This is a genomic window from Sphingopyxis sp. LARHCG72 (genome assembly GCF_052871675.1).
The window spans coordinates 57,672-113,698 of the sequence record NZ_JBIXJU010000011.1 but is presented as its reverse complement, the minus strand read 5'-3'; the positions used below and the strand labels follow the sequence as shown (position 1 = coordinate 113,698).

53 protein-coding genes and 2 tRNA genes (2 of these 55 cut by a window edge) are annotated in these 56,027 nt (G+C 65.8%); 18 read left to right on the top strand and 37 right to left on the bottom strand.

What is annotated here, in order from left to right; all coding sequences use genetic code 11:
• On the bottom strand, window positions 1-700 hold the 5' portion of the coding sequence (locus tag ACIPPQ_RS19960) for an IS110 family transposase (RefSeq protein ID WP_446545799.1). 332 nt of this gene lie to the left of the window's left edge; the window shows 700 of its 1,032 coding nt (coding positions 1-700); it begins with the start codon at window positions 698-700; the stop codon falls past the left edge of the window.
• A 392-nt stretch (window positions 701-1,092) separates the two neighbouring features.
• Between ACIPPQ_RS19960 and ACIPPQ_RS19955 the strand changes: the two genes are divergently transcribed.
• Window positions 1,093-1,290, top strand: a complete 198-nt coding sequence (locus tag ACIPPQ_RS19955; protein ID WP_446545798.1) for a DUF6961 family protein — start codon at window positions 1,093-1,095, stop codon at window positions 1,288-1,290.
• Window positions 1,291-1,303: 13 nt separating this feature from the next.
• Here the strand turns inward: ACIPPQ_RS19955 and ACIPPQ_RS19950 are convergent, their stop codons facing one another.
• The 8 genes from ACIPPQ_RS19950 to ACIPPQ_RS19915 form a co-directional block, all read right to left on the bottom strand.
• Entirely contained in the window at window positions 1,304-1,609 is a 306-nt protein-coding gene (locus tag ACIPPQ_RS19950; protein ID WP_446545797.1) for a hypothetical protein, read from the bottom strand.
• The gene (locus ACIPPQ_RS19945) at window positions 1,593-1,814 is read right to left on the bottom strand and encodes an excalibur calcium-binding domain-containing protein (RefSeq protein ID WP_446545796.1); all 222 of its coding nucleotides are present in this window, start codon (window positions 1,812-1,814) and stop codon (window positions 1,593-1,595) included. Before ACIPPQ_RS19945 ends, ACIPPQ_RS19950 begins: the two co-directional genes overlap by 17 nt.
• 278 nt (window positions 1,815-2,092) lie before the next feature.
• Window positions 2,093-2,168, bottom strand: a tRNA-Lys gene (locus ACIPPQ_RS19940).
• A 122-nt stretch (window positions 2,169-2,290) separates the two neighbouring features.
• Complete coding sequence (rodA, locus tag ACIPPQ_RS19935) at window positions 2,291-3,397, bottom strand: rod shape-determining protein RodA (protein WP_446545795.1); 1,107 nt, start codon at window positions 3,395-3,397, stop codon at window positions 2,291-2,293.
• Window positions 3,394-5,301, bottom strand: a complete 1,908-nt coding sequence (gene mrdA / locus ACIPPQ_RS19930; protein WP_446545794.1) for a penicillin-binding protein 2 — start codon at window positions 5,299-5,301, stop codon at window positions 3,394-3,396. Before mrdA ends, rodA begins: the two co-directional genes overlap by 4 nt.
• Before the next feature lie 7 nt (window positions 5,302-5,308).
• Window positions 5,309-5,830 (bottom strand): rod shape-determining protein MreD, encoded by a 522-nt coding sequence (locus ACIPPQ_RS19925; protein ID WP_446545793.1) that lies wholly within the window; start codon window positions 5,828-5,830, stop codon window positions 5,309-5,311.
• Window positions 5,827-6,732: a rod shape-determining protein MreC gene (gene mreC / locus ACIPPQ_RS19920; protein WP_446545792.1), complete on the bottom strand. Its 906-nt coding sequence runs from the start codon at window positions 6,730-6,732 to the stop codon at window positions 5,827-5,829. The genes ACIPPQ_RS19925 and mreC overlap by 4 nt, the downstream gene beginning before the upstream one ends.
• A gap of 17 nt (window positions 6,733-6,749) precedes the next feature.
• Window positions 6,750-7,796, bottom strand: a complete 1,047-nt coding sequence (locus ACIPPQ_RS19915) for a rod shape-determining protein (protein ID WP_446545791.1) — start codon at window positions 7,794-7,796, stop codon at window positions 6,750-6,752.
• Between the two features lie 194 nt (window positions 7,797-7,990).
• Here ACIPPQ_RS19915 and mutL point away from each other — a divergent pair, with 194 nt between their 5' ends.
• Both mutL and ACIPPQ_RS19905 read left to right on the top strand, forming a co-directional pair.
• Complete coding sequence (gene mutL / locus ACIPPQ_RS19910) at window positions 7,991-9,802, top strand: DNA mismatch repair endonuclease MutL (RefSeq protein WP_446545790.1); 1,812 nt, start codon at window positions 7,991-7,993, stop codon at window positions 9,800-9,802.
• 1 nt (window position 9,803) lies between these two features.
• Window positions 9,804-10,343 (top strand): homogentisate 1,2-dioxygenase, encoded by a 540-nt coding sequence (locus ACIPPQ_RS19905; RefSeq protein WP_446545789.1) that lies wholly within the window; start codon window positions 9,804-9,806, stop codon window positions 10,341-10,343.
• On the opposite strand, the gene ACIPPQ_RS19900 is transcribed toward ACIPPQ_RS19905, so the two are convergent.
• From ACIPPQ_RS19900 to ACIPPQ_RS19890, 3 genes are all read right to left on the bottom strand, one after another.
• The gene (locus ACIPPQ_RS19900; protein ID WP_446545788.1) at window positions 10,335-11,531 is read right to left on the bottom strand and encodes an alkaline phosphatase family protein; all 1,197 of its coding nucleotides are present in this window, start codon (window positions 11,529-11,531) and stop codon (window positions 10,335-10,337) included. The genes ACIPPQ_RS19905 and ACIPPQ_RS19900 overlap by 9 nt on opposite strands.
• Before the next feature lie 42 nt (window positions 11,532-11,573).
• A complete protein-coding gene (locus ACIPPQ_RS19895) occupies window positions 11,574-13,142 on the bottom strand; it encodes an alkaline phosphatase D family protein (protein WP_446545787.1) in 1,569 nt (522 codons plus the stop codon).
• Between the two features lie 78 nt (window positions 13,143-13,220).
• Window positions 13,221-13,958, bottom strand: coding sequence for a MauE/DoxX family redox-associated membrane protein (locus tag ACIPPQ_RS19890; RefSeq protein WP_446545786.1), 738 nt, complete (start codon window positions 13,956-13,958; stop codon window positions 13,221-13,223).
• 41 nt (window positions 13,959-13,999) lie between these two features.
• On the opposite strand from ACIPPQ_RS19890, the gene ACIPPQ_RS19885 reads away from it, so the two are divergent.
• Window positions 14,000-14,401: a MerR family transcriptional regulator gene (locus tag ACIPPQ_RS19885; protein WP_446545785.1), complete on the top strand. Its 402-nt coding sequence runs from the start codon at window positions 14,000-14,002 to the stop codon at window positions 14,399-14,401.
• A gap of 552 nt (window positions 14,402-14,953) precedes the next feature.
• Here ACIPPQ_RS19885 and ychF read toward each other — a convergent pair.
• Window positions 14,954-16,051 carry a redox-regulated ATPase YchF gene (gene ychF, locus ACIPPQ_RS19880; RefSeq protein WP_446545784.1) on the bottom strand — a complete coding sequence of 366 codons (1,098 nt, stop codon included), beginning with the start codon at window positions 16,049-16,051 and terminating at the stop codon, window positions 14,954-14,956.
• Between the two features lie 195 nt (window positions 16,052-16,246).
• On the opposite strand from ychF, the gene ACIPPQ_RS19875 reads away from it, so the two are divergent.
• Complete coding sequence (locus ACIPPQ_RS19875; protein ID WP_446545783.1) at window positions 16,247-16,852, top strand: CAP domain-containing protein; 606 nt, start codon at window positions 16,247-16,249, stop codon at window positions 16,850-16,852.
• A 65-nt stretch (window positions 16,853-16,917) separates the two neighbouring features.
• Window positions 16,918-18,084 carry a serine hydrolase domain-containing protein gene (locus tag ACIPPQ_RS19870; RefSeq protein ID WP_446545782.1) on the top strand — a complete coding sequence of 389 codons (1,167 nt, stop codon included), beginning with the start codon at window positions 16,918-16,920 and terminating at the stop codon, window positions 18,082-18,084.
• A 42-nt stretch (window positions 18,085-18,126) separates the two neighbouring features.
• Here ACIPPQ_RS19870 and ACIPPQ_RS19865 read toward each other — a convergent pair whose 3' ends face one another.
• From ACIPPQ_RS19865 to ACIPPQ_RS19825, 9 genes are all read right to left on the bottom strand, one after another.
• Complete coding sequence (locus ACIPPQ_RS19865; protein ID WP_446545781.1) at window positions 18,127-20,004, bottom strand: PhoX family protein; 1,878 nt, start codon at window positions 20,002-20,004, stop codon at window positions 18,127-18,129.
• Window positions 20,005-20,148: 144 nt separating this feature from the next.
• A complete protein-coding gene (locus ACIPPQ_RS19860) occupies window positions 20,149-21,144 on the bottom strand; it encodes an SDR family oxidoreductase (protein ID WP_446545780.1) in 996 nt (331 codons plus the stop codon).
• A gap of 62 nt (window positions 21,145-21,206) precedes the next feature.
• Complete coding sequence (gene pth, locus ACIPPQ_RS19855) at window positions 21,207-21,776, bottom strand: aminoacyl-tRNA hydrolase (RefSeq protein ID WP_446545779.1); 570 nt, start codon at window positions 21,774-21,776, stop codon at window positions 21,207-21,209.
• Window positions 21,777-21,842: 66 nt separating this feature from the next.
• A complete protein-coding gene (locus ACIPPQ_RS19850) occupies window positions 21,843-22,478 on the bottom strand; it encodes a 50S ribosomal protein L25/general stress protein Ctc (RefSeq protein WP_327455811.1) in 636 nt (211 codons plus the stop codon).
• Between the two features lie 110 nt (window positions 22,479-22,588).
• Window positions 22,589-23,431, bottom strand: a complete 843-nt coding sequence (locus ACIPPQ_RS19845; protein ID WP_446545778.1) for a TraB/GumN family protein — start codon at window positions 23,429-23,431, stop codon at window positions 22,589-22,591.
• Window positions 23,432-23,484: 53 nt separating this feature from the next.
• Window positions 23,485-24,435, bottom strand: a complete 951-nt coding sequence (locus ACIPPQ_RS19840) for a TraB/GumN family protein (protein ID WP_446545777.1) — start codon at window positions 24,433-24,435, stop codon at window positions 23,485-23,487.
• 54 nt (window positions 24,436-24,489) lie between these two features.
• Window positions 24,490-24,927, bottom strand: a complete 438-nt coding sequence (locus tag ACIPPQ_RS19835) for a hypothetical protein (RefSeq protein ID WP_446545776.1) — start codon at window positions 24,925-24,927, stop codon at window positions 24,490-24,492.
• Entirely contained in the window at window positions 24,920-25,132 is a 213-nt protein-coding gene (locus tag ACIPPQ_RS19830; protein WP_327456097.1) for a helix-turn-helix transcriptional regulator, read from the bottom strand. The genes ACIPPQ_RS19835 and ACIPPQ_RS19830 overlap by 8 nt, the downstream gene beginning before the upstream one ends.
• A gap of 242 nt (window positions 25,133-25,374) precedes the next feature.
• Window positions 25,375-25,701 carry a UrcA family protein gene (locus tag ACIPPQ_RS19825; protein ID WP_446545775.1) on the bottom strand — a complete coding sequence of 109 codons (327 nt, stop codon included), beginning with the start codon at window positions 25,699-25,701 and terminating at the stop codon, window positions 25,375-25,377.
• A 275-nt stretch (window positions 25,702-25,976) separates the two neighbouring features.
• Here ACIPPQ_RS19825 and ACIPPQ_RS19820 point away from each other — a divergent pair, with 275 nt between their 5' ends.
• The 7 genes from ACIPPQ_RS19820 to ACIPPQ_RS19790 all read left to right on the top strand — a co-directional run bounded on the left by ACIPPQ_RS19820 (window position 25,977) and on the right by ACIPPQ_RS19790 (window position 33,512).
• Window positions 25,977-26,858, top strand: a complete 882-nt coding sequence (locus tag ACIPPQ_RS19820) for a glycine--tRNA ligase subunit alpha (RefSeq protein ID WP_446545804.1) — start codon at window positions 25,977-25,979, stop codon at window positions 26,856-26,858.
• Window positions 26,855-29,047 (top strand): glycine--tRNA ligase subunit beta, encoded by a 2,193-nt coding sequence (gene glyS / locus ACIPPQ_RS19815; RefSeq protein ID WP_446545774.1) that lies wholly within the window; start codon window positions 26,855-26,857, stop codon window positions 29,045-29,047. Before ACIPPQ_RS19820 ends, glyS begins: the two co-directional genes overlap by 4 nt.
• An 11-nt stretch (window positions 29,048-29,058) precedes the next feature.
• Window positions 29,059-29,520, top strand: a complete 462-nt coding sequence (locus ACIPPQ_RS19810) for a hypothetical protein (RefSeq protein WP_446545773.1) — start codon at window positions 29,059-29,061, stop codon at window positions 29,518-29,520.
• A gap of 86 nt (window positions 29,521-29,606) precedes the next feature.
• A complete protein-coding gene (gene ppdK / locus ACIPPQ_RS19805; protein ID WP_446545772.1) occupies window positions 29,607-32,270 on the top strand; it encodes a pyruvate, phosphate dikinase in 2,664 nt (887 codons plus the stop codon).
• 16 nt (window positions 32,271-32,286) lie between these two features.
• Entirely contained in the window at window positions 32,287-32,862 is a 576-nt protein-coding gene (locus ACIPPQ_RS19800; RefSeq protein WP_446545771.1) for a DUF1214 domain-containing protein, read from the top strand.
• A 1-nt stretch (window position 32,863) separates the two neighbouring features.
• Window positions 32,864-33,391, top strand: coding sequence for a DUF1254 domain-containing protein (locus ACIPPQ_RS19795; RefSeq protein ID WP_446545770.1), 528 nt, complete (start codon window positions 32,864-32,866; stop codon window positions 33,389-33,391).
• 44 nt (window positions 33,392-33,435) lie between these two features.
• Window positions 33,436-33,512, top strand: a tRNA-Arg gene (locus ACIPPQ_RS19790).
• Between the two features lie 91 nt (window positions 33,513-33,603).
• On the opposite strand, the gene ACIPPQ_RS19785 is transcribed toward ACIPPQ_RS19790, so the two are convergent.
• The 4 genes from ACIPPQ_RS19785 to ACIPPQ_RS19770 form a co-directional block, all read right to left on the bottom strand.
• Window positions 33,604-34,995, bottom strand: a complete 1,392-nt coding sequence (locus ACIPPQ_RS19785) for an efflux transporter outer membrane subunit (protein WP_446545769.1) — start codon at window positions 34,993-34,995, stop codon at window positions 33,604-33,606.
• The gene (locus tag ACIPPQ_RS19780) at window positions 34,992-36,119 is read right to left on the bottom strand and encodes an HlyD family secretion protein (protein ID WP_446545768.1); all 1,128 of its coding nucleotides are present in this window, start codon (window positions 36,117-36,119) and stop codon (window positions 34,992-34,994) included. The genes ACIPPQ_RS19785 and ACIPPQ_RS19780 overlap by 4 nt, the downstream gene beginning before the upstream one ends.
• A 1-nt stretch (window position 36,120) precedes the next feature.
• Window positions 36,121-37,791 (bottom strand): MFS transporter, encoded by a 1,671-nt coding sequence (locus tag ACIPPQ_RS19775; RefSeq protein ID WP_446545767.1) that lies wholly within the window; start codon window positions 37,789-37,791, stop codon window positions 36,121-36,123.
• Between the two features lie 185 nt (window positions 37,792-37,976).
• On the bottom strand, window positions 37,977-38,792 hold the full coding sequence (locus tag ACIPPQ_RS19770; protein ID WP_446545766.1) for a hypothetical protein: 816 nt from the start codon (window positions 38,790-38,792) through the stop codon (window positions 37,977-37,979).
• A gap of 231 nt (window positions 38,793-39,023) precedes the next feature.
• Here ACIPPQ_RS19770 and ACIPPQ_RS19765 point away from each other — a divergent pair, with 231 nt between their 5' ends.
• Window positions 39,024-40,670, top strand: a complete 1,647-nt coding sequence (locus ACIPPQ_RS19765; RefSeq protein WP_446545765.1) for a c-type cytochrome — start codon at window positions 39,024-39,026, stop codon at window positions 40,668-40,670.
• Here ACIPPQ_RS19765 and ACIPPQ_RS19760 read toward each other — a convergent pair.
• Genes ACIPPQ_RS19760 through ACIPPQ_RS19740 form a run of 5 tightly spaced genes read right to left on the bottom strand, consistent with a single transcriptional unit; the run spans window position 40,667 to window position 45,678 of the window.
• Window positions 40,667-41,644 (bottom strand): hypothetical protein, encoded by a 978-nt coding sequence (locus ACIPPQ_RS19760; RefSeq protein ID WP_446545764.1) that lies wholly within the window; start codon window positions 41,642-41,644, stop codon window positions 40,667-40,669. The genes ACIPPQ_RS19765 and ACIPPQ_RS19760 overlap by 4 nt on opposite strands.
• On the bottom strand, window positions 41,641-42,735 hold the full coding sequence (locus ACIPPQ_RS19755; RefSeq protein WP_446545763.1) for an N-acetyltransferase family protein: 1,095 nt from the start codon (window positions 42,733-42,735) through the stop codon (window positions 41,641-41,643). Before ACIPPQ_RS19755 ends, ACIPPQ_RS19760 begins: the two co-directional genes overlap by 4 nt.
• A complete protein-coding gene (locus ACIPPQ_RS19750) occupies window positions 42,732-43,871 on the bottom strand; it encodes a hypothetical protein (protein WP_446545762.1) in 1,140 nt (379 codons plus the stop codon). Before ACIPPQ_RS19750 ends, ACIPPQ_RS19755 begins: the two co-directional genes overlap by 4 nt.
• Window positions 43,868-44,740: a HesA/MoeB/ThiF family protein gene (locus ACIPPQ_RS19745; protein WP_446545761.1), complete on the bottom strand. Its 873-nt coding sequence runs from the start codon at window positions 44,738-44,740 to the stop codon at window positions 43,868-43,870. Before ACIPPQ_RS19745 ends, ACIPPQ_RS19750 begins: the two co-directional genes overlap by 4 nt.
• Window positions 44,737-45,678, bottom strand: coding sequence for a hypothetical protein (locus ACIPPQ_RS19740; RefSeq protein WP_446545760.1), 942 nt, complete (start codon window positions 45,676-45,678; stop codon window positions 44,737-44,739). The genes ACIPPQ_RS19745 and ACIPPQ_RS19740 overlap by 4 nt, the downstream gene beginning before the upstream one ends.
• Window positions 45,679-45,965: 287 nt before the next feature.
• Between ACIPPQ_RS19740 and ACIPPQ_RS19735 the strand changes: the two genes are divergently transcribed.
• Window positions 45,966-46,712: a hypothetical protein gene (locus ACIPPQ_RS19735; RefSeq protein WP_446545759.1), complete on the top strand. Its 747-nt coding sequence runs from the start codon at window positions 45,966-45,968 to the stop codon at window positions 46,710-46,712.
• A 283-nt stretch (window positions 46,713-46,995) separates the two neighbouring features.
• A complete protein-coding gene (locus ACIPPQ_RS19730; RefSeq protein ID WP_446545758.1) occupies window positions 46,996-47,559 on the top strand; it encodes a hypothetical protein in 564 nt (187 codons plus the stop codon).
• Window positions 47,560-47,575: 16 nt separating this feature from the next.
• On the opposite strand, the gene ACIPPQ_RS19725 is transcribed toward ACIPPQ_RS19730, so the two are convergent.
• The 6 genes from ACIPPQ_RS19725 to ACIPPQ_RS19700 all read right to left on the bottom strand — a co-directional run bounded on the left by ACIPPQ_RS19725 (window position 47,576) and on the right by ACIPPQ_RS19700 (window position 54,113).
• Complete coding sequence (locus ACIPPQ_RS19725) at window positions 47,576-48,310, bottom strand: LytR/AlgR family response regulator transcription factor (protein ID WP_446545757.1); 735 nt, start codon at window positions 48,308-48,310, stop codon at window positions 47,576-47,578.
• 8 nt (window positions 48,311-48,318) lie between these two features.
• Entirely contained in the window at window positions 48,319-49,425 is a 1,107-nt protein-coding gene (locus ACIPPQ_RS19720; protein ID WP_446545756.1) for a sensor histidine kinase, read from the bottom strand.
• A 104-nt stretch (window positions 49,426-49,529) separates the two neighbouring features.
• The gene (locus ACIPPQ_RS19715) at window positions 49,530-51,716 is read right to left on the bottom strand and encodes an esterase/lipase family protein (RefSeq protein ID WP_446545755.1); all 2,187 of its coding nucleotides are present in this window, start codon (window positions 51,714-51,716) and stop codon (window positions 49,530-49,532) included.
• 137 nt (window positions 51,717-51,853) lie between these two features.
• Window positions 51,854-52,063, bottom strand: a complete 210-nt coding sequence (locus ACIPPQ_RS19710; RefSeq protein WP_446545754.1) for a hypothetical protein — start codon at window positions 52,061-52,063, stop codon at window positions 51,854-51,856.
• A 215-nt stretch (window positions 52,064-52,278) separates the two neighbouring features.
• Window positions 52,279-53,025 (bottom strand): LytR/AlgR family response regulator transcription factor, encoded by a 747-nt coding sequence (locus ACIPPQ_RS19705; RefSeq protein WP_446545753.1) that lies wholly within the window; start codon window positions 53,023-53,025, stop codon window positions 52,279-52,281.
• The gene (locus ACIPPQ_RS19700; RefSeq protein WP_446545752.1) at window positions 53,022-54,113 is read right to left on the bottom strand and encodes a sensor histidine kinase; all 1,092 of its coding nucleotides are present in this window, start codon (window positions 54,111-54,113) and stop codon (window positions 53,022-53,024) included. Before ACIPPQ_RS19700 ends, ACIPPQ_RS19705 begins: the two co-directional genes overlap by 4 nt.
• 206 nt (window positions 54,114-54,319) lie before the next feature.
• Between ACIPPQ_RS19700 and ACIPPQ_RS19695 the strand changes: the two genes are divergently transcribed.
• Window positions 54,320-55,291 (top strand): retropepsin-like aspartic protease, encoded by a 972-nt coding sequence (locus ACIPPQ_RS19695; protein WP_446545751.1) that lies wholly within the window; start codon window positions 54,320-54,322, stop codon window positions 55,289-55,291.
• Between the two features lie 14 nt (window positions 55,292-55,305).
• Window positions 55,306-56,027, top strand: partial view of a hypothetical protein gene (locus tag ACIPPQ_RS19690; RefSeq protein ID WP_446545750.1) — the 5' portion only. Its footprint extends 430 nt past the window's final position; the window shows 722 of its 1,152 coding nt (coding positions 1-722); it begins with the start codon at window positions 55,306-55,308; its stop codon lies off the right edge, out of view.

Here is a 56,027-nt window from a genome sequence, read left to right as displayed (position 1 = left end):
GTGCCAGAGCCGCCAATGCGGTGGCCGTAATCGGTCCAACCCCAGGGATCGTCATCAGCCGCCTCGCGACGGCATCCTCACGAGCCCGGCGCGCAATCTCCTTGTCGAGATCGCCGATCTTCTCGTTCAGTTCCTCCAGCAGATCGAGCATTGTGCGGAACATCGACCTGGCTGCCTCGGGTAGCGACGATCCCACCTCGTCCGCAAGCAGATCGCCGAGCATCGCGACGTGCGAGGGACCCTTGGGCGCTACCCAGCCATATTCGGTAAGATGACCTCGGATGGCATTGATCAGCTGGGTGCGCTGCCGCACCAGCAAGTCACGGGTCCGGAACACCAGGCCTGACGCCTGCTGCTCTTCACTCTTGATCGCCACGAACCGCATGCTCGGGCGCTGGGCGGCCTCGCAAATCGCCTCCGCATCCGCCGCATCATTCTTGTTCCGCTTCACGAACGGCTTCACATACGCGGGCGGGATCAGCTTCACCTCGTACCCCAACCGTGTGAGCTCTCGGCCCCAATGGTGCGCGCCCCCACAGGCTTCCAGCGCGACCGTACAACGCTGGTGCCCAGCAAAGAACTCCAGCAGCTTCCCTCGGACGATCTTGCGGCTGAACAGTGCCCGCCCGCTCGCATCAGCGCCGTGCGCATGAAAAACATTCTTGGCGATATCCAGACCGATTATGCTAACTTCCGACACGGACGCCTCCTCTAGTGGTGTGACAACACCTCCACTATGGCACAGCGATGCCGCCGGGCGGCGTCCACCCCATCACCCCATTTCCCGTCATTCATCGTTGGACAAAACAGACCCCGCCGAAGCGGGGCCAGTTTAAAGGAGGGGGTTTCCAAGATGCCGCCGCCACGTGGCATGTCAGGATGCCGTGCGGCGGGAAAAATAGGTAACGTCTGCCCGGCCTAGGCGTTCCAAGCGAAAACGCTAACCTTGACTCGCGCCTTTCCCATCATATTATTTCTGCATGAGCGCCACCTCGCAAGCGAGATGGCCGACAGGATTCCTATAGCGTAGCCATACCGAGAGGACGGAAGGGCTTCCTCTTTGGCGGAGCCCTTCTAGGTCGGAGCGAAATAGTGATCACCGCTGAGCGAGAGCTTTGGGCGTGCGCGTTGCTGGTCGAGCGAGAGCAGGGTGACAACGCTGCGATCTACATTGCGGAGCGCATAGGCGCCCTTGCATCGGAAGGTGACGCCGCTGGCGTGGCGAGATGGAAGGCGATTGCTGAGAAACTGTCGCTGCTTTGGACTGGCGAGCGACCAATGCCGATGTGAAGGCCGCGCTTGGCTACCGCCAATGAATATCGGGCTCCGAACAAATGTCACGTTTATGCTTGGCTTTGATCTCGTCGCAGATGAAGTCCGCCCCCGCTTCGAAATCTCGTTCAAGATAAGCCGGCGAGCCTGGGCGGAATGTCTCGGGGTACATTGCTTCCATCGTGCCGTTGTTGACCACTGCGCCTTCATCTTCAGCACGCTGAGCCTCGTCGACGATCGCGGAATCGCAGGCGGACGTCAGCAGGAGCAGCGGAATGCAGAGCCGCAGGATTGGCGGTGTCCTGCGAGAGGCGCGCTGGTTAGCGATATGGTTCACAGGCAATCCCGTCGTTGTCGCCGTCCATGCTTTCGCGATAGCCGGGCTCCCCGCGATAGATGGGGGCGGTGCCAGCGGCGCGAGCGTCGTCGCAACCTCGCCAGTGATCGCCAGCCTGCGGTGCCCGCTCGCGCATCATGCCGACGTCAATTGCGACTTCCTTCGCGTTGCTCATGAAAGCCTGTTGCTGCTCAGGATCCGTCATTGCCCAGCCGCCACCCACTACTGCCCCGATCAGACAAACTGCAGCGAAATAACCGCCGACAGGCGAGGATCGCCCTTGCGGGCGCCGTGCCGCCGCAGCGTAGCGTCGTGGTTCATGGTAGCGTCTGCGCCCTCTCATGGCGTCGATATACCGCCGACAGGGAAACGACGGGGAGGGGAAGGCCGAAACTAGCTCGGTCGATTACGTGGCGATTACGTGAACCCGAAAGCAGCCCCCGAGGGGTGGCGCTTGATCGGTCAAAATTGGCGGAAAAGTTATGGTGGACGCACTAGGGCTCGAACCTAGGACCCGCTGATTAAGAGTCAGCTGCTCTACCAACTGAGCTATGCGTCCACTGCCGTTTTCCGGCGTGCCTTGCGGCGAAGAGGACCCCTCTTTGCTGCGAAGCGAGCGGCCCGCTATCATGCCCCTGTGGGGTTGGCAATGCCCCCGATGCCTTTTTGCCGATTTTTTTCTCAATGAAAGCGGCGGCTGCCCGTTTTGCTGTCGTTTTCGATCGCCAGCATGATGCCGACGCAGGTCATGATCGTGAGCATCGACGAGCCGCCGTAAGAGAAGAGCGGGAGCGGGATGCCGACGACGGGGGCGAGGCCCATCACCATCATCAGGTTGATCGCGATGTAGAAGAAGATCGTCATCGTGAGGCCCGCCGCGGTGAGCTGGCCAAAGCGCGTCCGCGCGCGCAGCGCGACGCGCGTCGACCAGCGCAGCAGCAGGAAGAAGCCGAACAGCAGCGCGAGCCCGCCGATCAGCCCCCATTCCTCCGCCATCGTCGCGAAGATGAAATCGGTGTGGCCTTCGGGCAGGTAATCGAGATGGCTTTGCGATCCGTTGAGGAAACCCTTGCCGCCGATGCCGCCCGAACCGATCGCGATCTTCGACTGGCTGATATGATAGCCGGCGCCGAGCGGGTCGCTTTCGGGATCGAGGAAGATCAGCACGCGTTTCTGCTGATAATCGTGGAGGAACGAGAAGAGCACCGGCAGCGCTGCGATCCCGGCGACCGCCGTGCTGCCGAACCACCAAAAGGGAAGGCCAGCGACGAACATCACCACCACGCCGCCGATACAGATCGCGAGCGCGGTACCGAGGTCGGGTTGCAGCATGACGAGCGCCGCGGGGAGGCCGATCATGATAAGCGCCGGCCAGAGCGCGGTGAAGGTGCGCGTGTTGCCGGGGGGCAATTGGGCATAGAAATGGGCGAGCGCGATCACGATCGCCACCTTCATCAGCTCGGACGGCTGCAGGTTCATGAAGCCGAGGTTGAGCCATCGCTGGCTGCCCCCGCCGACGAAGCCGAGCAGTTCGACCGCGATCAGCAGAACCAGGACGCCGATATAGCCGATATAGGCGAAATCCTCGAATATCCGGAGCGGGAAGCGCCCGATGACGAGCGCGGCGCCGAGGAAGACGAGGAAACGCACGCCCTGCTGCCACGCCCAAGGCGACCAGTTGCCGCCTGCGGCCGAATAGAGGACGAGCAGGCCGAAACCGGTGATCCCGGCGAGGATGGCGATCAGCTTCCACGGAATGCGCTGGATGGCGGGCGGGACAGGGATCATTGCGGCACCCCCGGTTCGGGATCGCTCGACGCGCCCGCCTTCCACGCCGCATAATCGCGGTCCATACGTTCCTTGATCGTGCCGCCCCAGCCGGCTTCGAAAGTCTCGAGCGCTTCCATCGCCTTTTCGCGGTCGAAGAGAAAGGTCATGAAATCCTTGGCCACCGGCGCTGCTGCGCGCGATCCGCCCATGCCATGTTCGATCACGACAGCGGTCGCATAGCGCGGGTTGACCACCGGCGCGAAGCCGATGAACAGGCCGTGGTCGCGGAATTTCCACGTGCCGCTTTTCCCGTTCCCGGTGCCGAGGCCGCGCACCTGCGCGGTGCCGGTCTTGCCCGCCATCGTGATACCGTCGAGCGGCAGACGGCTGCGCACCGCGGTGCCGGCGCCGTTGACGACAAGGTCCATGCCGTGACGCGCGACGGCGAGCGCTTCGGGCGAGAAGGGCAGGGGCTCATTCTTGAATTCGCGGTTGACCAGCCGCGGATAGAGGTGGCGGCCCGATGCGATGCGCGATGCCATCACAGCAAGCTGGAGCGGGTTCACGCTGACATAGCCTTGCCCGATGACCGCGTTGAGCGAGTCCGACGCCGACCATTGCTGGTCGTATTTCTTCATCTTCCACGCACTGTCCGGGATGGTGCCGTAACGCTGGTTGCTGCCCGCGAGCTGGAATTCCTCACCGAGCCCCAGAAGCCGCGCGGTGGGGGCCATCGCGTCATAGCCGAGGCGATGCGCGAGCCAGTAGAAATAGCTGTTGCAGCTTTTCATAATCGCCGACGGCATGTCGAGGCTGCCGTGCGTGCCGAGGCAACGGAAGAAGCGGCTGCCGAGGCGGTAGCCGCCGACGCAGGTGTGCCGTTCGCTCGGGTCGACGCCATGTTCGACCGCGGCGATCGCCGCCATCGGCTTCAGCGTCGAACCCGGCGGATAGAGGCCGCGCGTCGCCTTGTTGATCAGCGGCTGATGGTCGTCGGCGCGCAGCCAGGCATATTCATTGCTGCTGATGCCGTCCGAAAAGCTGTTCGGATCGAAGCTCGGCATCGACACGAAGGAGAGGATGTCGCCGTTCTGGCAGTCGATCACGATCGCCGCGCCCGATTCGCGTCCCATGCGCCGCGCGACATATTCCTGCAGGTCGGCATCGATCGTCAGGTGCACGGTCTTGCCCTGCGTATCGGGTTTGACACCGAGTTCGCGCACGACCTTGCCACGCGCGGTGACCTCGACGCGTTTCGCACCGGGTTCGCCGCGCAGCATCGGCTGGAAATATTTCTCGAGCCCGTCCTTGCCGGTGCGGAAGCCGGGGGTGATGTAGAGCGGGTCCTTGACCTTCTGATATTCCTCGGCGGTCGGCGCGCCGACATAACCGATCAGGTGACCGACCGCGGCGCCGGTCGGATAGTTGCGCGCGAAGCCGCGCTGCGGCGCGACGCCGGGCAGTTCGGGCAGGCGGACGAGGATCGAGCTATATTCGGCCTCGGTCATGTCCTCCTTGACCGCGACGGGCTGGAATCCCGATGCGGCCTTCAGGTCGCGATTGATCCGCTCCATCGCGTCGCCGTCGAGGCGCAGCAGCGTCTGGAGCTGGCCGAGCACCAGCTCCTTATTGTGCAGCCGGTCGGGAATGATGTCGATGCGCAAGGACACGCGGTTGTTCGCGAGCGCCTTGCCATGGCGGTCGACGATCCAGCCGCGCCGCGGCGGAACCAGCGTCAGGTTGACACGATTGCTTTCCGATTCAAGGACATATTTGTCGTTGTCGATAACCGATATATAGGCCATTCGCGCCGCGAGCGCGACGCCGACGGCCGCCTGCGCACCGCCGACGACGAGCGCGCGGCGGGTGAAGGTTATGCCCCTCCAGGCTTCGGTAATCGGCGGGCTCTTCTTTTTCGGCATCGGGATTTTATCGACGTTTCAGTCGGAAATTGTCAAACTTGCCGGTCAGGCGCATGAACAGCGGGACGAGCAGTGCCGAGACGATGATCTGCGGCACGATCAGCCCGAGCACGCGCCCCGTATCGGCGTGCGGATGGACGATGAGCGCCGCGAGCGACTGGATGATCGCGATCAACAGCGCCGCAATGGCCCAGTCGTGGAGGAAGCCGCGCCAATAGATGCGCTGCGACGAATAATGGATCGCGATGCTGGCGATCGTCCACAGCCCCGCCGCCGTGCCGATCGGCTGGCCGCTGAACAGATCGTCCCACAGCCCCAGCGGCAGGCCGATCCACACCGGCCACATTTCGGTGCGCAACAGCTGCCAGCACAGGAAGAACAGCAGGCCGAGCGGCGGCAGCACCGGCGAATTGGCGATCAGCGGCAGCATCAGCGGCAGCGCGGAGGCGAACATCACGCTCGCGACCGGCACGATGCGCATCCGCCACAGCGACGCCGGTTCGCCGAGGCGCGGGCCTTTCTGGTTCATGGCGCGCCGGTGGGGGCGGGGGCTGGCGCGGGACCCGGCAGCCCCTGCGCTTCGATATTGTCGGGGGTGTAGGGACGCAGCACCGACACCGCATCGACCTTGCCGGGGTCGGCGAGCGGACGCGCGAGCGCGCCGTCGTCCTGGCGCCGCACGACGATCGCAACGGGGATGTTCGGCGGATAGAGCCCGCCGGTACCCGAGGTGACGAGGATATCGCCCGGCTTGAACGGATTGTTCGCGATGTTGAGCGTGCGGATGTCGAGGTCGCCGTTGCCGCGGCCATAGGCGAGCGCGGGCAGGCCGTCGCGCGCGCGGCGGACGGGGACGATATTGTCGACGTCGGTGAGCAGCAGCACCTGCGAAACAGAGGGCCCGCTCGACAGCACGCGCCCGATCAGCCCGTCGGCGCCGCGCACCGGCTGGCCCGCGGCGACGCCGAGGTTGCGGCCGATGCTGAGCAGCGCGATGCGCTTGCTGCTCGTCGAGGTCGAGGTCAGCAGATAACCGTTGGCGAGCGCGGTCTTGTCGGTTTCCTGGAGCTTGAGCAGCGCTTTCAACTGGCGATTTTCTTCCTGCAGCGAACTGGTCGCGACCAGTTCGCGCCGGGTGTCGGCCAGTTCCTTGCGCAGCCGCCGGTTCTGCGTCCCCGCCCGCACATAGGCGCCGACAGTATCGTCGATCCCCGAAATCGACCCGATCGCCGACCGCGACGCGCGCGCGATCGGCGCAGTGATTTCCTGGCTCGCCACGCGGAGCTGGGCAAAGCCGACGGGGTCAACGACCGAAAGAACGGCCAGCAACAGGCCCGCCACTGCCCCTGTCACCGCAATGACATAGGCAACGAACAGGCTGTACTGGGCCTTTCGGGATTGCCCCGGACGCCGATGTGCCGGGCGGACCATGGTTCAGCGCCTTGGTATCAGGCTTGCTGCAACACGCCGCGGAAGGCGGGGTCTTCCATCGCGCGGCCGGTGCCGATCGCGACGCAGGTCAGCGGATCTTCGGCCACCGTGACCGGCAGGCCGGTAGCGTCACGCAGCAGTTCGTCGAGCTCGGCGATCAGCGCGCCGCCGCCGGTGAGCACGATGCCCTGATCGACAATGTCGGCAGCAAGTTCAGGCGCGGTGTTTTCGAGCGCGATGCGCACGCCCTCGACGATCGTGCCGATCGGTTCGGACAGCGCTTCGGCGATCTGTGCCTGGTTGATCGAGATTTCCTTGGGGACGCCGTTGACGAGGTCGCGACCCTTGATGTGGATCGTCAGCCCGACGCCATCGGCGGGGATGCGCGCGATGCCGAAATCCTTCTTGATCCGTTCGGCGGTCGATTCGCCGATCAGCAGATTATGGTGTCGGCGGACGTAGGATACGATCGCTTCGTCCATCTTGTCTCCGCCCGCGCGGACCGAGGTGGTGTAAGCGAGACCGCGGAGTGAGAGCACGGCGACTTCGGTCGTGCCGCCGCCGATGTCGACGACCATCGAGCCGATCGGTTCGGTGACGGGCATGTCGGCGCCGATCGCGGCGGCCATCGGTTCTTCGATCAGCCACACTTCGCTCGCGCCAGCATTCGAGGCGGCGTCGCGGATCGCGCGGCGTTCGACGCTGGTCGAGCCCGAGGGGACGCAGATCACGATTTCGGGGCTGCGGAACGCGTTGGGCTTGCCGCCGTGCACCTTGGTGATGAAGTGCTTGATCATCTGTTCGGCGACGTCGATGTCGGCGATGACGCCGTCGCGCAGCGGGCGGATCGCCTCGATGCTGTCGGGGGTCTTGCCCATCATCAGCTTCGCGTCGTCGCCGACGGCCTTCACCCGCTTGATGCCGTTCAACGTCTCGACCGCAACGACCGAGGGTTCGTTCAGGACGATGCCCTTGCCGCGCACGTACACAACCGTGTTCGCGGTGCCGAGGTCGATAGCCATGTCTTGGGAATTGAATTTGAACCAGCGGGAAAAGAAGGACATCGATATTGCTTCCTGTCAGCGAAGCCGCGCCCTTGATGGACACGCCCCCTATCGTGATTTCATCCGCGCGCCCGGCCGGCGACAGCTACAATCAGGGGGAGATTCCGGCTCGTCCACGAAGGGTGGCTGGACAAAATGATCAGGGCTGTGCGGATGGGTCGCGATTTGCGTTCGACTGCGCTAGGAGAGCGGCCATGTCAATACGTCGCCTGCCGGAAAAGCTAGTAAATCGGATCGCAGCCGGTGAAGTGGTTGAAAGACCCGCTGCGGCGCTCAAGGAACTGGTTGAGAACGCCATCGACGCGGGTGCGACTCGCATTTCGGTGCGAATCGCCGAGGGCGGGATTTCGCGGCTCGAGGTCGAGGATGACGGGTGCGGGATGACCGCCGCCGACATGGCGCTCGCGCTCGAACGCCATGCGACCTCGAAGCTGCCGACCGACGCGATCGAAGATGTCACGACGATGGGTTTCCGCGGCGAGGCCTTGCCATCGATCGCGAGCGTCGCGCGGCTGACGCTCGAAAGCCGGGTCGCGGGCGGCGACGGATGGAAACGCGTCGTCGACAATGGCGCGGTGGTGGCCGAGGGGCCGGCGGCGCTCGCGAAAGGCACCCGCGTCGCCGTCGAGGACCTGTTCGCGCGCGTTCCCGCGCGGCGCAAGTTCCTCCGCAGCGGACGCAGCGAATATGCCGCGTGCCTCGATGTCGTGCGGCGGCTCGCGATGGCGCGTCCCGACATCGGCTTCACCCTCGAGCATGACGGGCGGCGCGTTCTCGACGTGCAGGGCGGGCAGGACCAGCTTTCGCGTGTTGCGGCGCTGACGCAGCGCGAGCTGGTGGCGAACAGCATCGGCGTCGATATCGACCGCGGCGAGGTCCATCTCGGCGGCGTGATCAGCCTGCCGACCTACAATCGCGGCATCGCCGACCATCAATATCTGTTCGTCAACGGCCGCCCGGTGAAGGACCGGCTGCTCATCGGCGCCTTGCGGGGCGCCTATGCCGACCTGCTCGCGCGCGATCGTCATCCGGTCGTCGCGCTGTTCCTCGACGTGCCGACGAGCGAGGTCGATGTGAACGTCCATCCGGCGAAGACCGAGGTGCGCTTCCGCGACCCGCAGCTTGTGCGCGGGATGATCGTCGGCGGCCTCCGCCGCGCGCTCGACGAACATGGATTCCGCAGCGTCCAGCGGCCCGCCGAAGCCGCACTCGCCGCCTGGCAGCAGGAGCCCGTCGCTCCCGAACCCGCGACGGGTTTCCTGTTCGGGCACCGCAGTGAACCCGCGGTGCACCTGTTCGGCACCGACATCGCGCCGCCGGGCGAGGATGTCGCGCGCGTCTATGACCGCATCACGCCCTTTGCATCCGCCGCGCCGCTCGCGGGGCGTGCCGAGGTCGCGACGCTGCCGCCGCCCGAGGCCGAGGCGCATCCGCTCGGCGTCGCGCGCGGACAGATTGCGAAAACCTATATCGTCGCCGAGGCCGAGGACGGCCTGGTCATCGTCGACCAGCACGCCGCGCACGAGCGGCTCGTGCTCGAGCAACTCCGCCGCGGGATGAGCGGGCAGGCGGTGCCGTCGCAGGGGCTGCTGCTTCCCGAGGTCGTCGAACTCGACGAGCCCGCGTGCGACCGGCTCGAGGCGGCGGCGTCGCAGCTCGCTACGCTCGGGGTCGAACTCGAACGTTTCGGCCCCGCTGCGGTGATGGTGCGCGCGACCCCCGCGATGCTCGGCGCGATCGATTGTCGCAAGCTCGTCACCGATATCGCCGACGATCTTGCGGGTTACGACGCGGCGCTGGGGCTGAGCGAGCGGCTCGAACTGGTCGCGGCGACGATGGCGTGCCACGGATCGGTTCGCGCCGGGCGGACATTGAGCGTTGCCGAGATGAACGCGCTGCTCCGTACGATGGAGGTGACGCCGCACAGCGGTCAGTGCAATCATGGGCGGCCGACGTGGGTGAAGCTCGCGATGGAGGATGTCGAGAAACTGTTCGGGAGGAAATAGGATGAAGCTTGGGATCATCGCCATTTCACTGGCCGCATTGTCACCCGCGACGGCGTTTGCGGCACCGGCCGAAAAGCCCGTAGCGGCCTGTCCCGCCGCGCCGGTCCTCCCGCCCGAACTCGCGGACTGGTCGCGCGATGCGGCCGGCAAGACGATCTATGCCTATGGCGACGATCTCGGCGCCGGCTGGTCGCCGCTCGGCGCGGCGCGGACGGCGTTGCCGCTGCACAAGTTCGAAAGCCTGCGTTATGGCGTCGCGCCCGAACGCAAGCCTGACGTCCATAAATTCGGCGGGATGATCCCGATCGATGTGAAGAGGGCGGGGCGGCTTGTGGTCGCGCTCGACGCGGGGGCGTGGATCGACCTCGTTCGCGATGGCGCCATAGTGAAATCGATGACCCACGGGCATGGCCCCGCCTGTTCGGGTATCCGCAAGATGGTCGAATTCGACGTGATGCAGGGGCGCTACCAGCTCCAGATCGTCAACGCGCCGACCGCCTCGATTCACGCGATGGCGGTGCTGCGCGACTGGCTACGGTAGGCGCTTGACCAGCAGGCCCGTCGCATCGCTGGGCAGCGGCGCGACGCCGATGAGCCGCATCAGCAGCGGATAGACCTCGATATTGTCGACGATCCCGATGTCGCCTTTGAGGCCGGTGCCGCTGGCGATAAACAGCGCGAGCATCTCGGGATCCTGATTGTCATAGCCGTGCGCGCCGCCCTTCACGGGCCATGTCGGGGTGCCCGCGACGATCGACCAGCCGGGTTCGGCGATGCAGATGATCGCTGCGACGCGCGGGTTCTGGCCGTAGTGCAGCCGTTTGGGCAGCTCCTCGCGGCGATTGCACGCCATATGATCGTGCGGTTTCAGCAGCGCCTTATACACGCGGTCGTCGGTTCCGGCGGCGGGTTCGATGGCGGCGTAAGGGCCGGTCTCGACCGCGATGATGCTTGGCAGGTCGATCAGGTCGGCGAGCTGGATGATACGGTTCTCGTCGATCGCACGCATCCCATGGTCGGCGACGACGATCATCCGCGCGGGCTGTCCCATCGCGGCAAGGCCGGCGGTGAGGTCGCCGATGCGCGTATCGACTTCGGTGATGGCGGCGTTGACCTCGGCGCTGTCGGGACCGAATTTGTGCCCGGCATCGTCGACCGCTTCGAAATAGAGCGTGACAAAGGCGGGGCGGATATCGGCGGGGCGGCGCATCCAGTCGAGCAGGGTGTTGACGCGCTGCGCATAGTCGACATGCGCGTCATAACGCATCCAGTCGGGTGGGCGGCTCTCGTGAATCGCGACCTCGCTGCCGGGCCAGAACATCGTCGCGCTGCGCACCCCGGCCTTGCCCGCGGTCACCCATGCCGGTTCGGCCTCGTCCCACCAGAAGGGATCGAGCGACTGTTTCGGATCGCCGAGGCTGAACCGCACATCGGGGCGCCGCGGATCGATCATATTGTTGCCGACGATCCCGTGATTGTCGGGGCGCTTGCCGGTGACGATCGCATAATGGTTCGGGAAGGTCTTGGTGGGGAACGAGGGACGCAGCTTGCCATGCACGCCTTCGGCCGCGAGCCGCGACAGGTTCGGCGTGATCCCGCGATCAAGGTAATCGGCACGAAAGCCGTCGATCGAGATCAGGATCGTGACGGGTTGGCGCGCGCTTCCCTCCTGCGCCTGCGCGGCGAGGGGAAGGAGGAGGGCGAGCAGCAGCGAAAGGAGGCGGTTCATGCCGGGTCCGCTATGGCGCTTATGTGACCGTCCCGCGACACGTCACGCCATCTTGATCCCGGCGACGTCGCGCTCGACGACGCCCGTCGCGCGTTTCGACAGCGTGTTCACCGGCGTCGTCACTTTGTCGACGACCATGAAATGCGTCTGCCACGCGTCGCGATTGACGTCGCACACGATATAGCCGCGCTGGTCGTTGGCGAATTTGAGCTCGGGGTTGAGCTTGAGGAAGGTATCGGTGCCGTTTCTCTGATCGCTGCCGTCACCGCCCGAGGAGATCGAGGTCGCGACGAATTCGGCGCCGACGACCTTGTCCTTCGAGACCAGATCGCCGCAGAAATTCTGATGCTCGTCGCCGGTGAGGACGATATTGTTCTTCAGCCCTGCCATGCGCGACAATATGCGTTCGCGCGGCGCTTCATACCCTGCCCAGCTGTCGAGGTTGAGGATCTTCTTGGGCTCGTCGGGCTTGCGCCGCCGGTCGAGCGACATCATCGTCACCTGCTGCGCAAAGGCGTTCCAGGTCGCACCGCCCTTCGCGAGGTTGCGGCCGAGCCATTCCTCCTGCGCCTTGCCGAGCACCTGCGCATTCTTGTCATAGACTCCCGGGCAGGCGGGCTTGAAACCGTCGTCGCACGGCTGGTCGTCGCGATATTGCCGCGTATCGAGCAACTGCATCGCCACCAGGTCGCCGTACCGGAATTCGCGGTTCATCGCGACCATCCCGCCGCGTGGCAGCAGCGCCTTGCGCACGGGCATATGTTCGTACCACGCCTGCATCGCCGCCTGTTTCTTGAGCATGAAGATTTCGGGCGACGCGGCTTCGGGGTCGTTGACGTCGAGCCCGAGCTTCCAGTTATCGACGTCCGAGACCCAGTCGTTGCGGATCTCGTGATCGTCGAAGCTCGACAGGAAGGCATGGACCGATCGCGCTGCCTGCAGGTCGATGTCGCCAAGCTGCTGCGCATAGGCATTGCGGAAATCATTGACGTCGACGAGCGCGCGGAAGGCGTGTTTGCGTACCGGGCGTGTCGGCAGCCCGGTGTTGAACAGATATTCCTCGCTATATTCGTAGATGAAGTCGCCATAGTGATAGACGAAGGCGAGGTCTTCGCGCGCGAGGTGGCGATAGGCGCCGAAAAAGCCTGCCTCGAAATGCTGGCACCCGGCGACCCCGAATTTCAGCGCGTCGGTCTTCGCACCGGGCGCGGGCAGGGTGCGCGCGCGGCCGCGCAGGCTGCGCTCGCCGCCCGCGGTGAAGCGGTAATAATAGGGGCGGTCGGGTTCGAGCCCCGCAACCTCGACATGGACGCTGTGCGCGAGTTCGGGGCGCGCGAGTTCGGTGCCCTTCGCGACCACGCTGCGAAAGCCGCTGTCGCTCGCGACCTCCCAATCGACCGGGAAGTTTGCCAGCGGCATCCCGCCGTGGCGTTCCATCGGTTCGGGGGCGAGGCGCGTCCAGATGACGAAACCGTCGCTCGCCGGATCGCCCGCCGCGACGCCGAGGCTGAACGGGAACTCACGGAAAATACCGCCCTCGGCGCGCAGGATCGCGGGGGCGGCAAGGCCGGCGAGCGTGGCCCCGGCAAGGAAATGGCGGCGATTGAACATGGCTGGGCTCCGTGGGGGCGAATCGAAGCCCCTGATAGCCCAGCCATATGTTTCATCAATGACCGATACGGGAAGGGATCAGAACCACATCCGCGCCATCCACAGCGCCATCGCGACCATCATCACATTCTCGGTAAGCGAGACGAAGCCCAGCGGCACCTTGCTGCTGCCGCCGACGCATGCGCATTTGATGTCGCGCTTGTCGATATAGACCGCCTTGAACACCGACACCGCGCCGATGCCGCCGATGAACAATGCGAGGGGGATCGAGAGCCAGTTGAACGCGTGCGCCGTCATGAGCACGCCCGCGAGACCCTCCGCAAAGGGATAGATGCTGGCGTAAGGGACCCAGCGCTTGGCGAGCAGGTCGTAATTGAGAAACATCGTCGCAAATTTGTCGACGTCCTGCAGTTTCAGCAGCGCGAGCACGATCATGCTGAACGAGATGAACCATTCGGCGGCGCGGAGGGTGAGGGCGTCGCCGTAGACCGAAAAGCTGGTCGCGAGCGCCATCAGCGCGGTCATCGCGAACAGCGCGATCACCGGCGTGTAGCTCATCGCATCGGGATCGGCGACCTTCAGCCCGAAATGGCGGCGGAGGTCGTCGTAACCGCCGATGCGTACGCCATCGATGAAGGTCTGCGGCGTCGTCTTGACGTCATGCTCGGCCTTGAATGCGTCGGTTTCCTCGCGCGTCGTCAGCCAGCGGTCGTCGACCGCGAAGCCGCGGCTTTCGAGCAGATGTTTTGCCTTGAGGCCATAGGGGCAGGTGTGCCCGGGCATGACCATGCGATGGAGGGTTGCTTGCTTTGTCATGCGCCCCATATAGCGTCCGTACCATGGTACGGAGTCAAGCGATGCAATGGACGATCGGCAAATTGGCGGCGGCGGGCGACGTCGGGGTCGAAACGGTGCGCTATTACCAGCGCCGCGGGCTGATGGGCACGCCCGCGCGTAGTGGAGGCGACGGCTGGGGCGGCGGCGTACGGCGCTATGATGCCGACGACCTGCGCCGTCTCAAATTCATCCGCTCGGCACAGGCTTCGGGCTTCACGCTCGACGAGATATCCGAACTGCTCGCGCTCGAGGCGAGCGACGATCGCGTCCGCGTGCGCACGCTGGCGCGGGCACGGATCGAGGTTCTCGACGAAAAGATCGCGCAGATGACCGAAACCCGCGCCGCGCTCGCGCGCCTCGCGGACCAATGCGCGGCGAGCGACAAGGGGCCGTGTCCGATTCTGGCGGCATTCGAGCCGTAGGACTTCGTCGGAGCTTGTTACGAAAATGTCCGCTTCAAAAACGAAGCCAGTCGTCGCCCCCGCGAAGGCGGGGGCCGTTGGAGATATAGCTCAGGCCCGATGGCGGCCCCCGCCTTCGCGGGGGCGAGGGATTGTTTGGACGTCAGCTTCCCACCCCTTGGACGACATTCCGCCGAAGGTCTGTTACAGCCATTGCGGGCTGTGGGCGCCAGCCGCGCGGAAATCGTGAGGGAGCAGGGCGAGATGATGGAGAGTTTCGGGGCACTAGTCGGCTGGACACACCATGATGCGGGTGATCGCATCATGCTCCGGCTCGAAAGCGTGCAGTCTTCGGAAGCCGCGAGGAAGCACGACCCCGATCTTTTTCGGTTCCTTATGACGAGGCAGCAAGCGGCTATCCTGGGAAACTACCTGGTGCAGCTTTCGGGTCAGCCCCCGATCGTTCCGAAAAAGCGGGGCTGGTTTCGTCGTCGGTTCGGCTGACCGGCCTTTCGGTCACGGCGTGGAACGGCCCGCTCGATCCCGGCCGAACCTCGCAATGACGGCTTCGGATCAGCTGTGCAGGAAGTGCATCACGTCGCCGTCGTGCACGACATAGGCCTTGCCCTCGGCGCGCAGCTTGCCCGCTTCGCGTGCCTTCGCTTCGCCGCCCAGTGTGACATAATCGTCATAGGCGATCGTTTCGGCGCGGATGAAGCCCTTCTGGAAATCGCTGTGGATTTCGCCCGCGGCCTCGGGCGCGGTCGCGCCGGTGTGAACCGTCCACGCGCGCGCTTCCTGCGGTCCGACGGTGAAGAAAGTGATCAGGTGCAGCAGCTCGTAACCGGCGCGGATGACGCGTGCGAGGCCGGTTTCGTGGAGGCCCATTTCCTCGAGGAACTCGAGCCGGTCTGCCATGTCCATCGTCACCAGCTCGCTTTCGATCGCAGCCGACACGACAACGGCTTGCGCGCCTTCGGCCGCCGCCTTCGCGAACACCTTTTCGGAGAACGCATTGCCGTTCGCGGCGCTGCCTTCGTCGACGTTGCAGACGTAAAGGACGGGCTTCGAGGTCAGCAGCTGCGCGGTGCGCAGGACGCGCGCTTCCTCGTCATCCTTGGGTTCGACCAGCCGCGCGGGCTTGCCTTCGCGCAGCAGGTCGAGCGCCTGCCCGAGGACCGAGGCAGCGATCTTCGCTTCCTTGTCGCCCTGCGCGGCTTTCTTGGCAAAGGCAGGGACGCGCTTTTCGAGGCTTTCGAGGTCCGACAGCAGCAGTTCGGTCTCGACCGTTTCGGCGTCGGCAACCGGGTCGACCTTGTTTTCGACATGCTGGATGTCGTCGTCTTCGAAACAGCGCAGCACGTGGACGATCGCGTCGACCTCGCGGATGTTGCCGAGGAACTGGTTGCCGAGCCCTTCGCCCTTCGACGCGCCGCGCACGAGGCCGGCGATGTCGACGAAGGCGAGCTGCGTCGCGATGATCTTCTTGCTCGTCGCGATGGCGGCAAGCTTTTCAAGGCGCGCGTCGGGCACCGCGACATTGCCGATATTTGGCTCGATGGTGCAGAAGGGGTAGTTCGCCGCCTGCGCTGCCGCGGTTTCGGTCAGCGCGTTGAACAGGGTGGACTTGCCGACGTTGGGCAGGCCGACGATCCCGCATTTGAAACCCATAAAAACTCCGTGAGGTTCGGCGCGCGATTGAGTGAGGCGCCGCTGTTGCAGCGCCCCTAGCGCCAGATTGCTTCCGGCGCCAGTCCCTGCCGCTGCGCTTTGCCGTTGCGGCCCGTTCAGACTTGCGCCTTTATCGCACTCGCCATGACGCAGCCTCGCCTCCTTTTTGCCGCCACTGTCCTTTTGTCTCTTGGCGTGACCGTCACAGTCGCGGCGCAAAGCCGGTTCGAGGAGGGCGTTTTCACCGAACTCAATCGCTTTCGCAGCGATCCCGCGGCCTACACCGAATATCTGCGCGACTATCGCCCGCGCTTCGAGGGCAAGCTGCTGGTTGCCGACGACGACAGCGAGATCGACATCATGACGCGCGAGGGCGTCGTTGCGGTCGACGAGGCGATCCGCGACCTGCGCCGGGAGAAACCCTTGCCGACGCTGGAATGGAGTGGTGCGCTGGCGCGCGCCGCGGCCGACCATGTCGCGGTCCAGTCACGCTCGGGCGCGGTCGGCCATCATACAAGGGGAAGCGGCCCCGGCGAACGGATGAAGGCGCGCGGCGGCGGCCCTTATGTCAACGAGGTCATCACCTATGGCCATCACACGCCCGAAGGCGTCGTCGATCAGCTCCTCATCGACGATGGCGTGCCCGATCGCGGGCATCGTCACAGCCTGCTGCGATCGACGCACCGCTATGCCGGCGTCGCCTGCGGGCCGCATCCGGTGCATCGGACGATGTGCGTGATCCTGATGTCGCAGACGCGCGACGGCTCGCCGCCGCCGCCGCCGCAAAGAAAAGCCCCCTGACCCGACGTCTTGCCAGCTGTATTGCGGTGATATAGCAGTTCAGAGTGGCAGATCGGGAGATTGCGATGCGCGACGCGAAACTGGCGTTGGCTTTACCGCTGTTGATGACCACGAGCGCCCAAGCGACGCCCGTCGCCGACCAAGGCGTGGCCGACCCGGTCACCGTTGCGAAAACCGCGCAACAGGCGATGGCGGCGACCGGTGCACGGGGACTCGCCATCGCGGTGATCGACAAGGGCAAGGTCGTCTCGGTCCAGAGTTTCGGCGAGCGCAACGCCAAGGGCGAGCCACTGACCCCGCAGACGATCATGTACGGCGCCTCGCTGACCAAGGTGGTCTTCGCGTATACGGTGCTGCGGCTGGTCGACGAGGGCAAGGTCGATCTCGACAGACCGATCGCCGCGATGCTGGCGAAGCCGCTTCCCGACTATGGCAACATCGAGGCCTATGGCAATTGGGGCGACTTGGCAGGGGACGAGCGCTGGCGGGGGGTTACACCGCGCCATATCCTGAATCACAGTACGGGTTTCGCGAACTTTTCTTTCCTCGAACCCGATCACAAGCTGCGTTTCCATTTCGATCCAGGCAGCCGCTACGGCTATTCGGGCGAAGGGATCATGCTGCTCCAGTTCGGGCTCGACAAGGGGTTGGGGCTCGACACGGCCCAACAGGTGCAGCGGCTGGTCTTCGACCCGCTCAAGATGCCCAATAGCAGTCTCGTCTGGCGCCCCGATTTTGCGGCCAACTATGCCGACGGCTGGACGCTCGGCGGCAAGGTCGAGGCGCATGACGAACGTGGCCGTGTGCGCATGGCCGGATCGATGGACACGACGATCACTGACCTCGCCAATTTCGCGGCGGCCTTGGTATCGGGTGAGGGGCTGTCGAAAAAGGCGCGATACGAGTTGTTCCGTCCGGGCCTGCCAATCCGTTCGGCTTCGCAGTTCCCGACGCTCGCTGGCGACGTGGCCGAAGCGCAGCAACATAAAGGCTTGATGGCGAGTGTCGGCCTGATCACCTTTACCGGACCGAAGGGGGCCGCTTTCTTTCGCGGCGGACACAACGATTCGACGGGCAACGCGCTCGTGTGCCTCGTGAATCAGCGACGCTGCGTGCTTGTCATGTCGAACGATGTCCGCGCCGAAGCCGCGTTCCCGATGATCGTGCGTGATATCCTCGGCGAAACCGGCGCGCCCTGGCGCTGGATCTTCGGCGATATGAAGTTCGTCTGAGGCTCGCCGCCCGCTCCCCTTGCGAGAGCGGGCGGCGCGCGATCAGTTGCCGACCGGCTGGTTGTCGGTGCGGCGTACGACGACGGTCGACGAACGCGGCTGTTCGCCCGCGACCGGCCAGTTGCCCGTCGGGTGCTGGATGTTGACGAAGAAGGTCTTAAGGTCGGGCGTGTAGGCGAGGCCCGTGATCTCGCAGCCGAGCGGGCCGACGAGGAAGCGCTTCGACTGCTTGCTCGTCTGGTCGACATAGAACATCGCGTTATGACCGAAAGCCTGGTCGATCGTCCGGCCCGCGACGCCCGAATTGCCCGGAACGCTGTGGTCGGTCTGCACCCACATACGGCCCTGCGGGTCGATGCGGAGGCCGTCGGGGCTGGAGAAGGTGTCGCCGTTGATGTTGCCGACAAGGTTGCTGCCCCCCGATGCGAGCGACGGGTCGCCCGCGGTCAGGAAGATTTCCCAGCTGAACTTGGTCGCCAGCGGCGAATCGCCTTCTTCGCGGAACTTGATGATGTGACCGTGCAGATTGCTGACGCGCGGGTTCATCGGGTTGGTGACGCGGCGGCCGCTGTTGTTCGTCAGCGTGACGAACACCGCCTTGTTGTCGGGCGCGACGGTGACCCATTCGGGGCGGTCCATCACGGTGCCGCCGGCGACGCGCGCTGCCGAAGGCGTGTTGATCAGTACGTCGGCCTGATTGTTGAAATTGACGATCGTCGGGGCCGGCGGGGTCGTGCTCTGGCTGGTATTGCCGGGGTCGGATGCGCCGGCGGTCAGGCCGTTCTGACCGACAACGAGCGCGCGCCATTCGCCGGTGCCGTCGCCGTTGAAGCGCGCAACATAGAGCGTGCCATAGTCGAGCAGGTCGGTGTTCGCCGCGCGGTTCGATGCGCTGTACGCACGATCGGGGACGAATTTATAGATGCAGCCCGGGGTCGAATCGTCACCCATGTAGAATGCGACGCGGCGATCGGCGTTCGCCATATAGGCGACATTCTCGTGGCTGAAGCGGCCCATCGCGGTGCGCTTCGTCGGCTGCGCGAGTTCGCGCAGCGGATCGATCTCGACCACCCAGCCATAGTTGGTCGCAGGCTGCGTCGGATCGAGATAATTGTCGGTCGTTTCTTCGCAGGTCAGATAGGTGTCCCACGGAGTGCGGCCGCTCGAGCAATTGTTGAGCATGCCCTTGATGCTGCCCGACAGCAGGCCCGCGGCGGGACCGCCCGCGCGATAGCTGCTGTTGCCGGTATAGCGGCGGTTATAGGTCGATCCGGCCTTCACCGCCCATTTGCCGTCGGTGCCCTTGGCGATCTCGACGACGCCGATGCCGACCGCGGACAGCGCGAGCGCCTTCTGGTCGGCGGTCGCGGTCGCGGCGTTGTAGCTGCCCGCCATCAGGATGTTGAAATCGGGATATTCGTAATTCATCGCGAGCAGGCCGCCATTGTTTGCGTCGACGCCGGGCAGGGCGAAATATTCCATCCCGTCATGGTTGCCGCCGGCCCATTTCTCGGCGACCGCGGGGGTAGGGAAGCTACCCGAATAGGCGGTGCCGGATTCGACCGAATCGCCGGCCTTCAGCAGCACGTCGACGGTGTAACCCGCGGGTACGGTGACCTTGTCGTCTTGGTTCGCGGCGACCGCGGCGAAATTGACCGCATAGCTTACCGGGGGGGGCGTCGGGGTCGGCGTGGGCGTCGGGGTGGGCGTCGGCGGAACCGTGACGGGCGGGGTGGCGCCGTCGCTGTCACAGCCCGCGAGCACGGCGGCTGGAATGACGGAAAGCCCGAACAGCCCGTTCCTCAGCAGCGTGCGGCGCGACGGGTTTTCGGCGACGATCGCCTCAAGGCTGCCGGGCCCCGGAAGGCTATCGGTTTCGCCGCGATACGGCGCGCGGGCGTCATCGGTAAGATGTGACATGCAGTTTCCCCTGTTTTTCGGTTGAACCCCGGGACTCGAACATCCCGGTTTGGAGGTGGCGCACCGATTGCAGAGGTTGATGTCAGCCGCGTTGCTCGAACGCGTCGAATTGCAATGACTTATATGACGGACTTGTGACGGGCGTCAGTCGTGCACTGCCTTGACCAGCGGGCCGAGCTGCCCGCCGCCGAGCCATGCGAGCTGGACTTCGGCCGAAACGCGGTTGATCGCTTCCTGCGGCTTGTTGCCGGGATGCACCGCCCGGCGCAGCGGCCGCTTGCCGGCGGGCATCGCCATGATCTCGGCGATCGCGCGCGGCACATCGGCGGGATCGGCGCTGCGGCCGCTGCCGTCCTCGGTCCCCATGCCGCGGGTGAAGGGCGCATAGGCCGCGAGCAGCGCGGCATCGCTGCGATCGCGCAGCGCACCCGTATAGGTGTTGCGATTGACCCACACCTTGGTCGGATAGCCGCCCGGCTGGATGATCGTCACGTCGATCCCGTGCGGCACCAGTTCATAGGCGAGCTGTTCGGACAGCGCCTCGACCGCGAATTTGGTGGCCGAATAATGCCCCCCACCGGGCACGATGACGCGGCCCAGCTGTGACGAAATGTTGAAGATCTGCCCGCTTTTCGCGCCACGCATCTGCGGCAACAGCGCGCGGAGCATCCGCTGGATGCCGAGGACATTGGTTTCGAAAATCAGTCGGGTGGCCTCCATGTCCTGCACCTCGACCGGTCCGGTGATGCCGATACCCGCATTGTTGACCAGCGTGTCGATGCGCCCGCCCGCAAGTTCGAGTGCTTTTGCCGTTCCCGCCGCGACCGACGCGTCGTCGGTGACGTCGATCTCGACGACCTGCACGTCGAGCTTGCCCTGCGCAGCCTCGGCGGCCAGTGACTCTGCCTCGGGTCGCGGGATGTTGCGCATCGTCGCGATCACCTTCGCGCCGAGGAGAGCATAATAAAGCGCCCCGATGCGGCCGAAACCGCTCGATGCGCCGGTGATCAATACCGTGCGGCCTTTCAGCGACGGCACCGCGGCCGGCGGCGTGGCATGGAGAAGGGCGGGGGCCGCGGCGGTGAGCGCGGCAGCCCCCGCGATAAGCTCTCGGCGGCTGGGGCTGTGACGATCGGACATGTGGGGGCTCCTTTCGGGGAGCCATCATGCATCAGCTGGCGCAAAGCGCAAACTTCGTTGCGTCAGCCCTGCAAACGCAAGGCAAGGTCGCTTTGGAATCGCACATCGTCGCCGTCGGCGAGCCATTTCGCCTCCGCCGCTATCGCGCCGAGCAGGTCGATCAGCGGTTCCATTTCGCTCTTGTGGTAATTGCCGAGGACATGGCCGGTCACGCGGTCCTTGTGCCCCGGATGGCCGATGCCGATGCGCACGCGGCGGAAATCCTCGCCGATATGCTGGATCATCGACCGGATGCCGTTATGGCCCGCCGCGCCGCCGCCCTGCTTCACCTTGACCTTCATCGGCGTGAGGTCGAGCTCGTCGTAGAAGGCGGTGACGTCCTGTGGGGCCAATTTATAGAAATCGAGCGCGGCGCGCACGCTGCGGCCGCTTTCGTTCATGAAGGTGCCGGGTTTGAGCAGCAGGATGCGCTGCGATCCGATGCGACCTTCCTGGACCCAGCCCTGGAATTTCTTCGCGGGCGCCGGAAAGTCGTAGAAATCGGCGATGACGTCGGCGGCCATGAAGCCGACATTGTGACGGTGCATCGCATATTGGGGCCCGGGATTTCCGAGGCCGACCCAGAGCTGCATGAAAGTGCCTTTCCCGGGTCCGGTGGAAACGCCCCTCCCGCATAGGGGAGGGGCGGTCCGAAATGCTTAGGCTTCGTCGCCGCCTTCGGCAGCTTCGCCTTCGTCCTTCGTCGTGTCGCCGTCGCTCGACTTGAGCGCCGACGGGGCAACGATGGTCGCGATGGTGAAGTCGCGGTCGGTGATCGCGCTTTCAACGCCCTTGGGCAGGGTGACGTTGCTGATGTGGATCGAATCGCCGACGTCAAAGCCGGTGACGTCGATCGCAATCTCGTCGGGAATCTTGTCCGCGTCGCAGACGAGTTCCAGTTCGTGGCGAACGATGTTCAGCACGCCGCCGCGCTTCAGGCCCGGCGAGGCGTCTTCGTTCGCGAACACGACCGGCACGGCGACCTGGACGGTCGCGCCCTTGGCGATGCGCAGGAAGTCGGCGTGGATCGGACGATCCTTGACCGGGTGGAACGCGACGTCCTTCGGCAGGGTGCGGATGGTCTTGCCACCGACTTCGATCATCACGACCGAGTTCATGAAGTGACCCGTCATCAGCTGCTTCATCAGCAGCTTTTCTTCGACGTGGATCATCAGGGGTTCTTCCTTGCCGCCATAGACAACGGCGGGGACACGACCTTCACGACGCAGTTCACGCGAGGCTCCCTTGCCTCCGCGTTCGCGCGTCTCGGCCGTCAGCGTCAGCTGATCGCTCATCATATTTCTCCGAGATTCGGTTACACAGTTCCGCCACGCCTCCAGGGATGACCATGACGGAAGCCGCGGCGCTTAGCGGGGAAGCGGCAGAAATGCAAGCGCCAGCGCGTCTATTGCACGCGGGTGACCTTCAATCCTTCGGCTTCGAGCATCGTCGGCACGCCGTCGCTGCCGACCAGATGGCCCGCGCCGACCGCCATCAGTACGGTTCCGGGCTGGCCCATACGCTGTTTCACCCACGCGCTCCAGCGCCGGTTGCGGTCGGTAAGGATCGCCTTGCGCGCGGCAGGAACAGCGTCGATGTCTTCGTTGATTACCTTTTCCAGCGTTGCGATATCGCCGCGGCTCCACGCCGCGGTCAGCGCGCCGACTTCCTTCACGGCGATGTCCGCTTCCTCCGCCGTGCGGACCAGCAATGCGCGCTGCGTCGCGGCGTCCAGCGTCTCGAACAGCATCAGCTGCTCGCGCGCGGTTTCGAGGCCGCCTACGGGTTTGCCCGCGGCATTGAATGTTTCGGTCAGCTGCGTTTCGACCCCGTCGGCGGGCGACAGTTCGGCATTTTGCGCGACGCGCTGGCCCATCAGCACCATCACCGCCCAATCGTCGAACCCGTCGCCGCTGAAGCTGCGTCCGCTCGCTTCCAGCGCGCGATAACCGATCAGCGCCTTGCCCGCGAGGCGTGCTTCGATCGCGAGCGGGGTCTGGCGCGGGGCGAGCTCCTGAAAGACTTCGCCCGCGGCGGCGAGTTCGGCGGGCGGCAGTTCGAGCACCAGCTCGTCCGCTGCACTGATCGCGGCGGCGACCTTGCCATCGTTCCAATCGGTCCCGCGCGGCAGCGCGTGCATCGTGCCGAGGATATAGATGCGGGTGTCGTCATCCTCGACCAGCCACATCGCCGGCCGTGCCTGTTGCCCGGGTTCGGCGGTGCCGCATCCCGCCAGCAGCAACGCCAAAAGGGCCGCCGCAAGGCGGCGACCCCCTTGTCCGATACCGGCGGCGTCGCCGATCAATATTTTACACGCTTCACGGTCAATCCGTGTGCCTTCAGATAATCCTGCACGCTCTTGTCGCCGGCGAGGTGGCCCGCGCCGACCGCGACAAAGACGGTGCCGGGCTTGTCCATCCGCGCCTTGATCTGGTCGGCCCAGCGCGCGTTGCGATCCCACAGCAAGGTTTTTGCGAGTTCGGGCGTCGCGGCCATGCTTTCGTTCATCGCCGTGGCCAGCCCGTCGGGGTCGCCCTTCGCCCACAGCAGGACCATCTTGTCGAGCTGCGGTCCCAGCTTGTCGAGGTCCTTGATCACCGAGTTCAGGAACGCGACCTGCTGCGTTTCGGGCAGCGTATCGAAAAAGCCGAGCTGCTCGGTAAAGGTTTCGAACCCGGCGACCGGCTTGCCGCTGGCCTTGGCCTTGCTGGTGAGCTGCTTTTCGGCGCCCTGTTCGGGGTCATAGCCGAGCTTGGTGAGCGGCAGCATCGACAGGGTGATCGCGGGGAACCAGGGCTCGAACGCGTCGAACTGCGCCGCGGGCAGGCCGACGCTCGCCATCGCTGCCTGATAGGCCGCGAGCTGGTGAGGGTCGAGCCGCGACGACAGCGTCTTGCCGCTCTGGTCGAGCGCCAGCGGCATCATTTCCTTCGCGACCTGCGACGGGTCGTCGGGCAGCACCATTTCGAGCATCAGCTGGTCCGATTTGTCGAAAGCGGTTTTGACCGCTTCGTCGAACCAGCTGAGGCCGGGTTTCAGCACATGGACCGTGCCGAACAGATAGATGGTCGTATCCTCGTCCTTCACCACCCACAGCGCGGGATCGGCGTCGGTCGTCGCGACGATTGCCGGTGGGGCGGTTGCCGCCACGGGTTCGGCCGCGCGGGCCGATTGGCCGCCGGGGATCATCGCGCATTGGGCAAAGGGAATGACCGCGCATGTGGCGGCAAGCGTCCGGAACCAGTTTTTCATCGAAGTCGGCCTTTCTTGGGTCGGCTTAAAGAATTGCGGGAAAAGCGGAAAGGGTCAGCGAAACTTCAGCCATAGATAGACGATGCAGTTCACGACCAGCGAAAAGACGAACAAAATCATGGCGTCGGCGGGCGGTGCCATGTCCGCGCGGTGGAGTACCCACCAGACGGGTGCCGGAAAGATGAACGCGTACCATCCGGCCGTGCTGGCCCAGAGCCAGGCATGTTCCTCATGATCGTCGATCGCGCGGTGATAGATAATCATGCAGATCGCGAGACCGATCGCCCACGCCGCCGAGGCGCCGATGGCGAAGCCCGGCGTCAGCGCGCCGCTGAAGAGTTCGGCCGCGGAGCGCGGTGCGTCGGCCTGATCGGCAACCATCCAGCCGCCGACAATGCCGCCGATCACGCCGGCGAGGCCGAGCGAGGTCCAATAACGCTTTTGCCGCGGGGACATGCGGCGGCGCGGTTTCGAAGTCTCGGCGTCAGTCATTATTGCTTCCTTCATGGCCGTCATCGAAAATTTCTTCGATCGGCATTTCGAACAGTCGCGCGAGCTTGAAGGCGAGCGGCAGCGACGGGTCATATTTTCCCGTCTCGATCGCATTTACCGCCTGCCGCGAAACATCGAGCCGGTCGGCGAGTTCCGCCTGGCTCCAGTTCCGCATCGCGCGCAGCACTTTCAATTTATTGTTCATCGGTGCCTCGCCAGCATGTTCGTCGGGATGGTCACACCCTTCCCATAGAGCATCGAAATGTCGGGGAAGCGAAATTTTGTCCATCCGTTCGATGTGGTCGGGTTGGTGGCGGCAGGCCTGGACGGTAATAGGCCTGCCAAGAGACTGGAGCGCTGCCACCGGGGAGGAGAGAGCGCTCCAGTCCAGGTCGCCGGCCGTCACCGGGGAGGCCCGGCCGGAACGAAGCCGTCCTGTCCCGCCGGTTAGCGTGCGGCCTCGACCATCAGCAGCGCGAGCTGCGTGCCGCCCTGCGCCTGCGCAATAGCGCGCTCGGCCTGCGGCGCGGCATTGGCGAGCGCCGCCGCGACACACGCCGACTGGCGGGCGTTTTCGGCGGTGCCGCGGAGGCCCGAACGGCACAGGCGGCGCGCGGCGCTCTTTACGCGGGTGTCGAGGCGTTCGCGGTCGGCCGCCCGGGTCAGGTCGAGGCCGGCGGTGCTGACGGCGGCGGTGGTTCCTTCGGTCTGCGCGGCGGCGGGAGCCGTAGCGACGGTGAGCGAGAGGGCGAGGATCAGGGTGCGGGTCATCATGTCTAGGTCTCCTTGGTTCGTTGGGTTCGTCACGTTAGCCTGTCTTCATGTCAGGTATGCCTGACTATATGTCGCGATTCGCTGACCATGTCAACAACGCCTTACAAAAAGTTTTGGAAACCTGACTAAAGCGCGCATTTTCGCGCCGCGACGAAGGGACGGGAGCCTTGACCGTGCGCCGCCGCTGGGCCAATGCGGCGGCGATTTTTGCACCTGCGAAGGATATTGCGGCCGTGGCCGACGGGGCGGACAAGACACCACTCAGCTTTCAGGACATGATCCTGACGCTGCACGCCTATTGGGCGGCGCGCGGTTGCGCGATTTTGCAGCCCTATGACATGCGTGTCGGGGCAGGAACATTTCACCCGTCGACGACGCTGCGCAGCCTCGGCCCCGAGCCGTGGAACGTCGCTTATGTCCAGCCGAGCCGCCGCCCGACCGACGGCCGTTATGGCGAGAACCCGAACCGGCTCCAGCATTATTACCAATATCAGGTCATCCTGAAGCCGTCGCCCGCCGACCTGCAGGAACAATATCTGGGCAGCCTCGCTGCGATCGGCATCGACCCGCTGCTCCACGACATCCGCTTCGTCGAGGACGACTGGGAATCGCCGACGCTCGGCGCGTGGGGGCTGGGCTGGGAAGTCTGGTGCGACGGGATGGAAGTCACCCAGTTCACCTATTTCCAGCAGATGGGCGGTTTCGACTGCAAACCCGTCGCGGGCGAGCTCACCTACGGGCTCGAACGCCTCGCCATGTATATCCAGAATGTCGACAATGTGTACGACCTGCGCTTCTCCGACGCGGTCGGCGATGTCGCGGCGGTCAGCTATGGCGACGTCTTCCTCGAGAATGAAAAGCAGTTCTCGAAATGGAATTTCGAGGTCGCCGACACCGATACGCTCTTCGCGGGCTTCAAGGCCGCCGAGGAAGAGTGCAAGCGCGCGATCGCGGCGAATGTGCCCTTGGCCGCCTATGACCAGGCGATCGAGGCAAGCCACCTGTTCAACCTGCTCCAGGCGCGCGGCGTGATCAGCGTGCAGGAACGCGCCAATTATATGGCGCGCGTCCGCGACCTTGCGAAGGGCAGCTGCAAGGCGTGGATCGACAGCCAGTCGGAACGCTGGACCGAAAAATACCCGGGGTGGACGCTGTGACCGACTTTCTTCTCGAACTGCGCAGCGAGGAAATCCCGGCGCGGATGCAAGCCGGCGCGCGCGCCGAGCTCGAAAAACTGTTCCGGGCGCAGCTGAGCGCCGCGGGGCTCGATGCGGGCGACCTCACCATTTGGTCGACGCCGCGCCGCCTCGCGCTGATCGCCAAGGGCTTGCCCGAAGCAACGGCGGCGGTGAGCGAAGAACTCAAGGGTCCGCGCAGCAGCGCGCCGCCGCAGGCGCTTGAAGGCTTCCTTCGCAAGACCGGCTTGACGCAGGACCAGCTCGAGGATCGCGACGGCGTCTATTTCGCGGTGATCGACAAGCCCGGCCGCGCGACTGCCGACGTGCTCGCCGAGGCGATCCCGGCGATCGTCCGCGGCTTTGCCTGGCCCAAGTCGATGCGCTGGGGCAAGGCAAGCGCGAGCAGCGAAAGCCTGCGCTGGGTGCGCCCGCTGTCGGGCATCGTCGCGATTTTCGGCGAAGAGCTTGTGCCATGCGAAGTTAGTGGGATTTCCGCCGGTTTCGCGACGCGCGGCCACCGCTTCCACTGCCCGGGCGAAATCACGATCGGTTCGGCATCGGATTATGCTGAGAAGCTCCGCGCGTGCCACGTCATCGTCGACCATGAGGAGCGGCAGGCGATCGTCCGCGACGGTGCCGCCAAGGCCGCGGCCGACGCCGGGCTGACGCTCGTCGAGGATGAGGGGCTGGTGATCGAGAATGCCGGGCTTACCGAATGGCCGGTGCCCTTGCTCGGCCGCTTCGATGAAGCGTTCCTCGAAGTCCCGCCCGAGGTCATCCAGCTCACCGCGCGCGTGAACCAGAAATATTTCGTCGTGAACGGCGCCGACGGCAAGCTCGCCAACGGCTTCGTCTGCACCGCGAACATCGACGCGAAGGACGGCGGCGCCGAGATCGTCGCGGGCAACCGCAAGGTCCTCGCGGCGCGCCTGTCCGACGCGCGCTTCTTCTGGGAACAGGACCAGAAGAAGACGCTCGCGCAGCATGCCGAGAAGCTCGCGAACATCACCTTCCACGAAAAGCTGGGCACCGTCGCCGACAAGGTCGAACGCGTCGCGAAGCTCGCCGAATGGCTGGCGAGCGAAGGCATCGTCCCGAACTGCGACCCCGCGCTCGCGCGGCAGGCGGCCGAGCTGGCAAAGGCCGACCTCGTCACTGAAATGGTCGGCGAATTCCCCGAATTGCAGGGGCTGATGGGCGGCTATTATGCGCGCGCCGAAGGCCTGCCCGATGCCGTCGCCGACGCGATCCGCGATCATTACAAGCCGGTCGGGCAGGGTGATGACGTGCCTACGGCGCCGGTGACGGTGGCCGTGGCGTTGGCGGACAAGCTGGATACGCTGTCGGGTTTCTTTGTGGAGCAGATGCCGCCATCGGGCTCCAAGGATCCCTTCGCCCTCCGTCGGGCGGCTCTGTCGGTAATTCGGCTGACCTTGGAAAATCAACTGCGGTCGTCGATTGAGACGATCCTGCTTCGATCCACGTATCATCTGTACGAACAACGCATGGATGAAACTCGCAGGAAGATTATCGGCGACGTAATGCAAGGGCTTGCCAAAGTTCTTAATCGAAACCCCTCGAGAAAAGAGCTTCTGGAGGCAATAAAATCTCGTGGGCCGTTTGATCAGGAGCCTTTAGTCCTAGGCCTTCAAAGCGCGCTCGACCCATTGCTCGACTTCTTCGCCGACCGCCTCAAGGTCCAGCAGCGCGAAGCCGGTGTCCGCCATGACCTGATCGACGCGGTATTCGCGCTCGGCGGCGAGGATGATCTCGTCCGCTTGCTTGCACGCGTGAAGGCACTGCAAGCGTTCATGGCGACCGAGGACGGCACCAACCTGCTCGCGGGCTACAAGCGCGCCGCGAATATCCTGAAGCAGGCGGGCGAGGTGAGCGGCACCGCCGCCGCGACGCCGCCGACCGACGCCGATGCCGCGCTGCTCGCCACGCTCGACGCCGCCCAACCGGCGGCCTCCGCCGCCGTCGCTGACGAGCGCTTCACCGACGCCATGGCCGCGCTCGCGTCGTTGCGCGCGCCGATCGACGCCTTTTTCGACGGTGTGATGGTCAACGACCCCGACGAGTCGGTTCGCGCCTATCGCCTCGGCCTGCTGTCGCGCTTTACCGGCGCGGTGCATGGCGTGGCCGATTTCTCGAAGATCGAGGGCTAGAGAGGCCGGCGATGAAACAGGATTTTCCTGTCTGGCTGGCCTTTCTGTTCCCGGTCTTCTTTGTCGCGCTGTGGGTGTTCGTGATGCGCGTCGTCTCGTTGATGGGCTGGTCGGCGCTTGCGGCGCGCTTTGCGTTTGATCGGCCCGTGCCGTCCGATGCCGAACGCTATGGCTCGCAGTCGATGTCGATCGGCGATTCCTTCTTCACGATCGCGAACTACGGTAATTGCGTCAACGTCTGGGTCGACCCGCGCGGCTTCTACATGCGTCCGCAACTGTTCTTCCGGATGTTTCATCCGCTGCTGCATATCCGCTGGGACCAGATCGCGAAGGCCGATGTTCGCAAGGGATTTCTGAACGGCGGCACGCGGCTGACCTTTCGTGCCGACGCGCCGCCGCTCGCGATGCGTGGACGGTCGGCGCGCGCGGTCGCCGAACGATGGCAAGCTTTCGGTACAGGCAACGCTGCCTGATGCCGCTAAAGGAAAACTGAATCGACCCGGCGGGCAACCGCCACTATCCAGCCGCAACCTCCTCCCCGGGGCAGCAGGAGTATATGATGACGAAGATGGTGCATTTGTTCGGCGGCGCGGCCACGACGGCCGAGCGCTCGAAGGAATTGCTGGGCGGCAAGGGGTCGAACCTCGCCGAAATGGCCTCGATCGGCCTGCCGGTGCCCCCGGGCTTTACGATCACCACCGACGTCTGCACTGCTTATTACGCCAATGGCGAACAATTCCCGGCCGGATTGGTCGAGGACGTCGCCGCGGGTATCGCGCATATCGAGGGCATCACCGGCAAGAAGTTCGGCGACGCCGCCGATCCTTTGCTCGTATCGGTCCGGTCGGGCGCGCGCGTGTCGATGCCCGGGATGATGGACACGGTCCTCAACCTCGGGCTCAACGACAAGACGGTCGTCGGCCTGTCCGACGCGTCGGGGGACCCGCGCTTCGCGTGGGACAGCTATCGCCGCTTCGTCCAGATGTACGCCGACGTCGTCATGGGTCTCGACCATGCCGAGTTCGAGGAAGCGCTGGAAATCGCGAAGGAAGACAGGGGTTTCTATCTCGACACCGAGATGTTGGCTGAAGACTGGCAGGCGCTTGTCAAGGAATATCAGGCGATCGTCGAGCGCGAGACCGGAGCGCCCTTCCCGCAGGAACCGAACGACCAGCTTTGGGGCGCTGTCGGCGCGGTGTTCGCGAGCTGGGAAAGCGATCGCGCGAAAGTCTATCGCCGCCTGAACTCGATCCCGGCCGAATGGGGCACCGCGGTCAATATTCAGGCGATGGTGTTCGGCAATATGGGCGACACCTCGGCGACCGGCGTCGCGTTTACGCGCGACCCCGCGACCGGCGAACGCGCATGGTACGGCGAATGGCTGATCAACGCGCAGGGCGAGGACGTCGTCGCGGGCATCCGCACGCCGCAGTACCTCACCAAGATCGCGCGCGAAAAGGCGGGTGCCAAGCCGGCGTCGATGGAAGAGGCGATGCCCGAGACCTTCATCGAGCTCGGCCGCGTCTTCGACACGCTCGAAACGCACTATCGCGACATGCAGGACATCGAGTTCACCGTCGAACGCGGGACGCTGTGGATGCTCCAGACGCGCAGCGGCAAGCGCACCGCGAAGGCGGCGCTGCGCATCGCGGTCGAAATGGCAGCGGAAGGGCTGATCACCGAAGAGGAAGCCGTCGGCCGGGTCGATCCGGGCGCGCTCGACCAGCTTCTCCACCCGACGCTCGACCCGAACGCGCCGCGCGATGTGCTGACCAAGGGGCTTCCCGCGAGCCCCGGCGCGGCGTCGGGCAAGATCATGTTCACCGCCGATGATGCTGAAAAAGCAGCCGAAATGGGCGAGGCGGTGATCCTCGTCCGCGTCGAAACGTCGCCCGAAGATATTCACGGCATGCACGCCGCCAAGGGTATCTTGACCGCGCGCGGCGGGATGACCAGCCACGCGGCGGTGGTCGCACGCGGCATGGGCCGTCCGTGCGTCTCGGGCGCCGGCGGGCTGTCGATCGACGGCGCTGCCCGTGTGCTCCGCGTCGGCGGACGCGAGCTGCGCGAAGGCGATATCCTGACCCTCGACGGGTCGACGGGCGAAGTGATGGCGGGCGAGGTCAAGACCTTGCTCCCCGAGCTCGTCGGCGATTTCGGCACGCTGATGGCATGGGCCGACAAGGTCCGCCGCATGAAGGTGCGCGCCAACGCCGAAACGCCGCAGGATGCACAGGTTGCGCGCGATTTCGGCGCCGAGGGCATCGGGCTGTGCCGCACCGAGCATATGTTCTTCGACGCTGCGCGGATCACCGCGGTGCGCGAAATGATCCTCGCCGACAGCGAAGCCGGCCGCCGTGCCGCGCTCGCCAAGCTGCTCCCCGAACAGCGCGGCGACTTTGCCGCGATCTTCGGCGTGATGGCGGGACTGCCCGTCACCATCCGCTTGCTCGACCCGCCGCTCCACGAATTCCTGCCGACGCGCGAAGAGGATTTCGCCGATGTCGCCGCGGCTGCGGGCGTAGGCATCGAAGCGCTGAAGGCACGGGCGAACGAGCTCCATGAATTCAACCCGATGCTCGGCCATCGTGGCTGCCGCCTCGGCGTGACCTATCCCGAAATCTACGAGATGCAGGCGCGCGCCATTTTCGAGGCGGCGTGCGACGTCGCCGCCGAAACCGGCGCTGCGCCGATTCCCGAGGTGATGATCCCGCTCGTCGCGACGCGCCGCGAATTCGACCTGATGAAGGCGGTCGTCGATGCGCAGGCGAAGGCGGTGTTCGCCGAAAAGGGCCGCGAGATCGCCTATCTGGTCGGCACGATGATCGAACTGCCGCGCGCCGCGCTGATGGCCGGGGAAATCGCCGAAAGCGCCGAATTCTTCAGCTTCGGCACGAACGACCTGACGCAGACGACGATCGGCATCAGCCGCGACGACGCGGGCCGCTTCCTGACACAATATGTCGACAAGGGCATCTTCCTGACCGACCCCTTCGTCAGCCTCGACGTCGAGGGTGTCGGCCAGTTGATCGAGATCGCGGCCGACCGCGGGCGCAAGACGCGTTCCAACGTCAAGCTCGGCATCTGCGGCGAGCATGGCGGCGATGCGCCGAGCATCCATTTCTGCGAAAAGACGGGCCTCGACTATGTCAGCGCCTCGCCTTACCGTGTCCCCATCGCCCGGCTCGCGGCCGCTCAGGCTGCGCTGAAAAAGGGCAAATAACCGGGGGGGAACGCGCATGAAGGGCTGGCACCGCTATACGATCACATTGGTGGGCGGATTGGCGGTGGGGCTCGGCGCTGCCTGGGCGCTCACCAGCGGCGGGTTGCAGGATGGCCAGATCGCCAACGGGCCGTGGACGACCTCGCTCGGCTACGGCACCAAGGCGACCGATCCGATAACCCGCGCCGCGGTGGCGCGCGCGGGGCTGCTCGCGCTTCCCGCGAAGGAAACCGTCTATTGGTCGGCGAAGAGCGATGCTGCGGGCGCGGCGCTCGACGGCAATTGCCGCTACAGCCTCTCAGGCACACCGCTCGACGCGCGCTGGTGGAGCGTCACCATCTATGACGAGGCGGGCTATCTCGTCGCCAATTCCGCGAACAGCTGGTCGGTGAACGGCGCCAATGTCGCGCTCGATGCCAAAGGCGAATGGCGCGTGACCATCGCGCCGGCAAAACCCGCCGAGGGGGCATGGTTGCCCGGGACCAAGGGACAGCCCTTTCACCTGACGCTGCGCATGTATAATCCCGGCAAGGCGTTCCGCGCCGATCCCGCGAAAGCGGTACTCCCGAAAATCGTGAAGGAGGGCTGCTGAGATGCGGAACTGGCTCGGTCCGCTCGCCTTCGGCCTGATCGTCGCCGGATTCACCGCCTATGCGGCGATCCTGGCGATTCCCTATGGCCTGATGAATGTCGCGATCGAGCGGCTGGGGCAGGGGGGCGTCAACACCATGTCCTATGGCAATCTCGCGACCCCCGCGCGACAGCCGGTCGTGCGGCCCAGCCCCGATCTCGCCTATTCGAGCTGTCCCTACAATATCTCGGATGGCCCGATCGCGATCGACGTCACCCCGGTGCCGGGCCGTTACAGCTCGCTCAGCATCTTCGACGCAGCGACCGATGTGATTTTTGTGCGCAACGATGTCGAGGCGGGCGGCAAGCCGTTCCGAATCATCGTCGCCCGGCCTGGGCAGGCGGTACCGAAAGGCGCCGAAATCGTCCGCACCAACCATGATCATGGCATCGCGCTCGTCCGGATTTTGCTGAAAGACCCCACGGAAATCGGCGCGCTCGACGCGATCCGCCGCCAATCGTCGTGCGGAACGGTCACAAAGCTGAAATAGGGGGTTGCGCCCCCGCGCAGTGAGTCTTAAAGGCGCCTCTCCACGCACCCGTAGCTCAGCTGGATAGAGCATCAGACTACGAATCTGAGGGTCGGACGTTCGAATCGTTCCGGGTGCGCCATTTCCCTCCGACAGGTTTCGCAGGGCCGGAAACTCCGGATTTTATTCCTTCATCCGAACAGGAAAATCGCCGCAAACGCGTTGCGTGCGGATCAATCCGGCGCGCCGGTTTCTGACATTGTCCACCCGCCCCCCATTGCCTGGAAGAGCTGGATACGCGCGGACAACGCGTCCGCGCGAAGCTGGATCAGCGACAGCTCGGCGCCGAGCAGGCCGCGCTGGGCGTCGAGTTGTTCGAGATAGGGCGAATAGCCCTCGCGATAGCGATTGGTGGCGAGGCGAAGGCCTTCGGCCAGCGCGTCGCGCTGCGACTGCGCGAACAGGAGCTGCTCGTCGACCCGGCGGACGGCCGCGAGTGCGTCCTCGACCTCGCGAAACGCGGTCAGCGCGGTGCGGCGATAGGCGAAGGCCGCCTGATCGCGCTGCGCCCCCGCGGCGTCGGCTTGGGCGGTCAACCGGCCGCCCTGGAAGATCGGCGCCAAAATGCTGCCGCCGATCGACCAGATCGAGATCGGGTCCGCGAGCAGGGTCGAAAAGGCCGCCCCTGCGGTCGCGTTCAGGCGTAGTTGCGGGAGAAAGCGTTTGCGCGCCGCGGCCAGATTCTTGTCGGTCGCCGCGAGTTGATATTCGGCCTGCGCGACATCGGGCCGGCGGCGGAGCAGGTCTGACGGCAAGTCGCCCGGCACCGCGGGCACGGTCAGGCGGCCGAGTTCGGCGCCGCGCCCGATCGCCTGCGGTGTCTCGCCGACCAGCTGGCTTAGCCCGTCCTCGACGCGCGCGATCGCCAGTTCGATTTGCGGCACGATCTGCGCCGTCGCATCATATTCGGCTTGCGCCTGCTGGAGCTCGAGCTTGGGTGAATAACCGGCCCCAACGCGCGATTTCGCGATCCGCAGCGATTCGGACCGCGCTTGCACCGTTGCGCGTGCGACCGCCAGCCGGGCGTCGAGACCGCGCAAGGTGACATAGTTGGCCGCGACGGCCGCGGCGACCGAGAGCTGCACCGCGTCATGCGCGGCCTCGCTTGCAAAAAAGGAATCGCGCGCCGCGGATTGCTGGTCGGCGAGGCGGCCGAACAGGTCGACCTCATAGGCGACCTGGAGCTGCGGCTGCGCAAAATTCTGTTCGGACGGCTGGCCGAAGGCGTTGACCGATCGTGATCGCCCGCCGCTGAGGGCTGCGTCGATACTGGGCAGCGTCTGTGCCCGCGCGAGCGCGAGATTGGCGCGCGCCTCGCGGGTGCGCGCCGCGGCGATCCCGATATCGCTGTTGTTCGCGAGCGCCCTGTCGACGAGCGCGGTGAGCGCCGGGTCGCCGAACGATTGCCACCAGCCGCGTTGCAGCGGCGCGCCGACATTCGCGTCGGTCCGCCATGCGGCTGGCGGTGCGACCGGCGGCACGTCGACGGTCGCGACGTTTGGCCCCGCGCAAGCGGAGAGCGCCGCCGCGAGCAGGGCCGTTAACGCGAGGGGCCGCCCCTTCATCGCTGCGCCCCGCCGCGCGTATCGACGCGTACCTCGACCGACATGCCGGGCCGCAGCCGTTTCGCCAGCCGTTGATCGCGATCGATCGCGATCCGAACCGCGATCCGCTGCGCCACCTTGACGAAATTGCCGGTCGCATTGTCGGCTTTGAGCACCGCAAATTCGGACCCGGCCGCGGGCGACAGATTTTCGACCCGCCCGGTCAGCTCGGCACCGCCCAGCGCATCGACGCGGAACCGCACCGGCTGGCCCACCGCCATGTCGCGCGTCTGTGCTTCCTTGAAGTTGGCGATGACCCAGACCTTGTGCGGGACGATCGAAAGCAATTGCGTGCCTGCGGTGACATAGGCGCCCTGGCGCACGCCGATTTCGGACAATTGCCCGTCGGCCGGCGCGCGGATGACGGTGTTATCGAGGTCGATCTGTGCGAGGCGGAGCTGCGCCTTCGCCGAGGCGACCGCGGCTTCGAGCCCGGCGCGCCCGACGACGACGGTGCGGACATCCTGCGTGCCGATCGCCCGGCTGGCGCGCGCCTGTTGGAGCCCCGCCTGCGCCGCGAGCAGCGCCGCGCGCGTCTGGTCATATTCGCGGGTCGAGATCGATCCGTCCGCGACGAGCGCGCGCGCGCGGCGCATGTCGGCTTCGGCCTTGGCGAGCTGTGCCTGCGCGTTGGCGATCCCGGCATTCTGGCTTTCGGTCGCGACCTCGCGTGACCGCTGCGCCTGCGCCGAATTGGCGAGCGAGGCCTCCTGCGCCGCGACATTGGCCTCGGCCTGCGCGACGCGCGCGCGATAGATGCGGTCGTCGATCGTCGCGAGCACATGGCCTGCCTTGACCTCGGCGAAATCTTGCACGGCGACGCTGGTGACATAGCCGCTGACCTGCGGGCTGATGATCGTCACGCGGCCGCGGACGTAAGCGTTGTCGGTCTCTTCCGACCAGCCCGAGAAAGGGGGAAGGTTCCAGGCGTAGAGGATCGCGAGAATCGCGAGCACCGCAACGGTAACGATGACGACCACGGTCGTCCGCGACTTGGCCGGGGGGTGCCATGACGACGGTGGCGGATTGATCTGCGGATCGGATTCCGGTGCGGGTTTCGGTGCGTCGACTTTTTCGTCGCTCATGTCATTGCCCCTGTTGAGCCTGCGGTTGGGCCTGCGATTGCAGGCGTTGGACTAATAATATTACCGGTGACGGTTCGTTCCGTCGACGGATCGACCGGCTGATCATGAAGCCCCAGATCGTCGCCAGGATCGCGAGCACGCCAACGAGCAGGAAGACATCATTATACGCCAGGATATGCGCCTCGCGCGTGACCTGCTGGCTGAGCAGCGCGACACCCTCTGCATTGCGCAGCGCGGGGTCCCCGATCGCCCCCGCGACCGCGCGGCTGCCGGCACCAAGCCGCGCCGCGACCAGCGGATCGGACGCGACGATGTTCTGGACGAGCTCGTGCGAATGAACTTTCTCTCGGACGGTCTGGAACGTGCCGAGCAGCGTGCCGCCCACGAGGCCACCGATGCTCTGGCTCAGGCTGAACAGCACGATGAAGCTGACGAAATTCTTGCCCCCGGCGAGCAAGGTCCGCGCGATGCCGATCACCATCGCCTGTGCGAGGAAGAGCAGCGAGGCAAAGCCGATCAGCGCCTGGCTGAGATAAAAATGGCTGGGCCGGGTGAGGTTGGTCGCGCTGGCATCCATGAAGGATGCGATCACGATCAGCACGACGGCGATGATGATCGGCTGCGACAGATGCGCGGGGCGAAAGGTCAGCACGGCCGTCGCAAGGCCGGCGATCGAGGCGAGGATGATGATCAGGTTCAACGTCACCATCTGGTCGTTGAGCATGCCGACGACGCTGAGCAGCCCGACCGATCCGAACGCCTGCTCGGACAACAGGATGCGCACCGACGCCGCGACGGCCATCAGCCGCAGCATTTCGCGCGTGCCGAGCCAGCGCGTGTTGATCAGCGGGTTCTTGCGATGATGTTCGACGAGGACCGCGGCGGTGATCAGCGCGACGCTCCCCGCCAGCGACCAGCCGATCCACGGGCGTTCGGTCCACCATTGGATGCGTCCCTCGGACAGCACTGCGATAAGCAGCCACAGCCCGGGCGCAAGCAAGCCGAAGGTCAGGAAGTCGGCGGGTTCGAACACTTTCTCGCGCTCGCTGGGCGGCAGCGGCTGCGCCATCACGGCGGCCAGCGTCGCCAGCGCGAGCCCGAATTCGAACCAGTAGAGATTGTGCCAGTCGCCCCACTCGAGCAGGCCCGGCGACAGGACGCGCGCGAGCGGCGTCGCGAGCTGGGGGATGCCTATCCCGATCATCACCGCGGCGAGGCGCTTCGGAGCCGGGAGTGCCTGGAAGAAATAGAGGATGGTGAGGGTGGTCAGCCCGCTCGTCGCGATCCCGCTCATTGCTCTGACCGCGACCGACGTCCAGAAATCATGGACGAACAGGTGCAGCAGCGCGGTGACAGCATAGGCGCCAAGGGTGTAGCGGATGAACGGCTGGAGCCCGAATTGCTGGCGATATTTGATCAGCAACAGGTTCGCAGAGATGTTGGTCATGAAATAGGCGGCGGTCAGCCAGGCGCTTTCGTCGCTATTGAGCCCCAGCGTCCCTTGCGCGAAATTGAGGTTCACCGCGATCAGCGCGTTGCCGAGCCCGGCGGTGATCCCGATCAGGCAGCCGATCAGGAAATAAACCACCATGCGCCGCTTGGGGTGTTCGGGGTTGGCCGGCGATCCCGGCATTGTCGGGCGTTCGTGCGGCTTGAAGACATATTCCGCCATGGGGCGCTAGACCCGCCCGGCTGTCATGGACACCCGGTCGCCGGATACGCGGCGGTCGCGGCGAGTCGGATCGAGCAACATGCAGGTTCCTTACCGCATCAAAGGCATCGGTGCAGCCACTTCGCTGCGCAATAGCGCCTAGGCGATCATGCTGCCGCCAAAGTCGCGCACGATCCGGCCAGCCCTCACCGGCCCTGACGCCGCTTGGTGCCGTAATCGATCCGGATGCGGACCCAGGCGCCTACTATTGGCTGCCCACCGCGTCGCGGAGGGCGCACCTGGAACGACCAGGCCGCGGCAAGCACCGCGCGATTGATCTGCGATCCATTCGGATATTCGTCGAGCCCGACACAATCCTCGACCCGGTAATCGGGCGCCGTGCGGCAGGCTATCAGCCCCCAGCCGGGTCCGCTGGCGGTGGACAAATAGCCACGAAGCTCGTCGTCCCGCGGCTCGCGATACCACGAGGCGGCATAGAGGGGCTCGCCATTGGGCGCTGTTCCCACCCGTTCCGTATCCCCGGACGAGGAGGAGGAGGAGGAGGAGGAGGAGGAGGAGGAGCGCTTGGTATCGGGCGGTCCATAGACGGCGCCGCCGGGTGGGCGCGGGAGGATCTTGGGGACCGCGGGCGATGGCGGCTGTTCGCTTGGGGGCGCCACTGGCGGCGCGGCTTTCGAAACGACCGGGGGCGGGGGCAGCGGTTGTGGCGGCTGGGGCTGGTCGGGCGCCGGTTGCGGTGACACGGGCTTGTCGTCGGCCTGCTTTTGCTCTGCGCTGTCGGGTTCGTTCGTTTCTTCCGAAATCTCGGTAGCCGAGAGGCTCACCACGCTGATCGGCTCGTCGCGCACGCTGGGCGGCTTTCCGGGGCCAAAGGACAGCAGCATGAGCAGCAGGAGCGCGGGGATAAGGACAGCCAGGGTGATCGCAAGCGCGCGGCGTCCTGCCCCGATACTGAGCTGGTCGACATAGGGAGTGGCTGGAACAGGGCTCAGCTGAAGCAATCTTTTGTGGCGGCGTCCGGTGGTCGAGGGGCCCGGTGGTTGCGTTCGCGAGGGGTAGTGGGGTGCCCGGCCTTTGACAAGGGTGCGCACCGGATTTCGTGATCGGGAATCCATCCGACCGTTTTCGACATCTGCTTTGCGCCGTGTTGAATCGATATGGAATATTAGCGAGAAATTTCCGAAGCATCCTCCATTACAGCGGTTCTACGCCGCAGGGCACGCCCGGGGAGCATGATGAAACCTATCCTTCGCTATATCATGGTGCTGCTCGCCCTAATCCTGCTCATCGCTGCGGCAGGCTGGTTGACGGCGAAACCCGAAAACGAGGCCGTTTCGCGTCCGGTTCTCGCCGCCGACGCGGCCGCGGGGACGCGCGGTGCCGCCGCCTTTCTTGGCGCGGGCTTCGGGGGCATTTCGGTCGAATCGCTCGACAGCAGTGCGATCCCGTGGAAGCTCGCCACTGCGGCGCTCGTTCTCGACGAACGGCAGCGCGACCCGTCGGCCGCCGCCGATCAGGCGACCGTGCGCCGTGTGCTGCGGCGCTTCGGTTTTCTTTTTCCGGACCAGATCGCCAATCTGCCGCCCGGAATAGTCTGGCGGGGCGGCGAAAAGCCGCTGGGGATCACGCACGGCTCGATCGCCCCCGTCGGCGGCACGAAGGTCGAGGTCGCCAATCTGGGCTGCGCCGCTTGCCACGCCGGGGTGACCTATGACGCCGCGGGTGCTGCGCGGCCCGATCGCGCCTGGCTTGGCACGCCGAACAGCGCACTCGATCTCGAAGCCTATACCCAGGCGGTCTATGACGCGATGCGGCGCCATATGGGATCCGACGCCCTGCTCGAGATGGCGGCAACGCTCTATCCGGAAATGGGCTGGCGCGAGCGGCAGAGCCTGCGCTGGCTCGTCATGCTGCTGGCGAAGCGCCGGCTCGCCGAGCTTCGGGGGCAGCCACGTCCGCTGCCCTTTCCGAACGGGGCTCCGGGCAGCACAAATGGTGTTGCGGCGCTCAAATATGCGCTCGGGGCGCCGCTTGCGGGCGGCGGACCGGGCGACGACGGGGTGGTTTCGGTTCCCGAGCTTGGCCGCCGCGAATGGCGAAGCGCATTGCTCACCGATGGCGCCTATGCCGTGCCCGGCACGAAGCCCGGGGCGACCGTCGAGGCCGACCTGACGCCTGAGCGGCTGCGCGCGCTTGCCGCGATCACGAGCTTCTTCACCGTGCCGAGCATGGGAGTTCACCCCGACAAGGCACAGCACCGGCTTGGCGACACCGAGGCGATCTTCGCATGGCTGCGCGGCTATGAGCCGCAGCCCTTTCCGGGCTCGGTCGATGCAGCGGCCTCGCGACGCGGGGAGGCCGTCTATGCCGCGCGCTGCGCGTCGTGCCACGGGGACTATCGATGGCGCGAGGGCGAGAAGCCGCGGCCCGCCGCTTTCCCCAACTGGATCGGCGACGTCGGCACCGACCCGCTGCGCGCGCGCCTGTTCGACGCGGGGCTCGTCAAGGCGGTCGACGCGACCGCATATCGCGCGCTGATCGACGTCCGGGCCGGGCGTGGTTATGCGGCCCCGCCGCTCGCCGGGCTCTGGTCGTCGGCGCCTTATCTGCACAATGGCTCGGTGCCGAGCCTTGCCGCGTTGCTCGATCCTGCGCAGCGGCCGCCGCGTTTCCTCGTCGGCGGGCATGCGCTCGACTTCGGCGCCATGGGGCTGCGGCTGGCGCCGGGGGGCGGATATCCTGAGGGTTACCGGCCCTATTCGGTGCCGCGCTGGACCGACACGGCCAAGCCCGGGCGCGGCAATGGCGGGCATCTGTTCGGGGCCGAACTGCTGCCGGCCGAACGCGCGGCGCTCATCGAATATCTGAAGCTGCTTTAGACGAGCACCGAGGACAGCGGCAGGCGCGCGCGCGGATAGCCGGGACCCGAACGCCGCCCGATGCGAAAGGCGCTGACCAGCCGGTTCTCGCTCGGAATATCATGTGCGGCGACAATCTCGCTCGCGGCTTCGCGGTCGTCGGCGAGCGCCGCGAGCACGGCGGCGCCGAACCCCGCGCGCTCGATCGCAAGCCACAGGCGGTGGAAATGACGGCCGCTTTCATAGGGATCTTCGCCCTCCGGCCGATGAAAGAGCACGACGGCGGCACCGCGCTCGACCTTGCTGCCTTCGGCAAGCATGGTGCGGGCAAGCCCGAGCTTGTCGAGCCATGCGAACAGCGGGCCGAGCACAAGTCCGGCGCCCAGTGCCTCGACGCGCGACAGCGCCATCGCCTCGGCATTGAGGCCGTCGTTCGACCAAAGCGGATGGCTGCGCCCGAGCCGCATCCAGCTGCGCAGCTCGCCGCGAAAGTCGCGCCGGCGCGTGAAGCCATAGCTCGCGCGGTCGAAACGGCGCGCAAGCGCGGCGAGCGCGGCGGGTTCGGCGGCGACGCGCGCGTCATCGGCTTCGAGTGTGGCCGCCGCGGTCCGGTCGGCTTCGGTCGGGGGCAGGAAATTGCCCCGCCAAGATGCGCGTTGCCCTAGCCACTCGGCGAGCGGGTCGATCGCCGCGCCCGGCTCGAAGCGAAAGCGCGCGACCGGGCGGAGTGTGTCGGTGGCGGCGGGCAATTCCGAACGGCTTTCGATTGCGAGCAGTCCCGCGCGCGACGCCGCGAGGCGCAGTCCTTCCGCTGCCGCACCAAGACTCATCGCCGCATCGTTGCCCGTCGGATCGCCGACCGCCAGCCGGCGCGACATATCCTCAAGCAAGAGCAGCGTGTCGCCTTCGATCCGCCAGCGCGCCGGCTGGACATTGTGGACGCTGGGCGCCACGATCGCGGCTTCGACGAGCTGGTGAAGCGGAATTTCGGTCATGCCCATGTCTTCCGGAACAGGTGCAGATGATGAAGCGGCTCGGCGCCGAGCTTTTCCATCTGCCGCAGGCTCGCCTTGTTCGCGTCGGCGATCCAGGTGATGCCGAGCTGTTCATAGCCCGCTTCACGAAGGCGGCGGATCGTGCGCGCGAGCATCGCGCCCATCAGGCCGCGCCCGTGACGGTCGCGCACGACCGAATAGAAAATGATCACCGCGCGCCGGCGGCGCAGGCGAAAGCGCAGGAAATGCCAAGGGGTCGAAAGGCCGATGCGCGAGCGCGTCGCTGCGAGGAAGCCGTTGAGATCGGGAATGCAGATGATCGTCCCGACCGGGCGCCCGTCCTCGATCAGCACCGATGACAGCCGCGGGTCGAGAATGCTGCTCATCTCGCCCGCCTGAAACAGGAACTCGGCGTCGGTCAGCGGTACGAACATCGGATTGTCGGCGAAGCCGTCGTTGAGTACCGCGCGGGCTTCCTCCATCCGCTCGGGAAAGCTGCGCTTTTCGATCCGCGCGAAACCGAAAGCTGCATCCGTCGTCGCGGCCTCGTCCGGCAGCGCGGCGTTCGCGAGGTCGAGTTCGAAGGTCGTCATCGGGAATATGGCCTCGAAGCCATTGGCTTCGAGCAGGCGCGGGAGATGCGGCGCGCCGACGACCATGTCGGTATAGGCGCGGCGCCCGAAGCCGCCCGTCATCACCCCACATTGCTGCATCGCGGTGAGGTTGAAATTGCCTACCAGCTCGGAAAGGCCCTGTGTGCGGGCGAAATCCTCGGCCGCGCCGAGCAAGGCGGCGGCGGCCTCCGCGTCGTCGGCGCAGTCGAAGAAACCGAACTGCGCGCGGCTCCAGCCATGCGCCCTGTTCGACTGGCGATGAACATGCGCGACGATCCGTCCGATCGGGCGGCCGCCGCGATGCGCGGTCCAGAAGCGAAAGGGATTGCCCGCGGTCCATAGCGGGTTCTTGTCGCGGTCCAGCATATGGACGATGTCGCTCTTGAGCGGCGAGACATAACCGACCGACGCGTCATAGGCGTGAAAGGGCGCGTCGAAAAAGGCATCGACATCGTCCGTGCGCAATTCGACGCTCATGCCGCCCCCTCGATGAGCCGCGCGGCGATTTCAAGCTCCTCGTCGAGCGCGGTTTCGGCAAGCCCGCCGGCCGAGATTGCGAGGAAGCGCGGCGGGTCCTGCGATAGCCGAACAAGGTGGCTCGCGGCGTGGCGGCCAAGCAGGTCGAGCGCGGCCTCGCCGAGCATCGGGTCGTGACGCGCCATTGCGCCGCTCACCAGCCGGTGCCCGGCGAGCCGCTCGACAAGCGCGGGCGGATAATCGGCAAGCCCGTCGCCTTCGACCACCACGCCGCGATCGAGGAGCGGGTGCGCCGCGAGCATCGCGCTGCGGCGGTGCGGGGATGCCGCGAGCGCCGAAAGCAGGTCGGGTGCGGAGGCGTCGTCGCGCGCGAAGCGCTCGGTCAACAGGAGCAGCGCAGCGCCGGCGACCGCGCATGCGACAACGGGCAGCGCCTGCGCGGTCGTCAGCGGCAACGCCGCCAGCGCGAGCGCGGCGATTCCGCCACCGCCGAGCGCAAGCGCGATATCGGCGAACAATTGGCGCGGCCGTCCTTCGCCGGCAACGAGCCGCGAGGTCGCGAGGATGAGGATCAGCACGGCGAAGCTGCCGCCGCGCACCGGCAAATCGGGGAAAATGCGCTGGAAATCGGTGAGGACGAGCGGAATCGCGAGCAGCAGGGCGACCGTGAACAGATCCGCGGCCTGCTTTTCGGCGAGCGAAACATCATGGCGTCCGCCGAGCAGAAGCGCGATCACCGCGACGATCGCGAGCGACTGGAAAGCCGCGAGCGCGATGATGGCCGCTTCGCTCCAGACCAGCCCGAGCGTGACCGCAAGAAAGGTGAAGGCGAGCGCGCCGCCGAGCGCAGCGAATTTGACGAGGCGTGGCGCGTGACGCCGTACCAGTTCCTCGGCGAGCCTGAGTACCGCTACGGGCAACCAGGCGGCGGCGATCATGACGGTGGCGGCGACCGGCGCGACGGGCCAGGCGGCGTAGAGCAGGCGCAGCGCCAACAAGACCCCGGTCAGCCCATAGACCAGTCGCAGCCGCGCGGCGACCGGCGAGCGCCGTGCAGCGGCCGCGATCCCGCGCCGCGCGACAAGCGTCGCCGCGAGCGCGATCAGCGTTAGCAAGGTTGCGGCGGGCAGCGTCATCCCATCAGCTTCTTCATGAAGCGGCGGACCAGCCAGCCTTTCATTGCCGCCACCGGCGCGGGCAGCGGCTTTTCGATCTTCACCGCATGCGGGTTGAAGAAATAGCCGCGATAGTCGGTGCCGCCAGGGCGGCCGAGGATGACGCGGATCGCTTCCTCGGCCATCATCGTCCCCGCTTCGGTCACCATGGTCGAAAAGGAGAAGCGCGATCTTTTGCCTGCCGCAACCTCGGCGGCGACATCGAGGTCGACATATTTGTGACTTGAACTGTGCGTCAGCACATATTCGATCTCGCGCATCAGGCACTCGACCGCCATGTCGCGGTCGATCGCGCGCCAGTCGACGCCGCGCGTCGGATAGCCGAGCCGCTCCTCGATCCGGGGATCGTGCGGGCGCACGACCGTGACCGAGGGCAGGGGGGATGCGTAGGCGTCGATGAGCGTCCGCCCGTGCGTCCGCGCCTTGCGATAGAGCTCCGCCCCCGCGGCGGCATCGTCGGTGCCGTTGATGACGACCGCGGCGGTGGGCAGGATGCGGTCGAGCGCGTCGGTCCATTCGCCGCCCAGCGCCTCGATGACGAGCTCCGGGTTGATCTCGAGCGCGAGATCGCGCGCGGCCTCCACCTTGGGTCGGCCGATCGTATCGGCGCGGCTGAACAGCTGGCGGTTGAGATTCGACACCTCGAACACGTCGATGTCGGCGATGATGAAGCGCCCGACGCCCGCGCGCACCAGAGCCATGAAAGCCGCACCGCCCATACCACCGACGCCGGGGATGAAAACGGTGGCCGCACGCAGTCGCTCTTGCTCGGCTTCGGTCACGAAGCCGCGGTTGCGGGTGGTCATTTCGGCATAGGCAAAATCGGTCATCGGGCCGGTCTCAATCGTCCAAAGGGCGTGCTCGCATCGAGCCACTGGATCAGCGGCGCGATCACCGCGCCGGTTGCAAGGACAAGCGCCTGCACCGCGAGCTGGGGCAGCGCGCTACGCGGGATGCTGCGCGACAGGAAGCGCTGCCCGGCGCGCAGGTCGATCGTGCCGATCTGCAGCACATCGTCGCCGCGGCCGTAGTCGAGTGCGGCGGCGCAATATTCATTATAGCTTTCGATCCGGTGCTTTGCGGCGATATCGAAGCTTTTCTTCAGATTGTCCGAGCCGCCGGTATAGGCGTTGGTGATCACCTGGCGCTCGGCGTCGAAACCCGCATCCTCGCCGACGCCAAAGGCGGCACGGTGGTGCTGCATGATCTGGTGCGCAAGATGGCGGTGCGCGAAACTCTGGGGCGTGCCCTCTTGAGCCGGATAGATATTGTTGAACGTCTCGGCGACCATGCCGACGACTGCGGGGACCTGCGTTACGCTGCTGACCCACAGCGGCCGAAGCCCGCCGCGCAGGAAGAGAGCGAAGCAGGTCAGGCCGTAGAGGATCCACGACAGCCCACCGCTGCGCTCGGCAGGGTCGACCATCACCAGCCCGAGATGCAAGACATGCTCTTCGCGTCCTGCGCGCATGACTGGAAGCTGGGGCATCGCATTGAATGCGATCGGCGCGCCGTCGCTGCTCCGGCAGATGAGCGTGATCACGCTGCACGACCAGGCGCTGCTGTCCGGGGCGAACAGGCCATAGTCCAAGTCCCGTCCGTCGAGGCACGCGCGCACAACCATGCGGCACTGGCCGATCAACCGTTCGAGATCGTCCGGCGGCAGGCATTCGCCCGGTCGCTCATAAATATGGACGACATGTTCTGGCGAGGCGCGAAACCGAAGGAGCAGTCGTCGGCGCCGAAGCGCTCTGATAAATTTGATCATCGACAATCAGCCCCGAACCGCTTTCGGACGCCAGTGTAGCTTGGGTTGGTTAATACGCGATGGACTTTCGCATTGATTCCTGGGGCCTGCTTGGCGTTTGCATTCGGTCAAGGGTCGACTTTCGACATGCCGGGTGATGTCGAGGAACCGGAATTTCGTCGCGCGAGATACGGCTTTTGTCGCGAAACCTGATTTCGGGCGCTCGCGGGGCCGCCCCGGTCGCGCCGACCGCGACGCCAACCTGCGCATTTCGCATCGTCCGGATCGACAGATTCGAGGAGGACGATGTGAAATATCCAATGATCGCCGCTTTGCTGGTGGCGGGACCGACTGTTGCCGCCTTTTTCCCGGCGACAGCGCAGGCCCAGGAAGGATGCGCCGCGCAGACTGCGAAGAAAAAGCGCAGGGTCGGCCTGCAACTGGAAAGGGGGCTGAAAGGTTCGATCGAGGGCGCGCTGCGCGGTGACGGCGATCTCGCTTCCGAGGTGCAGGGCACAGCCGGGCAGGCGGGTGAAAGGCGCGCGCTCGATGCGCGAGCCACGGCCGACTGCGACAAGACGCCGCCCGGGGACCGCGCGGCCAACGCGTCTGCGCCCGAGACCGCCACCCAGCGCGCGCAGCGCAAGATGGCGGCGAACGACGCCAAATATCCAAGCCGCATGACGATCCCCGACGACTGGAAGACCGCCAAGGCGGCGTATGACGCATTCGGCAAGGTGTCATGCACCGGCTGCGAGGGGGGGTATACTTTCGCGGGCTGGCCCGATTGGCCGCGCGACGAATTTTCGGGCAAATATAATGGCGCTGAAACGCGCCTGTCGCGCCTTCCGGTCGGCCACGTCCATCGCTGGTCGTCGAATGGCTTTGCTGGAACGCTGACGGTCGACGGCGAGGAACAGGTGAACGGTTTCCGTTGCCGCAAGATGACCTATCGCCTCGAAAAGGGTGGCAAGAGCGCCGCGCGGCCCAGCCTGATCTGTTGGGGCAAGGCCAATGAATATGCCGGCAGCGATAGCTGGGTCGGCGTTTTCTGAACCAGTGCGGGGAGATCCGTAATGTCTTCGCCTACGCTTGCGGCCTCCGCCACGGCTGCCGCCATCCTGTTGGCCGCCGTCGGGGTGGCCGCGCCCCGCGATGACGGCGCGCGGTCTGTCCGCTCATTGGCGCATGAGGAGGAACAGCTCCCGCGCGTCGTGCCGACAGAGCGCGTGCTTTTCGCCGCGGCGCCGGGGGGCGAACCTCTTCGCACGCGCGGGGCCGGGACGGGCGCGCACTACCCCGCATTGACCGATTCTCCGAAAATGAAGGGCTAGTCCGATGAACAGGATTCCCATGCTCCTCGCGGTGGCTGCGAGCGTTTCCGTCGCGGGGTCCCCCGCGCTTCTTGCCCAATCGGCACCGGCCGGGGTCGCCGGCCGCTGGACGCAGGCGAGCAGCGGCAAGGAGCTGGTGCTCGCCCCGCGCGTCAAGCTTCAGCCCAATGTCGGCCCCTCCTATGGCACCAATCTGGGCGGCACCGTCGGTTATGGATCGATGACGCGCACGACGATCGTCACCGAACCGGTGATGATGGACGTCGCGCGTTCGATGACGCTCGCGATCGACGCCGACGGCGGGTTCAAATGGACGATCGTCAAACGCCATGGCGAGCGCGAATATTGCAAGGTGACGACGACGCAGGTGAAGCAGGGGCGCGTCGAGCAAAGCGGAAGAAAAATGAGCTTTGCTGTTAGTGGTGGCACCGAAAGCTTCGTATCGAGCTGCGGCCGCCGCGGCACGACGCAACTCGGAAAATCGACCGAATATTATGACGTGCAACTTGCGGGGAACCGCATTGTCCTGAGCGGCGGGTCGAGCCGCTGGACCTTCACGCGGGGTTAGGCTCCGGGGCTGTCGATCAGTCCGAAAGGGCGGCGACGACCGCCTTCGCGTAATTGGGGCCCACCGCCACTTCGGCGCCGTCGCCGAGGACCAGCGTGACCAGCCATTTGTCGACCCGGCGGATTTCGGTGACGCGCGCCAGCCGGACGAACGCCGAGCGGTGGACGCGCATCAGTTCGGCGGGATCGATCCGCTTTTCGAGCGCCGACATGGTCGTGCGCAAAAGATGGCTGCGCAACGATGTATGCAGCATCGCATAGTCGCCCGCGGCTTCGATCCAGTCGATCGAGGCAACGGGTACGCGCGTTTGCCCTTCGCGGACCGGCACCCAGATCGCATCGTCGAACTCCGACGCCGCGGCCGGCGCGACCGCCAGCAAGGCCGCACGCCGGCCGGTCTGCCGGCGCTTCGCGCGCTCGACGGCCTGGCGCAGCCGGTCGAGCCGCACCGGTTTGAGCAGATAGTCGGCCGCCTCGACCTCGAATGCATCGGGCGCAAATTGTTCGAACGCGGTGACGAAGACGATTTCGGGCCGCTCGTCGAGCGGCAGGGTGCCGGCGAGCGCCAGCCCGCCCATTTCGGGCATCTGGATGTCGAGCATCACCAGATCGGGGTGGAGTCGCTCGATCGCCGCCTGTGCCTCGATCCCGTTGACCGCGGTGCCGACGACCTCGGTGCCCGGAATATTGGAAAAAAAGGCCGCGAGCCGCTCGATCGCGGGGGGTTCGTCATCGACGAGAAGGACGCGCATGATCCCGCTCACTCCTCGATCGGAAAGCGCAGGCAGGCGCGAAAGCCGTTGTCCGTGGGCGCGGCATCGAGCGAAGCCGCCGGGCCATAGATCGCCGAAAGCCGCTCGCGGACGTTGGCGAGGCCGAGCCCCGTCCCCGGAGCGACCGGCGCACGCGCCGCGCCGCCGGCATCGTCGGTGACGCAGATGCGCACCCCGTCGGCGACCCGCGCGACATCGACCGAGACCGCGACAGGGCGGCTGGTCGAGCCGACGCCATGCTTTATCGCGTTTTCGACCAGCGGCTGAAGCAACAGCGCGGGGACGGGCACCTCGCGTAGATCGGGCGGGCAGTGCATTTCGACGTTCAGCCGGTCGCCCAGCCGCGCACTCTCGATCGCCAGATAGTCGGCCAGCGTCTGGAGCTCGCTCTCGATCGCGACCATGCCGCTTGCGGGCGCGGTCAATGTCGTGCGCAGGAAGTCGGAGAGCTTGCCCAGCATGGCCTCCGCGGCGTCCGCGCGCCCGGTAACCACCGACGACGAGATGGCGTTGAGCGTGTTGAACAGGAAATGCGGGTTAAGCTGGTAGCGCAAGGTTTCGAGGCGCGCGGAGGTCGCGGCGCGCTCGGCCTCGGCGGCGGCTAGCGCCGCGCGATTCGCGGCTTCGCGCGCCGCGGCGACCTCGCGCGCGTGCGCCGCCAATTGCTCGTTGTGGATGAGGATCAGGTAGATGGCGGCGATCAGCGCGAACAGCGGCGCCCAGCCGGCGAGGTTCGCGAGCGCGCGAAACATCACGCGCTCGGGCGCCATGCCGGGATCGAGCAGGCGCATCAGCCAGGCACCCTTGTAGGCGTCGAACATGGTCACCACCCCGGCAACCGCCATGGCGATCGCCCCTGTCATCCCGTAACGCCGCCAGGGCGGTGCATCGCGAAATCTGAGGGCGCCCCAGAAGACGATTGCCGAGATCGGAATGCCGAGCGCGACGGTGGTCCCGACACCCGCCAGCATCGATGGGGGCATGGGGTCGCCGAGCAGCATCGGCGGCAGCAGGAACAGGCCGGCGGTCGCGACCCACAGGCCGATCGTCAGCAGCGCGGCCTGGCGCGCGAGGGTCCGGTGATTGGATCGCATCGGCCGCAACCGTAGCGCGCCGCCCGGCGCAGTGCGAGAGTGCCGGTCGCACCGAGGTCGGTTTTTGTCGCGCCTCGCGTCCGCTTAAAGCGGGACTTGCGTCCTCATCCTGCCTTCGACCAGGTCGACAGGACGACTTCGCGTTCGCTCCGGTCTTCGTTTTGCAGTTTGAGCGTCCAGTTCCCCTTGGCGACCGGACGTCCGACGAACAGCGACCGGAACATTTGGCTGGCTTCGGGTGTGCCCTTCAGGTTCGTTGCCACGACCGAACCCGTGTCGTCGATCAGCGTTGCCGACACCATGTTCGCAGCGACGAAGGTGAGGCCGAAATTGAGCGCCTGCCTAACCGGGATCACCACCTCGACGGTCTGGCCCGGATCGAGTTTCAGGACCTTCGAGAAATCGGCCTCGGGCGACGCGGGCTCTTCTGCTCCTGTCAGCATGAGCCGGCGTGTTTTCGAGCCGCCCCCGGCTGTACCCTTCTGCCTATCCGGGCCGACCGCAACGCGCGGTTTCACGAAGGACGAGAAGACCGCGGGGGTCGCCATGTTAATATGGATAACGTCCTGCTGGGCATTGTCCTCGATCGTCCAGATCGCGGACGGCACGGTCACCACGCCGTCATTGCGGTCGAACATATAGCAGATGGTCGGCAGCGGGTTTCCGGCGAGGATCGAGAATTCGACGCCCTTGCGGTTCGTGTGCTCGGCGTTGAACTGCGCGACGACGCTCGGCCGCAATTCGCGCAGCGCGTTCATCGTCCGGTCGGTCGCCTCCAGCGGCGCGCTGATGATGTCGGCGCAGCGGCTCCCCATATTGGGCGTGCCGAGCATGACGAGATGCGACACTTGCGGTTTGCCGTCGGGATAGGTCGGCATCGCCGCGTGGATGTAGCGGCGGCTGATCAATCCGCCCATCGAGTGCGCGACGATGTCGATGTGCCAGGCGTTGCGGTCCTTTTGGGCATAGTTGATATAGCTGCGCAGTTCGCTGGCATTTTCGGCGATTGTGTTGGTCGGCCCGAGATTGGCGACGAATTCGCCGGTGCTCATCTTGCCATGCTCGGGTCTTTGACCGACCGGGAATGCCTTCCAGTCGTAGCTGTGGCTGGTGGTGAGAATATTCTGCCAGCTCTCCCACGCTTGCCAGGTCGACCACAGGCCATGCACGAGCACGACCGGCTTGGGCGCGACCTTCAGATTCTTGGTGGCTTCGTCGACCTTCTTGCCCGCATCGACGAGCTCGGCCTTGATCCGCTGCGTCAGCCGCGGGCGCCCATCGTCGTACCAGGCATAGCCCGAGCTATCCCATTCGAACGTGACCTTGCGCTCTTCGCCGGGCGGCACGGTGACCGACAGCTCCTCGATCAGCCCGTCGGGGCGCGCGCCGTCCCATTTGTCGCCCTTGTACGTATCGCGAAACTTGACCGAGGCCATCTTCTCTTCGGGACCGTCGTTGGCGACGACGGCCGTCATCTGGACCAGATTGCCGTCGATCGTGCCGGTCTGCTCGACGATTTCCGCCCATTCACCCCAATTGGGGAAGCGCATATGCTCGAACTTGACGTCGACGAGGCGCAGCGCGCCGCCGCACCGGCTGAGGTTCCAGCGCAGCGTTTCGGTGACGCCGTAAGAGGTCACCGAATGGCTGCCCGACAATCGGTCGGGGCTGGACGGATTGACCCGGTCATCGCCGCTGCTGGAGAAACGCACGCCGTCGACGCTCGTCGGCATGTCGGCGATATTGTCGCTCGAACCTTGCTTTGCGGTGCATTGGCCGCCGAAGCTTGACGATGATGATCCCGACACGGTTCCTGAAACCTCGGGGAGCCGGACGCCGACGGTGTAGGCGCCGTCCGAATCCATCGAGATGTCGACATCGGCTTCCAGCCCGCTGCCGCCAGCCCGGGTCTGGCTTTGGGTGACGAAGCTCCCGGTCATCGAGCGCGGCGTGCGCTCGTGGGGGCAGATATAGCGGTCTTCGGCGCTTTTGCTCTCGGTCGAGGTCGAGGTCATGCTGATGTTGGCGCGGCCGGTGCTGACATCCGGATCGGGCGTCGCGCGGACGGCGACCTGCGCCGCATATTCATAGTTCATCGACCAGTTCGTCGTTTCGGTACCCTTGCCCGACACGCGCTTTTCGGTCTTGGAATCGCTGTTCGCCTGCGACCGCGAATATTGCACCGATCCGGCCCAGCCGCTCGCGCACTGCGCCGCCGCCGCGGCGACGGGAGCGCCGCCGCCCGACAGTATCAAACCGGCTGCCAGCACGGGGAGATTGCGCAAGACCATCGTTTCTATTCCTTGTCGTCGTCTATCGCCTGCGCCCTGTTCCAGACGCGAGGACCCCGTCGCAGTGTTCCGCGTTTCGGGCGTGGCGGAGTGCCGGGCGAGGGGTCGATCTCGCCGGCACTCCTTGGCCGTGGCGATCAGGCCTCGGGCTTCGCTTCGGCTTTCGCGCGCGCCTCGGGCTTCGCTTCGGCCTTGGCGCGGGCTTCGGGCTTCGCCTCGGCCTTGCGCGCTTCGGGCTTGGCCTCCGCCCGCGCGCGGGCTTCGGGCTTCGCTTCGGCCTTGGCGGCCAATGCAGGCATTGGCAGGCCGAGCGCGAGCACGGCGGCGAGGAAGGGGAGTTTGCTCATATATGTCTCCATAAGCAGTGAGGGAGAGCAGAGACGCCGACCGCTCGCCGCAAGCGGCGGTGGACGGGCCGACCGTCTCTGCTCGCGGCTGGATGCCGCACTCTCACGCTATGGAGATACGAACAAAGGCGCTCCGCCCATGCTTTGAAACCCGATCATCGCGCGACCTGAACATCGCCGCGTCGACAAAAGCGGACGCCGATGCGACGAATGCCTCAGGGCAGGCCGAGCCGGTCGAGCACGGCCTTGACGTAACTCGGCCCGACCTGCACGATTGCGCCATCCTCCATCTCGAGCGCGATCAGCCCCTTGCCGATCCGCTGGACGGCTGTGACCAGGGCCGGCCGGATGAAGGTCGAGCGATGCACGCGCATCAGTTGCTGCGGGTCGAGGAGTTGTTCGAGCGCGGCCATCGAGATGCGGTGGATGTAGCTGCGCGTCGCGGTGTGAAACAGCACATAGTCGCGCGCGGCCTCGATCCATTCGATCTGGGCGATGGGGAGGCGCAGGCTACCGCTGGCAACCTGGACCCAGATCGCCTCTTCGCGAATTTCGGCGGGCGGCGCGCCCGCCAGCCGGTCGGCGGCATCGCGCATCGCACGGCGGCGGCGCGCACGCTCGACCGCCTGGCGCAGCCGGTCGAAGCGGACGGGTTTGAGCAGGTAATCGGCGGCATCGACCTCGAACGCGTCGGGTGCATATTGCTCGAAAGCGGTGACGAAAATGATCTCGGGCCGCGGGTCGGCGACCAGGTCGGCGGCGACGCGAATACCGCTTTTCCGGGGCATCGAGATGTCGAGCATCACCAGGTCGGGGCGCAGCGCCGCGATCCGCTCCTCGGCTTCTTCGCCGCTCGACGCGGTGCCGATCACCTCGACATCGTCGATATCGCCGAACAGCGTTTCGAGGCGGCGGAGCGCGAGCGGTTCGTCGTCGACGAGCAGGACCTGGAGCGCGCTCATGCCGCAACCTCGCTGCGCTGCGCCAGCGGCAAGCGAGCGATCGCGAGGAAGCCGCGCTCGCGTTTCAACGTTTCGAGACTGCCCGCGGCGCCATAGAGGGTTTCGAGCCGCTGGCGGACGTTCGCGAGGCCCACGCCTGTGCCCGGGCGCGCGTCGGTTTCCTGGCTCACGCCGTCGTCCTCGACCGCGATGAGTAGCACGTCGTTGTCGCGCGACGCTTCGACCTTGATCGTGACGGGGGAGGTCGATGGCGCGAGCGCATATTTGATCGCGTTTTCGACCAGCGGTTGGAGGAGGAAACTCGGCACTAGCGCGCCGTTGAGCGCGGGCGGGCAGACGAATTCGACCGCGAGCCGGTCGCCGAAGCGGACGCTTTCGATCTCGAGGTAATGCTGCAATGTCACAAGCTCGTCCTCGAGCGGCAGCAAGGCGTCGGGTTCGGACGACAGCGTTGCCCGCAGGAACTCCGACAGCTTGGCGAGCATTGCGTCGGCCGTTCCATACTCCTTCGTGACAATCAGCGACGAGATGGCGTTGAGCGTGTTGAACAGGAAATGCGGGTTGAGCTGGTAGCGGAGCGCCGCAAGGCTGGCGGCGCTTGCGGCGGCCTCGGCGCGGCTCGCGACCTCGCGTGCGACGGCAAGCTCCAGTTCGCGCTCGCGCGTCAGCTTGTTCGCCTCGATCACGGTGAAGGCGGCGCCGAGCAACGCGAACTGCCAGACAAGCGCGATAAAATTATTGGTGGCGCGGAGCGCAAAGGGGGCGGACTTTTGCGGCGACACGACGAGCCGGCCGATCCACTCGCCCGTCGCCGCGTCGACGAGCGCGAGCACCCCCGATGCGAGAAACACCGCTGCGCCCATCGCGGCGAGCCGGATCATCGCATTGCGGCGTCGTGTCGTCCGGACCGCCCAATAGACACCACCCGAAAGCAGCGCTCCCATCACGCAGATATTGATGACCGAGATGGTGACGTAAAAGCTGGCTCCGCTGAACAGGTGATAGGGGATGAGGTAGAGCACCCCGGACAGGATCCAGGTCGCAGCGACCAGATAGAGTGTCTGACGATGTTCGGGTTTCAGCGGCATGGCGATTCCATTGTGTAGTTTGTGCCAAGCATAAAGGAAGTGCGGCCGGCTGACGTCCTTCCCCGTCGCACCGGCGTCGGCCTTCGTCGCGAGCGGACCCGCTCGGACGAGAGGGTATCGGCTTTCGTCGCAGCGGCGTGGAGCGCGCCGGGAACGCGCCATACTCGCCCTCCTGTTCGCGGCACCCCGCCGCCAGGAGATCCAGCATGGCAATCGCCCGCTACCGTAACAGCCTGCTCGCGTTCGGCCTGCTCGGCGCGCTCATCGTTGCCGAACAGGCGCGCGCGACCGCGCCCGAACAGCCGGCGGCGCTCGCCGCCCCTTCGGTACCGATGCAGCCGCTCGAAATACTGCCATCGGGCCATCCGGTCGTGCTCGTCAGCATCGATGGTCTGGCGCCCAGGCGCTTCGTCATCGACACCGCGGCGAGCAGCACGACGATCATGCCGAAGCTGCGCGCCGAAATGCCCGGCCTCGTCGCCAAGCTGTCCGACGATCCGCTCGATGGCGCCGCGGGCCGGAGCGACGTCGAAACGACGGTGGTCAAGCAGGTCGAGGTTGCCGGACATCTGTTCCGCTCGCCCGAGCTGATGTTGCTTCCGCCCGGGCCGACCGATCGTTTGGGCACCGACGGCATATTGGGCGCCGACATCATCGCCGATTTTGCGGTCGAGATGGACATGCCGGCGCGCCGCTGGCGCATGACGCGGAAGGTCGAGGCCGGGATGCTCGACGGGCTTTCGGCGTCGGTTCCCTTCGTCCTCGACGACATGCGCGCGCCGCGGCTGACGATCCGCCTCAACGGGGTCGAGGTCCCCGCGATCCTCGACACCGGCGCGCGCGGGACGATCATCAACTGGGCGGCGGCGAAGGCGATCGGCCTGTCGCAGGACAGTCCGGGGCTTGCCAAGGCAACCGACATCAAGGGCGCGACGAACCACGCGATGGCGAGCGTCGAGGCCCCGATCGATGCGCTGGCCATCGGCGACGCGCGGGTCGAGGGACGCAAGGTGCGCATCGCCGACCTGTCCATCTTTAAGGTGCTGGGTTTCACGCTCGAGCAGCCCGCGGTGATCCTGGGGATCGACATGTTCGCCGACCGGCGCTTCGTGATCGATCATCCGGGGCTGCGCCTCCACATCTCGCCGCCGTCCGCGTCGGCCCCGAAGCAGCCCTGAGAAGGAACTCCGACATGAAAAAGATGATGATCGGCGGCGCCGCCGTGAGCGCGCTTGCCTTTGCCGCCGCAGCCCTCGCACAGCAGGCGCAGAAGCCGAAGGTCGAGGCCGTCTACTGGCTCTCCGCCGAAACCGTGTCCGGCATGGCGACCGGCCAGCCCGCGGGCGTTGCGAAAAACCTGTCGCTCCAGCTCGGTTCGGCGCGCCGCAGTCCCACGCCGAGCGCCGAACATCTGCCGCCGCAGGCCTTGCGCGCCGGCGACCGCCTGCCGCTCGTCACGCCGACCGGTGCCGCACCCAGGGAAGACGGCAAGCCCGATTACCGCCCCGGCCCCGCGGGCGCGCCAAAGGGGCGGATCGAACTATACTGGGGCTGCGGCGAAAATGCGCCCGCGGGCCAGCCGGTCGTGATCGACCTTGCGACGATGAACCCCGGCGCGGCGTCGCCCTTCGGCGCGATCCCCAATGTGAAAGCGATGGTGCCGCCGTCGGCGGGGCGTCACGCGACCTATGGCGAATGGCCGGGGGGGAAGAATGGCACACGCGTGCCGCGTGCCGCCTCGCTCGTCGGCGATCATGTCGTGCAGGGCAGTTATTCGCCCGAGATGCGCTTTGCCGTCGCCGGCGGGAATGATTTCCTCGCGCCGCTCACGCCGCGGAATGCCGAACTGGCATCGGGGGCGGTCAAGGTCAGTTGGCCCGCGCTCGCCCATTCCCGCGGCACGATCATGACAGT

Bases quoted from the DNA above. Each gene is read 5' to 3' on its own strand.
- ACIPPQ_RS19700 (WP_446545752.1), bottom strand. From the start codon at position 54,113: ATGCCGCTGAAACCCGAACATCGTCAGACACTCTATCTGGTCGCTGCG.
- ACIPPQ_RS19780 (WP_446545768.1), bottom strand. From the start codon at position 36,119: ATGAGCGACGAAAAAGTCGACGCACCGAAACCCGCACCGGAATCCGAT.
- ACIPPQ_RS19755 (WP_446545763.1), bottom strand. From the start codon at position 42,735: ATGAGCGTCGAATTGCGCACGGACGATGTCGATGCCTTTTTCGACGCG.
- ACIPPQ_RS19840 (WP_446545777.1), bottom strand. From the start codon at position 24,435: ATGAAAAACTGGTTCCGGACGCTTGCCGCCACATGCGCGGTCATTCCC.
- mreC (WP_446545792.1), bottom strand. From the start codon at position 6,732: ATGGTCCGCCCGGCACATCGGCGTCCGGGGCAATCCCGAAAGGCCCAG.
- ACIPPQ_RS19760 (WP_446545764.1), bottom strand. From the start codon at position 41,644: ATGACCGAAATTCCGCTTCACCAGCTCGTCGAAGCCGCGATCGTGGCG.
- ACIPPQ_RS19745 (WP_446545761.1), bottom strand. From the start codon at position 44,740: ATGACCGATTTTGCCTATGCCGAAATGACCACCCGCAACCGCGGCTTC.
- ACIPPQ_RS19825 (WP_446545775.1), bottom strand. From the start codon at position 25,701: ATGATGACCCGCACCCTGATCCTCGCCCTCTCGCTCACCGTCGCTACG.
- ACIPPQ_RS19885 (WP_446545785.1), top strand. From the start codon at position 14,000: ATGCAATGGACGATCGGCAAATTGGCGGCGGCGGGCGACGTCGGGGTC.
- ACIPPQ_RS19730 (WP_446545758.1), top strand. From the start codon at position 46,996: ATGAACAGGATTCCCATGCTCCTCGCGGTGGCTGCGAGCGTTTCCGTC.
- ACIPPQ_RS19860 (WP_446545780.1), bottom strand. From the start codon at position 21,144: ATGTCCGATCGTCACAGCCCCAGCCGCCGAGAGCTTATCGCGGGGGCT.
- ACIPPQ_RS19725 (WP_446545757.1), bottom strand. From the start codon at position 48,310: ATGCGCGTCCTTCTCGTCGATGACGAACCCCCCGCGATCGAGCGGCTC.
- ACIPPQ_RS19705 (WP_446545753.1), bottom strand. From the start codon at position 53,025: ATGAGCGCGCTCCAGGTCCTGCTCGTCGACGACGAACCGCTCGCGCTC.
- ACIPPQ_RS19865 (WP_446545781.1), bottom strand. From the start codon at position 20,004: ATGTCACATCTTACCGATGACGCCCGCGCGCCGTATCGCGGCGAAACC.
- mutL (WP_446545790.1), top strand. From the start codon at position 7,991: ATGTCAATACGTCGCCTGCCGGAAAAGCTAGTAAATCGGATCGCAGCC.
- ACIPPQ_RS19820 (WP_446545804.1), top strand. From the start codon at position 25,977: ATGATCCTGACGCTGCACGCCTATTGGGCGGCGCGCGGTTGCGCGATT.
- ACIPPQ_RS19800 (WP_446545771.1), top strand. From the start codon at position 32,287: ATGAAGGGCTGGCACCGCTATACGATCACATTGGTGGGCGGATTGGCG.
- ACIPPQ_RS19740 (WP_446545760.1), bottom strand. From the start codon at position 45,678: ATGATCAAATTTATCAGAGCGCTTCGGCGCCGACGACTGCTCCTTCGG.
- ACIPPQ_RS19695 (WP_446545751.1), top strand. From the start codon at position 54,320: ATGGCAATCGCCCGCTACCGTAACAGCCTGCTCGCGTTCGGCCTGCTC.
- ACIPPQ_RS19835 (WP_446545776.1), bottom strand. From the start codon at position 24,927: ATGACTGACGCCGAGACTTCGAAACCGCGCCGCCGCATGTCCCCGCGG.
- ACIPPQ_RS19750 (WP_446545762.1), bottom strand. From the start codon at position 43,871: ATGACGCTGCCCGCCGCAACCTTGCTAACGCTGATCGCGCTCGCGGCG.
- ychF (WP_446545784.1), bottom strand. From the start codon at position 16,051: ATGGGTTTCAAATGCGGGATCGTCGGCCTGCCCAACGTCGGCAAGTCC.
- ACIPPQ_RS19850 (WP_327455811.1), bottom strand. From the start codon at position 22,478: ATGAGCGATCAGCTGACGCTGACGGCCGAGACGCGCGAACGCGGAGGC.
- ppdK (WP_446545772.1), top strand. From the start codon at position 29,607: ATGACGAAGATGGTGCATTTGTTCGGCGGCGCGGCCACGACGGCCGAG.
- ACIPPQ_RS19710 (WP_446545754.1), bottom strand. From the start codon at position 52,063: ATGAGCAAACTCCCCTTCCTCGCCGCCGTGCTCGCGCTCGGCCTGCCA.
- ACIPPQ_RS19810 (WP_446545773.1), top strand. From the start codon at position 29,059: ATGAAACAGGATTTTCCTGTCTGGCTGGCCTTTCTGTTCCCGGTCTTC.
- ACIPPQ_RS19915 (WP_446545791.1), bottom strand. From the start codon at position 7,796: ATGTCCTTCTTTTCCCGCTGGTTCAAATTCAATTCCCAAGACATGGCT.
- ACIPPQ_RS19795 (WP_446545770.1), top strand. From the start codon at position 32,864: ATGCGGAACTGGCTCGGTCCGCTCGCCTTCGGCCTGATCGTCGCCGGA.
- ACIPPQ_RS19720 (WP_446545756.1), bottom strand. From the start codon at position 49,425: ATGCGATCCAATCACCGGACCCTCGCGCGCCAGGCCGCGCTGCTGACG.
- ACIPPQ_RS19830 (WP_327456097.1), bottom strand. From the start codon at position 25,132: ATGAACAATAAATTGAAAGTGCTGCGCGCGATGCGGAACTGGAGCCAG.
- ACIPPQ_RS19895 (WP_446545787.1), bottom strand. From the start codon at position 13,142: ATGTTCAATCGCCGCCATTTCCTTGCCGGGGCCACGCTCGCCGGCCTT.
- ACIPPQ_RS19900 (WP_446545788.1), bottom strand. From the start codon at position 11,531: ATGAACCGCCTCCTTTCGCTGCTGCTCGCCCTCCTCCTTCCCCTCGCC.
- ACIPPQ_RS19870 (WP_446545782.1), top strand. From the start codon at position 16,918: ATGCGCGACGCGAAACTGGCGTTGGCTTTACCGCTGTTGATGACCACG.
- mrdA (WP_446545794.1), bottom strand. From the start codon at position 5,301: ATGCCGAAAAAGAAGAGCCCGCCGATTACCGAAGCCTGGAGGGGCATA.
- ACIPPQ_RS19945 (WP_446545796.1), bottom strand. From the start codon at position 1,814: ATGACGGATCCTGAGCAGCAACAGGCTTTCATGAGCAACGCGAAGGAA.
- ACIPPQ_RS19890 (WP_446545786.1), bottom strand. From the start codon at position 13,958: ATGACAAAGCAAGCAACCCTCCATCGCATGGTCATGCCCGGGCACACC.
- ACIPPQ_RS19785 (WP_446545769.1), bottom strand. From the start codon at position 34,995: ATGAAGGGGCGGCCCCTCGCGTTAACGGCCCTGCTCGCGGCGGCGCTC.
- ACIPPQ_RS19715 (WP_446545755.1), bottom strand. From the start codon at position 51,716: ATGGTCTTGCGCAATCTCCCCGTGCTGGCAGCCGGTTTGATACTGTCG.
- ACIPPQ_RS19765 (WP_446545765.1), top strand. From the start codon at position 39,024: ATGATGAAACCTATCCTTCGCTATATCATGGTGCTGCTCGCCCTAATC.
- ACIPPQ_RS19905 (WP_446545789.1), top strand. From the start codon at position 9,804: ATGAAGCTTGGGATCATCGCCATTTCACTGGCCGCATTGTCACCCGCG.
- rodA (WP_446545795.1), bottom strand. From the start codon at position 3,397: ATGATCCCTGTCCCGCCCGCCATCCAGCGCATTCCGTGGAAGCTGATC.
- pth (WP_446545779.1), bottom strand. From the start codon at position 21,776: ATGCAGCTCTGGGTCGGCCTCGGAAATCCCGGGCCCCAATATGCGATG.
- ACIPPQ_RS19925 (WP_446545793.1), bottom strand. From the start codon at position 5,830: ATGAACCAGAAAGGCCCGCGCCTCGGCGAACCGGCGTCGCTGTGGCGG.
- ACIPPQ_RS19775 (WP_446545767.1), bottom strand. From the start codon at position 37,791: ATGGCGGAATATGTCTTCAAGCCGCACGAACGCCCGACAATGCCGGGA.